55 protein-coding genes, 1 tRNA gene and 1 riboswitch (1 of these 57 only partly in view) are annotated in these 54,534 nt (G+C 66.9%); of the genes, 22 read left to right on the top strand and 34 right to left on the bottom strand.

The features are described from left to right. Positions 1-188: 188 nt before the first annotated feature. Positions 189-656 (bottom strand): transcriptional regulator NrdR, encoded by a 468-nt coding sequence (gene nrdR, locus AB4Z27_RS05105; protein ID WP_092290516.1) that lies wholly within the window; start codon positions 654-656, stop codon positions 189-191. A 135-nt stretch (positions 657-791) separates the two neighbouring features. Next, positions 792-2,039 carry a serine hydroxymethyltransferase gene (gene glyA / locus AB4Z27_RS05110; protein ID WP_092290514.1) on the bottom strand — a complete coding sequence of 416 codons (1,248 nt, stop codon included), beginning with the start codon at positions 2,037-2,039 and terminating at the stop codon, positions 792-794. Between the two features lie 182 nt (positions 2,040-2,221). After that, positions 2,222-2,322: riboswitch (ZMP/ZTP riboswitch) on the bottom strand. Positions 2,323-2,532: 210 nt separating this feature from the next. Between glyA and ybgC the strand changes: the two genes are divergently transcribed. From ybgC to AB4Z27_RS05170, 12 genes are all read left to right on the top strand, one after another. Beyond that, the gene (gene ybgC, locus AB4Z27_RS05115; protein WP_092290881.1) at positions 2,533-2,937 is read left to right on the top strand and encodes a tol-pal system-associated acyl-CoA thioesterase; all 405 of its coding nucleotides are present in this window, start codon (positions 2,533-2,535) and stop codon (positions 2,935-2,937) included. Continuing rightward, positions 2,934-3,617: a protein TolQ gene (tolQ, locus tag AB4Z27_RS05120; protein ID WP_177219836.1), complete on the top strand. Its 684-nt coding sequence runs from the start codon at positions 2,934-2,936 to the stop codon at positions 3,615-3,617. Before ybgC ends, tolQ begins: the two co-directional genes overlap by 4 nt. A gap of 33 nt (positions 3,618-3,650) precedes the next feature. Continuing rightward, positions 3,651-4,088 carry a protein TolR gene (tolR, locus tag AB4Z27_RS05125; protein ID WP_092290512.1) on the top strand — a complete coding sequence of 146 codons (438 nt, stop codon included), beginning with the start codon at positions 3,651-3,653 and terminating at the stop codon, positions 4,086-4,088. 15 nt (positions 4,089-4,103) lie between these two features. Continuing rightward, positions 4,104-5,162: a cell envelope integrity protein TolA gene (tolA, locus tag AB4Z27_RS05130; RefSeq protein WP_441644007.1), complete on the top strand. Its 1,059-nt coding sequence runs from the start codon at positions 4,104-4,106 to the stop codon at positions 5,160-5,162. Between the two features lie 205 nt (positions 5,163-5,367). Further along, on the top strand, positions 5,368-6,735 hold the full coding sequence (gene tolB / locus AB4Z27_RS05135) for a Tol-Pal system beta propeller repeat protein TolB (RefSeq protein ID WP_092290508.1): 1,368 nt from the start codon (positions 5,368-5,370) through the stop codon (positions 6,733-6,735). Positions 6,736-6,763: 28 nt separating this feature from the next. Then, complete coding sequence (gene pal / locus AB4Z27_RS05140) at positions 6,764-7,273, top strand: peptidoglycan-associated lipoprotein Pal (RefSeq protein ID WP_177219835.1); 510 nt, start codon at positions 6,764-6,766, stop codon at positions 7,271-7,273. 17 nt (positions 7,274-7,290) lie between these two features. Next, positions 7,291-8,046: a tol-pal system protein YbgF gene (gene ybgF, locus AB4Z27_RS05145; RefSeq protein ID WP_441644008.1), complete on the top strand. Its 756-nt coding sequence runs from the start codon at positions 7,291-7,293 to the stop codon at positions 8,044-8,046. 203 nt (positions 8,047-8,249) lie between these two features. Continuing rightward, positions 8,250-8,933 carry a 7-cyano-7-deazaguanine synthase QueC gene (queC, locus tag AB4Z27_RS05150; RefSeq protein WP_441590616.1) on the top strand — a complete coding sequence of 228 codons (684 nt, stop codon included), beginning with the start codon at positions 8,250-8,252 and terminating at the stop codon, positions 8,931-8,933. Positions 8,934-8,984: 51 nt separating this feature from the next. After that, positions 8,985-10,100 (top strand): YeeE/YedE family protein, encoded by a 1,116-nt coding sequence (locus AB4Z27_RS05155; RefSeq protein WP_441590614.1) that lies wholly within the window; start codon positions 8,985-8,987, stop codon positions 10,098-10,100. Between the two features lie 50 nt (positions 10,101-10,150). Further along, positions 10,151-10,226, top strand: a tRNA-Lys gene (locus tag AB4Z27_RS05160). A gap of 173 nt (positions 10,227-10,399) precedes the next feature. Continuing rightward, positions 10,400-11,308 carry a hypothetical protein gene (locus tag AB4Z27_RS05165; RefSeq protein ID WP_441644009.1) on the top strand — a complete coding sequence of 303 codons (909 nt, stop codon included), beginning with the start codon at positions 10,400-10,402 and terminating at the stop codon, positions 11,306-11,308. 137 nt (positions 11,309-11,445) lie between these two features. Next, positions 11,446-14,289 carry an EAL domain-containing protein gene (locus tag AB4Z27_RS05170; protein WP_092290498.1) on the top strand — a complete coding sequence of 948 codons (2,844 nt, stop codon included), beginning with the start codon at positions 11,446-11,448 and terminating at the stop codon, positions 14,287-14,289. 18 nt (positions 14,290-14,307) lie between these two features. Here the strand turns inward: AB4Z27_RS05170 and AB4Z27_RS05175 are convergent, their stop codons facing one another. From AB4Z27_RS05175 to AB4Z27_RS05185, 3 genes are all read right to left on the bottom strand, one after another. Beyond that, entirely contained in the window at positions 14,308-14,823 is a 516-nt protein-coding gene (locus AB4Z27_RS05175; protein ID WP_092290495.1) for a DUF3318 domain-containing protein, read from the bottom strand. After that, the gene (locus AB4Z27_RS05180; protein WP_092290877.1) at positions 14,820-15,197 is read right to left on the bottom strand and encodes a phage holin family protein; all 378 of its coding nucleotides are present in this window, start codon (positions 15,195-15,197) and stop codon (positions 14,820-14,822) included. Before AB4Z27_RS05180 ends, AB4Z27_RS05175 begins: the two co-directional genes overlap by 4 nt. A gap of 145 nt (positions 15,198-15,342) precedes the next feature. After that, positions 15,343-15,660: a DUF883 family protein gene (locus AB4Z27_RS05185; protein WP_313818631.1), complete on the bottom strand. Its 318-nt coding sequence runs from the start codon at positions 15,658-15,660 to the stop codon at positions 15,343-15,345. A 201-nt stretch (positions 15,661-15,861) separates the two neighbouring features. Between AB4Z27_RS05185 and AB4Z27_RS05190 the strand changes: the two genes are divergently transcribed. After that, a complete protein-coding gene (locus AB4Z27_RS05190; protein ID WP_092290490.1) occupies positions 15,862-16,500 on the top strand; it encodes a peroxiredoxin in 639 nt (212 codons plus the stop codon). A 79-nt stretch (positions 16,501-16,579) separates the two neighbouring features. Here AB4Z27_RS05190 and AB4Z27_RS05195 read toward each other — a convergent pair whose 3' ends face one another. Then, a complete protein-coding gene (locus tag AB4Z27_RS05195) occupies positions 16,580-17,773 on the bottom strand; it encodes an acyl-CoA dehydrogenase (RefSeq protein WP_092290488.1) in 1,194 nt (397 codons plus the stop codon). Between the two features lie 190 nt (positions 17,774-17,963). Here AB4Z27_RS05195 and AB4Z27_RS05200 point away from each other — a divergent pair, with 190 nt between their 5' ends. After that, the gene (locus tag AB4Z27_RS05200) at positions 17,964-18,785 is read left to right on the top strand and encodes an IclR family transcriptional regulator (RefSeq protein WP_092290486.1); all 822 of its coding nucleotides are present in this window, start codon (positions 17,964-17,966) and stop codon (positions 18,783-18,785) included. Between the two features lie 12 nt (positions 18,786-18,797). Here AB4Z27_RS05200 and kynA read toward each other — a convergent pair whose 3' ends face one another. From kynA to kynB, 3 genes are read right to left on the bottom strand one after another with little or no spacing between them, the layout of a single operon-like run. Continuing rightward, the gene (kynA, locus tag AB4Z27_RS05205; protein WP_441644010.1) at positions 18,798-19,682 is read right to left on the bottom strand and encodes a tryptophan 2,3-dioxygenase; all 885 of its coding nucleotides are present in this window, start codon (positions 19,680-19,682) and stop codon (positions 18,798-18,800) included. A gap of 17 nt (positions 19,683-19,699) precedes the next feature. After that, positions 19,700-20,953, bottom strand: coding sequence for a kynureninase (kynU, locus tag AB4Z27_RS05210; protein WP_441644011.1), 1,254 nt, complete (start codon positions 20,951-20,953; stop codon positions 19,700-19,702). A 30-nt stretch (positions 20,954-20,983) separates the two neighbouring features. Further along, the gene (gene kynB / locus AB4Z27_RS05215; RefSeq protein WP_441644012.1) at positions 20,984-21,640 is read right to left on the bottom strand and encodes an arylformamidase; all 657 of its coding nucleotides are present in this window, start codon (positions 21,638-21,640) and stop codon (positions 20,984-20,986) included. 158 nt (positions 21,641-21,798) lie between these two features. Here kynB and AB4Z27_RS05220 point away from each other — a divergent pair, with 158 nt between their 5' ends. Further along, positions 21,799-22,287, top strand: a complete 489-nt coding sequence (locus AB4Z27_RS05220; protein WP_092290478.1) for an Lrp/AsnC family transcriptional regulator — start codon at positions 21,799-21,801, stop codon at positions 22,285-22,287. A gap of 19 nt (positions 22,288-22,306) precedes the next feature. On the opposite strand, the gene AB4Z27_RS05225 is transcribed toward AB4Z27_RS05220, so the two are convergent. The 6 genes from AB4Z27_RS05225 to AB4Z27_RS05250 form a co-directional block, all read right to left on the bottom strand. Continuing rightward, complete coding sequence (locus AB4Z27_RS05225) at positions 22,307-22,870, bottom strand: flavin reductase family protein (RefSeq protein ID WP_092290476.1); 564 nt, start codon at positions 22,868-22,870, stop codon at positions 22,307-22,309. Between the two features lie 226 nt (positions 22,871-23,096). Continuing rightward, on the bottom strand, positions 23,097-24,173 hold the full coding sequence (locus AB4Z27_RS05230; RefSeq protein WP_092290474.1) for a DUF72 domain-containing protein: 1,077 nt from the start codon (positions 24,171-24,173) through the stop codon (positions 23,097-23,099). A gap of 5 nt (positions 24,174-24,178) precedes the next feature. Further along, entirely contained in the window at positions 24,179-25,420 is a 1,242-nt protein-coding gene (locus AB4Z27_RS05235; RefSeq protein WP_441644013.1) for a class I SAM-dependent methyltransferase, read from the bottom strand. 148 nt (positions 25,421-25,568) lie between these two features. After that, positions 25,569-26,207 (bottom strand): pyridoxamine 5'-phosphate oxidase, encoded by a 639-nt coding sequence (pdxH, locus tag AB4Z27_RS05240; RefSeq protein ID WP_092290875.1) that lies wholly within the window; start codon positions 26,205-26,207, stop codon positions 25,569-25,571. 93 nt (positions 26,208-26,300) lie between these two features. Continuing rightward, complete coding sequence (locus AB4Z27_RS05245; RefSeq protein WP_092290470.1) at positions 26,301-27,497, bottom strand: MFS transporter; 1,197 nt, start codon at positions 27,495-27,497, stop codon at positions 26,301-26,303. Positions 27,498-27,818: 321 nt separating this feature from the next. Then, entirely contained in the window at positions 27,819-30,143 is a 2,325-nt protein-coding gene (locus AB4Z27_RS05250; RefSeq protein ID WP_092290467.1) for an AsmA family protein, read from the bottom strand. Positions 30,144-30,380: 237 nt separating this feature from the next. Here AB4Z27_RS05250 and AB4Z27_RS05255 point away from each other — a divergent pair, with 237 nt between their 5' ends. Further along, complete coding sequence (locus AB4Z27_RS05255; RefSeq protein WP_092290465.1) at positions 30,381-31,265, top strand: tRNA threonylcarbamoyladenosine dehydratase; 885 nt, start codon at positions 30,381-30,383, stop codon at positions 31,263-31,265. A 24-nt stretch (positions 31,266-31,289) separates the two neighbouring features. Here AB4Z27_RS05255 and AB4Z27_RS05260 read toward each other — a convergent pair whose 3' ends face one another. Further along, a complete protein-coding gene (locus tag AB4Z27_RS05260) occupies positions 31,290-31,868 on the bottom strand; it encodes an AAA family ATPase (RefSeq protein ID WP_092290463.1) in 579 nt (192 codons plus the stop codon). Positions 31,869-32,022: 154 nt separating this feature from the next. Here AB4Z27_RS05260 and AB4Z27_RS05265 point away from each other — a divergent pair, with 154 nt between their 5' ends. Then, entirely contained in the window at positions 32,023-32,481 is a 459-nt protein-coding gene (locus AB4Z27_RS05265) for a bacteriohemerythrin (RefSeq protein ID WP_092290461.1), read from the top strand. An 18-nt stretch (positions 32,482-32,499) separates the two neighbouring features. Here the strand turns inward: AB4Z27_RS05265 and trxA are convergent, their stop codons facing one another. Beyond that, positions 32,500-33,345: a thioredoxin gene (gene trxA, locus AB4Z27_RS05270; protein ID WP_092290459.1), complete on the bottom strand. Its 846-nt coding sequence runs from the start codon at positions 33,343-33,345 to the stop codon at positions 32,500-32,502. Positions 33,346-33,536: 191 nt separating this feature from the next. On the opposite strand from trxA, the gene AB4Z27_RS05275 reads away from it, so the two are divergent. Next, the gene (locus AB4Z27_RS05275; protein WP_441644014.1) at positions 33,537-35,234 is read left to right on the top strand and encodes a long-chain fatty acid--CoA ligase; all 1,698 of its coding nucleotides are present in this window, start codon (positions 33,537-33,539) and stop codon (positions 35,232-35,234) included. Between the two features lie 12 nt (positions 35,235-35,246). Here the strand turns inward: AB4Z27_RS05275 and AB4Z27_RS05280 are convergent, their stop codons facing one another. Both AB4Z27_RS05280 and AB4Z27_RS05285 read right to left on the bottom strand, forming a co-directional pair. Further along, complete coding sequence (locus AB4Z27_RS05280; RefSeq protein WP_092290455.1) at positions 35,247-36,059, bottom strand: ankyrin repeat domain-containing protein; 813 nt, start codon at positions 36,057-36,059, stop codon at positions 35,247-35,249. A 28-nt stretch (positions 36,060-36,087) separates the two neighbouring features. Further along, entirely contained in the window at positions 36,088-36,882 is a 795-nt protein-coding gene (locus AB4Z27_RS05285) for a gamma-glutamylcyclotransferase (RefSeq protein WP_092290452.1), read from the bottom strand. A 148-nt stretch (positions 36,883-37,030) separates the two neighbouring features. On the opposite strand from AB4Z27_RS05285, the gene AB4Z27_RS05290 reads away from it, so the two are divergent. Beyond that, entirely contained in the window at positions 37,031-37,351 is a 321-nt protein-coding gene (locus tag AB4Z27_RS05290; RefSeq protein WP_092290450.1) for a hypothetical protein, read from the top strand. A gap of 78 nt (positions 37,352-37,429) precedes the next feature. Here the strand turns inward: AB4Z27_RS05290 and AB4Z27_RS05295 are convergent, their stop codons facing one another. The 7 genes from AB4Z27_RS05295 to AB4Z27_RS05325 form a co-directional block, all read right to left on the bottom strand. Next, positions 37,430-37,777 carry an FKBP-type peptidyl-prolyl cis-trans isomerase gene (locus tag AB4Z27_RS05295; RefSeq protein WP_092290448.1) on the bottom strand — a complete coding sequence of 116 codons (348 nt, stop codon included), beginning with the start codon at positions 37,775-37,777 and terminating at the stop codon, positions 37,430-37,432. Between the two features lie 58 nt (positions 37,778-37,835). Beyond that, positions 37,836-38,384 (bottom strand): YaeQ family protein, encoded by a 549-nt coding sequence (locus AB4Z27_RS05300; protein ID WP_092290873.1) that lies wholly within the window; start codon positions 38,382-38,384, stop codon positions 37,836-37,838. 150 nt (positions 38,385-38,534) lie between these two features. Continuing rightward, complete coding sequence (locus AB4Z27_RS05305) at positions 38,535-38,843, bottom strand: hypothetical protein (RefSeq protein ID WP_092290446.1); 309 nt, start codon at positions 38,841-38,843, stop codon at positions 38,535-38,537. Positions 38,844-39,020: 177 nt separating this feature from the next. Further along, on the bottom strand, positions 39,021-39,605 hold the full coding sequence (locus tag AB4Z27_RS05310) for a YceI family protein (RefSeq protein WP_441644015.1): 585 nt from the start codon (positions 39,603-39,605) through the stop codon (positions 39,021-39,023). 1 nt (position 39,606) lies between these two features. Beyond that, positions 39,607-39,993, bottom strand: coding sequence for an MAPEG family protein (locus AB4Z27_RS05315; RefSeq protein ID WP_092290442.1), 387 nt, complete (start codon positions 39,991-39,993; stop codon positions 39,607-39,609). Between the two features lie 38 nt (positions 39,994-40,031). Then, the gene (locus AB4Z27_RS05320) at positions 40,032-40,256 is read right to left on the bottom strand and encodes an RNA-binding S4 domain-containing protein (protein WP_092290440.1); all 225 of its coding nucleotides are present in this window, start codon (positions 40,254-40,256) and stop codon (positions 40,032-40,034) included. A gap of 2 nt (positions 40,257-40,258) precedes the next feature. Next, positions 40,259-42,016 (bottom strand): glutamine--tRNA ligase/YqeY domain fusion protein, encoded by a 1,758-nt coding sequence (locus tag AB4Z27_RS05325; protein ID WP_092290438.1) that lies wholly within the window; start codon positions 42,014-42,016, stop codon positions 40,259-40,261. A 241-nt stretch (positions 42,017-42,257) separates the two neighbouring features. Between AB4Z27_RS05325 and AB4Z27_RS05330 the strand changes: the two genes are divergently transcribed. After that, positions 42,258-43,745: a CoA transferase gene (locus tag AB4Z27_RS05330; RefSeq protein ID WP_441644016.1), complete on the top strand. Its 1,488-nt coding sequence runs from the start codon at positions 42,258-42,260 to the stop codon at positions 43,743-43,745. Positions 43,746-43,792: 47 nt separating this feature from the next. Here AB4Z27_RS05330 and AB4Z27_RS05335 read toward each other — a convergent pair whose 3' ends face one another. From AB4Z27_RS05335 to AB4Z27_RS05355, 5 genes are all read right to left on the bottom strand, one after another. Continuing rightward, on the bottom strand, positions 43,793-44,416 hold the full coding sequence (locus AB4Z27_RS05335) for an FMN-binding negative transcriptional regulator (RefSeq protein ID WP_441644017.1): 624 nt from the start codon (positions 44,414-44,416) through the stop codon (positions 43,793-43,795). A 45-nt stretch (positions 44,417-44,461) separates the two neighbouring features. After that, complete coding sequence (locus tag AB4Z27_RS05340) at positions 44,462-45,079, bottom strand: pyridoxamine 5'-phosphate oxidase family protein (RefSeq protein WP_092290432.1); 618 nt, start codon at positions 45,077-45,079, stop codon at positions 44,462-44,464. 35 nt (positions 45,080-45,114) lie between these two features. Continuing rightward, entirely contained in the window at positions 45,115-45,975 is an 861-nt protein-coding gene (locus tag AB4Z27_RS05345) for a PhzF family phenazine biosynthesis protein (RefSeq protein ID WP_092290430.1), read from the bottom strand. Between the two features lie 215 nt (positions 45,976-46,190). Then, a complete protein-coding gene (ggt, locus tag AB4Z27_RS05350; RefSeq protein WP_441644018.1) occupies positions 46,191-47,816 on the bottom strand; it encodes a gamma-glutamyltransferase in 1,626 nt (541 codons plus the stop codon). 13 nt (positions 47,817-47,829) lie between these two features. Beyond that, entirely contained in the window at positions 47,830-48,807 is a 978-nt protein-coding gene (locus tag AB4Z27_RS05355) for a Bug family tripartite tricarboxylate transporter substrate binding protein (protein WP_441644019.1), read from the bottom strand. A gap of 147 nt (positions 48,808-48,954) precedes the next feature. Here AB4Z27_RS05355 and AB4Z27_RS05360 point away from each other — a divergent pair, with 147 nt between their 5' ends. Further along, on the top strand, positions 48,955-49,839 hold the full coding sequence (locus AB4Z27_RS05360; protein ID WP_092290424.1) for a LysR substrate-binding domain-containing protein: 885 nt from the start codon (positions 48,955-48,957) through the stop codon (positions 49,837-49,839). Between the two features lie 13 nt (positions 49,840-49,852). On the opposite strand, the gene AB4Z27_RS05365 is transcribed toward AB4Z27_RS05360, so the two are convergent. From AB4Z27_RS05365 to AB4Z27_RS05375, 3 genes are all read right to left on the bottom strand, one after another. Then, positions 49,853-51,412: a hypothetical protein gene (locus AB4Z27_RS05365; protein ID WP_143093845.1), complete on the bottom strand. Its 1,560-nt coding sequence runs from the start codon at positions 51,410-51,412 to the stop codon at positions 49,853-49,855. 311 nt (positions 51,413-51,723) lie between these two features. Continuing rightward, positions 51,724-53,226 carry a tripartite tricarboxylate transporter permease gene (locus tag AB4Z27_RS05370; protein ID WP_441590591.1) on the bottom strand — a complete coding sequence of 501 codons (1,503 nt, stop codon included), beginning with the start codon at positions 53,224-53,226 and terminating at the stop codon, positions 51,724-51,726. A 13-nt stretch (positions 53,227-53,239) separates the two neighbouring features. Next, positions 53,240-53,701, bottom strand: coding sequence for a tripartite tricarboxylate transporter TctB family protein (locus AB4Z27_RS05375; RefSeq protein WP_092290418.1), 462 nt, complete (start codon positions 53,699-53,701; stop codon positions 53,240-53,242). Between the two features lie 384 nt (positions 53,702-54,085). Here AB4Z27_RS05375 and AB4Z27_RS05380 point away from each other — a divergent pair, with 384 nt between their 5' ends. Continuing rightward, a protein-coding gene (locus AB4Z27_RS05380) for a potassium/proton antiporter (protein WP_092290416.1) crosses the window boundary here: on the top strand, positions 54,086-54,534 show its 5' end (the start). 1,324 nt of this gene lie beyond the right edge of the window; the window shows 449 of its 1,773 coding nt (coding positions 1-449); the start codon lies at positions 54,086-54,088; the stop codon falls past the right edge of the window.

Here is a 54,534-nt window from a genome sequence, read left to right on the forward strand (position 1 = left end):
GACTGACCCATTTGTGACTCCCGTCCAAAAAATCGAACTGTTCTTTTGCTTTTCTACGGGCGGCGCGTTGGAGTTTTGCTGCGCCGGAGCCTCTGTTGGGCCCCGTTTACGCCGTGCACGCGCTCGCCATCCGGCCTCCTTACCCGAAGGAGGTCAGTGCAGATTAGACAGCTTTTTTTACGAAGTAGCTACCCCTTTCGTGGGGTAGGCGGGGAAAACTCGTCGAGTACGTCGCGAAATTCCGACACATCTTCAAAACTGCGATAAACGGAAGCAAAGCGGATATAGGCAATTTTGTCGAGTTTGCGCAATTCGCGCATAACCAGTTCGCCCACCTGGCTGCTGGCGATCTCTTTCTCGCCCAGCGCCAGCAGTTTTTCTTCGATCCGGGTAATGGCCTGGTCGATGGCCTCGGCGGACACCGGCCGCTTGCGCAGGGCCAGCCGCATGGAGTCCTTGAGCTTGCCGCGCGTGTAGTCCACGCGGGAGCCGTTCTTCTTGACGATGGCGGGGAAGAAGAGCTCGATGCGCTCGTAGGTGGTGAAGCGGCGGTCGCAGGCTTCGCAACGCCGGCGGCGGCGCACCGTGTCGCCGTCCTCGGAGACGCGACTGTCAAGCACCTGGGTGTTGGAATGACCGCAGAAGGGGCATTTCATGCCGGACCACCTGAAGATATATGCCGGGCCGCATTATCGCTCGCGGTGTGCAAAAGGTAAAACGGCGCTGCCGGGGCAGCGCCGTTCGTCACGCGCACTATATAGATAGGCGCGATGCCGGTTGTGGGCCGGATATCAGCCGTAGACCGGGAAGCGGCGGGTCAGGGCGGACACCTGCTCGCGCACCTTGGCGATATTGGCTTCGTCGTGCGGGTTGTCCAGCACGTCGGCGATCAGGTTGCCCACCTGGCGGGCTTCGTCTTCCTTGAAGCCGCGCGTGGTCATGGCCGGCGAGCCCAGGCGCACGCCCGAGGTCACGAACGGCTTTTCCGGATCGTTCGGGATGGCGTTCTTGTTCACCGTGATATGGGCGTCGCCGAGGATCTTCTCGGCTTCCTTGCCGGTGATCTGCTTGGCGCGCAGGTCCACCAGCATCACGTGGCTCTCGGTCTTGCCGGACACGATGCGCAGGCCGCGCGCGATCAGGGTCTCGGCCAGCACGGCGGCGTTCTTCACCACCTGTTGCTGGTAGGCCTTGAACTCCGGCGTCAGCGCTTCCTTGAAGGCGACGGCCTTGCCAGCGATCACGTGCATCAGCGGGCCGCCCTGGATCCCCGGGAAGATGGCCGAGTTGATGGCCTTCTCGTGCTCGGCCTTCATCAGGATCACGCCACCACGCGGGCCGCGCAGGCTCTTGTGGGTGGTCGTGGTCACGAAGTCAGCGTGCGGCACCGGGTTCGGGTACACGCCGGCGGCGATCAGGCCGGCGTAGTGAGCCATGTCCACCATGAAGTAGGCGCCAACATCCTTGGCCACCTTGGCGATCCGCTCGAAGTCGATGCGCAGGGCGAAGGCCGAGGCGCCGGCGATGATCATCTTCGGCTTCTTCTCGTGGGCCAGCTTCTCCAGCGCGTCGTAGTCGATGTCTTCCTGGGCGTTCAGGCCGTAGCTGACCACGTTGAACCACTTGCCGCTCATGTTCAGGGCCATGCCGTGGGTCAGGTGACCGCCTTCGGCCAGGCTCATGCCCATGATGGTGTCGCCCGGCTTGAGCATGGCGAAGAACACGCCCTGGTTGGCCTGCGAGCCCGAGTTCGGCTGCACGTTGGCGGCTTCAGCGCCGAAGAGCTGCTTCACGCGGTCGATGGCCAGCTGCTCCACCACATCCACGTACTCGCAGCCACCGTAGTAGCGCTTGCCGGGATAGCCCTCGGCGTACTTGTTGGTCAGCTGCGAGCCCTGGGCGGCCATCACGGCCGGCGAGGTGTAGTTCTCGGACGCGATCAGCTCGATATGGTCTTCCTGGCGCTGGTTTTCCTTCTGGATCGCGGCGAAGACTTCGGGGTCGATCTGCTCGATGGTGAAACGGCTGCGTTCAAACATGGCGTGACTCGTCTGTAAAAAAGGGATGCCGATGCACTTTTCGGATACGAACAGGCAATCGGGATACATCTCGGGGGTTTCGCAGAACTTCGCGATTAGGGCGCGCGGGGAAGGCATTGGCGTCCCGCACCAGTGACCTCTATATATAGAGGTCGTCCGGTGCAGGGCGCACCCTGCTTCCCATTCGCTGCCCAGGCGAGCGGCAGGCGTTTGTGATTCACGCCAGATAACTTGCGCTTCCTCGTGGTAGTACCCACTGACTTCGCCAGTCGCGCAAGATGGAATGGTTGCCGCAGAGTTTACGCGAGGCCGCGCCGCGCCGCAAGGCGGTGCCAGAGGGGGTAACGCGGGGGCAGGGCAGGCCGGATGTGGCGGGCGGTGCATCGGGCCAGCTTCCCGCAAAGCCGCGCGGCGCCTGGCTCGCAACTTGCTGTTGCATTTCTCCTGCGGGTTTACCTGCGGCGGGCCGTTGCGGTCCGTTACAATGCCGGCCATGCCGAACTATGTCTGGCCGCTGCGCGTGTACTGGGAAGACACGGATGCCGGCGGCGTGGTGTTCTACGCCAACTACCTGAAATTCTTTGAACGGGCCCGGACCGAATGGCTGCGCTCGCTCGGGATCGGTCAGCAGGACCTTGCCGATACGTCCAATGTGGTCTTCGTGGTACGCAGTACTGCTGTGGAATACAATGCGCCCGCCCGGCTGGACGACCAGCTGGAAATCCGCACCGTGATTGAACGGGTGGGGCCTGCCTCGGTCCAATTCGCCCAAGAAGCGTGGCGCGACGACCTCCAGCTGGCCAGCGGCAAGATCCGGGTGGGATGTGTCGATAAAGACACATTTCGTCCGGCCCCGATTCCTGCTCCTGTTCTCGCAACTATAAGAAACGCTCGATGAATCCGGTGACCGTCACGCAAGACCTGTCGATTATCTCGCTGGTGCTGCACGCCAGCCTGCTGGCACAGGCCGTCATGGCGCTGCTGCTGGTGATGTCCCTCTTCTCGTGGACCTATATTTTCCGCAAGCACCTGGCGCTGCGCGCCGCGCGCAGCCAGACGGAAATCTTCGAGCGCGACTTCTGGGCCGGTGGCGATCTCCAGGCGCTTTATAACAGCGCCGTCAACAACCGCCACAACACCGGCGCGCTCGAACGCATCTTCGAGTCCGGCATGGGCGAGTTCCTGAAGGCCCGCGAGCGCAGCAACGACGCCGGCGCGCTGCTCGACGCCGCCCGCCGCGCCATGCGCGCCGCCTACCAGCGTGAGATGGATGTGCTCGAGTCGCACCTGCCGTTCCTGGCATCGGTAGGCTCGGTCAGCCCGTACATCGGCCTGTTCGGTACGGTGTGGGGGATCATGAACGCCTTCCGCGGCCTGTCGAATGTGCAGCAGGCGACGCTTGCATCCGTTGCGCCTGGTATTGCCGAAGCCCTTGTGGCCACGGCCATCGGTCTGTTTGCGGCGATTCCGGCCGTGATCGCCTACAACCGATATGCAACGGAGATCGATCGTCTGGCCATCCGCTTCGAGAGTTTCATGGAAGAGTTCCTGAACATTCTCCAGCGCCAGACCCGCTAATCCACCTCATTCATCGCATTCGGAGCACTAGCCATGGCAGCCATCCAGCGCCGCGGCGGCTCGCGCCGCCGGGCCAGCGCCGACATCAACGTCGTGCCGTACATCGACGTGATGCTCGTGCTGCTCGTCATCTTCATGGTGGCGGCCCCCATCGTGAATCCGGCCGTGGTCGACCTGCCTTCCGTGGCGCAGGCCACGCCGCAGCAGAAGGCGCCGCCCATCGTCGTGTCCGTGCATGAGGACGGCACCCTGACCGCGAGCGGCAAGGACAACGCCGGCAACGCCTTCGAGCGCAAGCTCGACAAGCGCGGCCTGCTGGATTTCGTCCACCAGCGCCAGAATGAGAACCCGGACCAGCCCGTGGTGATCGCCGCCGACCGTGCCGTGAAGTACGAGGCGGTGCTCGACGTGATGTCCGTACTGAAGGCCGACGGCGTGAAGCGCGTGGGCCTGATGGTCAAGTCCAAGTAAGCACCGCGACATCCAGTGGCCAGTCTCTCGTCACGTCATCCGCAAGCCCGGCCGCAGCGCCGGGCCCAGGCAGCCGCCTATCCCTACCAGCCGGTGAAGGAGCGCGGCACCACGCGCTCGTTCGTGATGGCCCTGTTCATGCACCTGCTGCTCGGGCTGGTGCTCTACTACGGCGTGCGCTGGCAGAGCAGCACGCCGGTGGGCGCCGAAGCCGAGCTGTGGGACGAAATTCCCGACACCACGCAGGCCCCGCCACCGCGCCCCGTGGAGCTGCCGCGCCCGACGCCGCAGCCAGAGCCGGCCGTACGCAGCAAGGCAGAGGAAGACGCGGACATCGCCCTGGAACGCCAGAAGCGCAAGCAGGCCGAGGAGGCCGCCGAGCGCGAGGCCGCCCGCAAGGAACAGGAAAAACGCGACGCCCAGCGCAAGGAAGATCAGCGCAAGGAAGACCTGCGCCAGCAACAGCAGCGCGAAGAGGCGCAGCGCAAGGAAGACGCGAAGAAGAAGGCCGAGCTGGATCGCAAGGAGCAAGCCGAGCGCGACCGCAAGGAAGCCGCCGACGCGAAGGCCAAGTCCGACGCCAAGGCCCGCGCTGACGCGGAGCAGAAGGCGAAGGCCGCCGATGCCGAAGAGAAGGCCCGTGCGAAGGCGGATGCCGATGCGAAGGCCAAGCGCGAAGCCGCGGCCAACGCCCAGCGCAAGAGCGAGCTGGCGCGCCTGCAGGCCCTGGCTGGCGGCAACGCCACCTCCAGCGGCGGTGGCGTGGGCAGCGCGGCGGGCTCCGGCGCGGGTTCGGGCGGCAAGGCGTCGCCGGGCTACGCCGACCGCGTGCGCCGCAAGGTGAAGCCGAACATCAACTTCGGTGGCGATGTGGACGGCAATCCGGCAGCCGTGGTGTCGGTCTCGCTGGCGCCGGACGGCTCGCTGCTGTCCGCCCGCCTGAGCAAGTCCAGCGGGAACGCGGACTGGGACAACGCCGTGCTGCGTGCGGTACAGCGCTCCGACCCGCTGCCGACTGACGAGAACGGCAAGGCGCCTTCGAGCTTCACGATCACGTTCAAGCCGAAGGACTAGGCGCCTCATCTGCCATGTTTTGCAACATAATGCAACCTTCATCGATGGCGTCAGGTCGCATTGCTACCATGAACGGTTGCCTGACGCGGCCGGCAGCGTGCAATTGCACGCAGAACGGGCCATGCGCCAAGCGGCGCGTTGCCCGTCCTGCTGTAGTTGCTGTGCCCGCCGTACCGATGAATCCTGATATCGACTGAGGAGCAGCATGCGAAAGCTTTGGGCCCCCAACTGGCTGTCCGCAAGGCGGCACAACGCTCAATCCACATCGTCGCCCGCCACCCAGCCCACGCGTGAGCAAAGCCGCTACGCGCTGATGGCCTGGCTGGCGGCCGCACTGATGTCGGCCGGCGTGGCACACGCACAATTGAATGTGGAAATCACCGGAGTTGGCTCGAACCAGTTCCCGGTGGCCACCGCCAACTTCCAAGGCGAGGCGCAGGCCCCGCAGAACCTGACCGCCATCATCCGCAGTGACCTGGTCAACAGCGGCCGCTTCCGCAACGTGGATCCGGGCGGCGCCACCGTGGCCGAATCGGCCCAGGTGGATTTGGGTAGCTGGAAGTCGCGCGGCGCTGATGCCTTCGTTGCCGGCAGCGTCACCCCCGCCGGCAACGGCCAGTACGAGGTGCGTTTCCGCCTGTACGACACGGTCAAGGGCCAGAGCCTGGGCGGCCTGGCCTTCACGGTCGGCCAGAACCAGCTGCGCGTGACCGCGCACAAGATCGCCGACTACATCTACGAGAAGCTGCTCGGCGAGCGCGGCGTGTTTGCCACGCGCCTGTCGTACGTGTCGAAGGTGGGCAACCGCTACCAGCTGCTGATTTCCGATTCGGACGGCCAGAACGCGCAGATCGCGCTGACCAGCACCGAGCCGATCATCTCGCCGGCATGGTCGCCTGATGGGCGCCGCGTGGCCTACGTCTCCTTCGAGGCGCGCAAGCCGGTGGTCTACGTGCACGACCTGGCCACGGGCAAGCGCACGCTGGTGTCGAACCAGAAGGGCAACAACAGCGCGCCGTCGTGGTCGCCGGATGGCCAGCGTCTGGCGCTGGCGCTCTCGCGCGACGGCAACACGCAGGTGTACCTGGTCAATGCCGATGGTTCGGGCCTGCGCCGCATCTCGCGCAGCAGCGCCATCGACACCGAGCCGCAGTTCTCGCCGGACGGCCGGAGCATCTACTTCACGAGCGATCGCGGCGGTGCGCCGCAGATCTACCGCATGCCGGCCTCGGGCGAAGAGGGCGGCGCCGCGCAACGCGTGACGTTCAAGGGCAACTACAACGTCAGTCCCCGCCTCTCGCCGGACGGCAAGTACCTGGCCTTCATCTCGCGTTCGGGCGGCTTCAAGCTACAGCTGCAGGACCTCTCCAACGGTGACGTGACGTCCCTCACCGATACGTCCAATGACGAAGCCCCGAGCTTCGCCGCCAACGGCAAGTACATTCTCTACGCCACCCGCGTGGGCGGCCGCTCGGTGCTGGCGGCGGTGTCCACGGATGGCCGTACGAAGCAGGTGCTGTCTCTCCAGTCCGGCGAGGTTCGCGAGCCGTCCTGGGGTCCTTTCATGCAATAGTGCAATAGAAAAAAGAGGAGTTATTGCCATGTCCCAAATGATGACCAAGTCGCTCGCCCTCGCCGCCCTGCTCGCACTGGGCGCCTGCAGCTCCGGCGTGAAGCTGGATGACACCGCCAAGTCGGGTACCGGCACTGCGCCGACCACCGACCCGCGCGCCGTGGCGCCGGTGGACGTCTCGCGTGACCCGCTGAACGATCCGAACAGCCCGCTGGCCAAGCGCAGCGTGTACTTCGACTTCGACAGCTACAGCGTGAAGTCCGACTACCAGAGCCTGCTGCAGGCCCACTCGCAGTACCTGGGCGCCAACAAGGGTCGCAAGATCCTGATCCAGGGCAACACCGACGAACGCGGCACCAGCGAGTACAACCTCGCCCTGGGCCAGAAGCGTGCCGAGGCCGTGCGCCGTTCGCTGTCGTCGCTCGGCGTGCCCGAGTCGCAGATGGAAGCCGTGAGCCTGGGCAAGGAAAAGCCGAAGGCCACCGGTCACGACGAAGCCTCGTGGGCCGAGAACCGTCGCGCCGACATCGCCTACTGATCTACGGATAAGTCTTCATGAATGCTCGCGCATCCACCCTGTTGTGGCTGGCAGCCGTCTCAGGCGGCTTGCTGGCAGCCACGTCCGCACACGCCGGCGTCTTCGACGACGACGAGGCGCGCCGCGCCGTGATCACGTTGCGGGACCAGTTCAACGGTTTCCAGGCAACGGCTTCACAGCGCATCGACCAGAGCAGCAAGGCCCAGCTCGACATGCAGAACCAGCTCGAAGGTCTGCGGCAAGAGGTGGCCCGCCTGCGCGGTCAGAACGAGGTGCTCCAGAACGCGGTGGATACGCTGCAGAAGCAGCAGAAGGACTACTACGCTGACCTGGACGCGCGGCTCAAGAAGTTCGAGCCGCAACAGGTGACCGTGGACGGCCGGGAGGGCATGGCCCAACCGACCGAGAAGCCCGAGTACGACGCGGCGCTGAAGCAGTTCCAGTCGGGCGATTTCAAGGGTGCGGGCAATGCGTTCTCGGCGTTTGCCAAGAAGTATCCGCAAAGCCCCTACCTGCCGCTGGCGCAGTTCTGGCTCGGCAATTCGCTCTACGCGCAGCGTGACTACAAGGGCTCGACGACGGTCCTGCAGAGCATGGTGTCGGCCAACCCTTCACATCCGAAGGTGCCGGACGCCATGATCGCCATCGCCAACAACCAGCTTGAGTCCGGCCAGAAGGCCGCGGCGAAGAAGACGCTGGAGACGGTGGTGGCCAAGTATCCGGGCACGGAAGGGGCCCAGGCCGCGAGCAACCGGCTGAAGACCCTGAAGTAACCGGTCTGCCTCGCAGTACCGTTGCAGGAGGAAGCCCGCTGGAAATTCTGGCGGGCTTTTTCTTTTGGGGCTTTGCGACCATGGAAGGAAGCCGGGCGATGGGCGCCATCAGTCCAGCCTGATTGGGAGCGGCCCGCCGGCGCGCTAAAATACGCGCTTTCGCAGTCAGCGACCCCCATTTCGCGCCGTCCGCGCCCCCGATCATGACCAAACGCGCCATCGTCCTGCTTTCCGGCGGACTCGACTCCGCCACCGTCCTCGCCATGGCCAACGCCGCCGGGTTTGAAACCTACGCGCTGTCCATGCGCTACGGCCAGCGCCATTCGTCCGAGCTGGAGGCCGCCAAGCTGGTGGCGGCGGCGCTGGGCGCCAAGCGTCACGAGATCATCGAGCTCGACCTGCGCCGCTTCGGCGGCTCCGCGCTGACCGACGATACCCTCGACGTGCCGACCGACGGCGCCACGGGCGGCATTCCGATTACCTACGTGCCGGCCCGCAACACCATCATGCTGTCGCTGGCCCTGGGCTGGGCCGAGGCGATCGGCGGCCGCGACCTGTTCTTCGGTGCTAACGCCGTGGACTACTCCGGCTATCCTGACTGCCGTCCCGAGTATGTGTCCGCCTACGAGGCGCTCGCCAACCTGGCCACCAAGGCTGGCGTGGAGGGCGACCGCTTCCACGTGCACGCGCCCATCATCGACATGACCAAGGCCGAGATCATCCGCGCGGGCGTGAAGCTGGGCGTGGACTACGGCCTGACCGTCTCCTGCTACAAGGCCGACGACGCAGGCCGCGCCTGTGGCGTGTGCGACTCCTGCCGCATCCGTCGCGCCGGCTTCGAGACGGCGGGCGTGCCCGACCCCACGCGCTACCAGGCCGCTGCCTGATCGATCCCCGCGCCAGCACATCATAAAAATACGAGTCACCCCCGGTCCACCATGCCTGACATCGACATCCCCGCGCTCTCCCACACCGTGCTGTGGAGCACGTTCGCCCTGACTTTCCTGTTCGGCGCCATTCTCCAGCGCACGCATTTCTGCACGATGGGCGCCATCTCGGACATCGTGAACATCGGCGACTGGAGCCGCATGCGCATGTGGGTCATGGCCATCGGCGTGGCGATGATCGGCACCGGCGCGCTGGCCTGGGCCGGCCTGATCGATCCGACCAAGACGATCTACACCTCCGCGAAGCTGGCCTGGCTGTCAGCGGCGGTGGGCGGGCTGATGTTCGGCTTCGGCATGGTGCTGGCCTCCGGCTGCGGCAGCAAGACGCTGGTGCGCATCGGCGCGGGCAACCTGAAGTCGCTGGTGGTGTTTGTGTTCCTGGGGCTCTCCGCCTATATGACGCTGCGCGGGCTGTTTGGCGTGGTTCGCGTGAACACGGTCGACACGGTGGCCGTGGCGCTGCCCGTCACGCAGGACCTGCCGTCGCTGGTGGCGCAGGGCAGTGGCATCGCGCGCGGCACGCTGCAACTGGTGCTGGGCGGCGTGATCGGCGCGGTGCTGGTGCTGTGGGCGTTGGCGGGACGCGGGTTCCGTAGCTTCGACAACGTGCTCGGCGGCCTTGGCGTGGGGCTGATCATCGTCGGCATGTGGTACGTGTCCGGCCATCTTGGCTATGTGTCGGAAGACCCGAGCACGCTCGAGGAACTGTTCGTCAGCACGAATAGCGGCCGGATGGAAAGTCTGAGCTTCGTGGCGCCGTACGCCTACACGCTGGACTGGCTGATGATGTTCAGCGACAAGAGCAAGGTGCTGACCATCGGCATCGTCAGTGTGATTGGCGTGATTGCCGGCGCGGCGGTGTACGCGCTGGCCACGCGCACGTTTCGCTGGGAAGGCTTCGGCAATGCCGAGGATGTGGCCAACCACATGGTGGGCGGCATGCTGATGGGCGCGGGCGGGGTGACGGCACTGGGCTGCACGATCGGGCAGGGGCTCTCGGGCGTCTCGACGCTGGCCGTGGGCTCGTTCATCGCGCTCGCGGGCATCGTGGTCGGCGCATGGCTGGCCTTCAAGTACCAGATATGGCGACTGGAGCGCATGGCCTGAGGGTTGACGCCTGACAGGTAGCTCTCTATAATCGCGGATTCGATTTTTGCGGGTCGTTAGCTCAGTCGGTAGAGCAGCGGACTTTTAATCCGTTGGTCGCGTGTTCGAGTCACGCACGACCCACCAGCATTGCAGAAGGGCCTGTGGCGCAAGTCACAGGCCCTTTTTGTTTTGACTTTCCGCCGTCGGCGTTCGCCACCGCACAGAACTCCTGCGCCGCGCGTCCACAATCCATGGTTCATCCCGCGCGCCTCTGCCAGCGCGCGAACCCCTCATTTCGATGGCGATGAGACGACACGATGAACAGGCTTCTGGCTCGCCTGGCCGCGCTGCTGGCGTGGGGGCTGGTCGCGATGGGCGGCGCGCAGGCGTCTGACTTCGCCTGCCAGCTGGCGCCGCAGTCCGCCTCGGTGCGCTGCGACGATCTGGTATCGCCCGGCCAGCGCTGCGGCAGCCCGCCGGACCGCCGCCCCGTGGCCCAGCGCATGATCTGCGAATACGCGATGCTCCACATGGGCTACGTGCGCATCGACGACGACCAGCGCCGCCAGCTGCGCGCGGGCACGCTGCGCATGGGCGACTTGCAGGCGTGGCGCCGCAAGCGCGATGCCTGTACTTCCGTGCCGTGCCTCGACGCCGTGTTCGCCGAGTGGTGGCGCCACCGCAGCGACCGGCTGTCCGCCGGGCGGCCGCCCGCGCAGCCGCCGGCCAGGCCGCTGCAGGCGCGGCCCGCGCAGGAATTCGCCATCCCGGCCCGCCCGGAGCTTCCGCCGGCGACCCTCGTTCCTGCCGCACCCTCCGCCGCCGCATCGCCCCCCATGTTGCCCGACGCCGAGCCCGTGCTGGCGATGACGATGGCGACCGCGCCTGACGCCCTCCCGCAGTCGTCGCTGCTTTCATCGGTGCACGACACCCGGCCGCCGCTGCCCAAGGAGGAGATCGGCGCCGCTTTCGCCACCTTCTCCACCCGGCATGCGATGGCCTGGGCCTGGCTGCTGTGGCTAGGGCTGCTGCTGGTGGCAAGCGTCGGACTGGACTGGGTCCTGAAGCGCCGCGGACGGGCGCCGCAGGCGGAGGGCCAGCCGGAAGCCGCGGGCACGGCCGGTGTGGCCCGACATCATCCGGCCATGTCCCGCGTGGCGATTGTGCTCGGCATGCTGCTGGTACTGAACGCGATCCTGCTGCTGGCGGTGTTCGTCAGCCGCTAGGGTCCAATTAACCAGTCTGAGTTAGAGACAGCCCCATTCCCGGTCATCGAAAATGCACTTGGCACGCTGCACGCCGGCGTGGCCATCGGTTCATTCGTCCAATGGGTGAGCGCCGCACGCCGGCGCGGGAAGTGTCTATGCAGCAAGGCGGTACTGCCCTCCCGGTCAATGAGCATGTTCTGCGCATCATCTGGCCGTTCCTGCCCGTGGTGGTGGCGCTCGCATTGTTCTGTCTGGCCAGCGTCGACATGTTGTCCGCCGCGCGCGGTTTCGTGGCGGGCGAGAGCCTGTGGTCGAAGGGGCAGAAAGATGCGGTGATGCATCTGCTGCGCTACACCGACTCGCGCGACCCTGCCGACTTCGCCGCCTACCGGCGTGCCATCGCCGTGCCCCTCGGCGACAAGCAGGCGCGTCTCGAACTCGAAAAACGTCCGGATTTCGATCGTCAGGTCGCCGTGGAAGGCCTGCTCGTCGGCGGCAACCACCCCGACGACATCCCCGGGATGATCCGGCTGTACCGCTATTTCCGGAATGTGACCGAAATCGACCAGGCGATTGCCGTCTGGGCCGCCGCCGACGTGGACATCGCCCGTCTGACCGTCGTGGCAGACAAGTTGCGAGAATGTGTCGGCGCGCGGGACGAAGCGGCCTGCCTGCCGCCGCTTCAACGCGAGATTGCCGAACTCGACGCGCGGCTCGGGCCGATGGAGATTGCGTTCTCGGCCACGCTCGGCCAGGCATCGCGGCGTGTGCGGGGCGTGCTGCTGTCCGGCACCGTCCTGCTGACGATCCTGTTGCTGGGCTGTGCCTCATGGCTGTCGATGCGCACCCAGCGCAAGGAGCGTGAGCTGCGCGCCGCGCTGGCCAAGAGCGAGCAGCGGCTGCAACTGGCCGTGGCGGGCAGCGACGATGGCCTCTGGGACTGGCATCCCCACCATGGCGAACTCTATTTCTCGCCGCGCTGCGCGGAGATGCTCGGCTTTGGCGCCGACGAGTTGCCGCACGCACGCGAAACCCTGCTGGCCCTGATGCATCCGGCCGACGTCGCCGAGTTCGACCGCCAGTTGGCCCGCCACGTGCGCGAGGGCACGCCGTACGACGTGGAGATCCGCCTGCGCCGCAAGCAGGGCGGCTACCTGTGGGTCCGCGCGCGCGGCCGCATGGTGCGCAGCCCGGTGGGCAAGGCGGTGCGGATGGCGGGCTCCCTGAGCGACATTTCCGACCGCAAGCGCTTCGAGGCGCAGTTGTTCGCCGAGAAGGAGCGGGCGCAGGTCACGCTGCGCGCCATCGGCGAGGCGGTGGTGACGACCGATGTCTGGGGCCGCATCGATTCGATGAACCCCGCCGCGGAGGGGCTGACCGGCTGGTCCGAGGCCGAGGCAGCCGGCTGCTTCCTGGCCCAGGTTTGCCCGCTGCTGGACGAATCGACCTGCACGCCGGTGACCGACCTGGTGCCGCGCGCGCTGGAAGACCGCTGGCCGAGCCAGTGCGTGATGCTGCTGGCGGGGCGTGCCGGCGGCGGCCCGGTGGTGGTCAAGCCATCGGTGGCGCTGATGCGGGACAAGGGCGGGCACGCCATCGGCGTGGTGTTGGTGCTGCACGACGTGAGCATGGAGCGCGCCCACGCCGCCCAGCTGGCGCACGAGGCCAGCCACGACGCGCTGACCGGGCTGGTCAACCGTGTCGAGTTCGAGCGCCGCGTGGCCACCGCCATCGCCCGCGTGCGGCAGGAGGGCGCCGCGCACACGCTGATGTACCTCGATCTCGACCAGTTCAAGGTGGTCAATGACACCTGCGGCCATGCCGCCGGCGACGAGCTGATCCGCCAGATGGCCGCCGTCATGCGCCAGCAACTGCGCAAGGGCGATACGCTGGCGCGGCTTGGCGGCGATGAGTTCGGCGTGCTGCTGGAACACTGCGATGCGGGCGATGGCGAACGCGTGGCCGAGGCCCTGCGTCGTGCCATCGCCACGTTCCGCTATGCGCATCGGCAGAGAATCTTCTCATTGGGTGTCAGCATCGGACTGGTACGAATCGATGCCGGTACCGGCAAGGTCGAGGAGGCGCTGAGCGCAGCTGATGCGGCGTGCTACATGGCGAAGGAGGGCGGCCGCAACCGCGTGCAGGTGTATCTGCCGAACGACAGTGTGGTGCGCGCCCGGCACGGCGAGATGGAGTGGGTCAGCCGGGTGCACGCGGCGCTGAGCGCGGGGCGTTTCTGTCTCTACGCGCAGGACATCGTGCCGTTGCAGCCGTCCGAATCGGATTCGGCAGGCGCGGCAGGGCGGCATATCGAAGTGCTGCTGCGCCTCGTGGACGAGCAGGGCCAGCTGGTGCCGCCGATGGCCTTCGTGCCAGCGTGCGAGCGCTTCAACCTCATGCCGATGATCGACCGATGGGTCGTGGAAACCGCGTTCGCGGCGCTGGCGCGGCTCCAAATCGAGCGGCCTGGCGAGATCGGCATGTGCTCCATCAACATGTCCGGTGCCTCGCTGGCCGACGCGCACTTCCCCGGCTTCGTGCGGCAGCAGGCTATCCGCCATGACATCGCTTTGTCTGGCATCTGTTTTGAAATCACGGAAACGGCGGCGATCAACAACCTCGCGCAGGCGGCGGCCTTTATCGAACAGCTGCAGGGCATGGGCTGCGTCTTCGCGCTCGACGACTTCGGCGCGGGCATGTCGTCATTCGCCTATTTGAAACACCTTCCAGCGGCTTACCTGAAGATCGATGGCAGCTTCGTACGCGAGATGCTCGATGACCCGGTCAATGCGGTGATGGTAGAGGTGATCCAGCGGATCGGGCACGCGATGGGCAAGAAGACCATCGCCGAATTCGTCGAGTCGGAAGCCATGCGGGAGCGGCTGCAGGCGTTGGGCGTGGACTACGCCCAGGGGCAGCTGATCGGCGCGCCGCTGCCCTTCGCGCGCGGCAACGCCGTGGTGGTGGACGGCGCCGAGCGGTTCGCCGTCACCCTCTAAGGCAGGTTCAGGGCAGGTTCAGGGCTGGGCCGGCGGCGGTGCGTCCGGCGTGGGGGAAGGCACCAGCGGATCCCGGAAGCCGGTATCGAACGCCTTCGCGGCCACGACCTCGGCCGCGCTGGCCGGGGCTTTCGTGTCCTGCCAGGTCTTGTAGGCCCAGTATCCGGCGCCAGCGACCATGCCGTATTTCGACAGCTTCCAGGCTACGCGGCCGATGGCGGTCCGGCGCAACAGCGGCATCGCCAGGGTGATGGCGGTACTCAGCATCGGGTATTCGCGCGTCACGCCCAGCATCTTGAGCCAGCCCGAGGGCCGGGTCAGCCGGGGCAGCCAGGAGCCCAGGTTGGTCATGCGGCGTGCGCCGCCGCGTACCTGGCGCAGCGCCTGCACGGCGTCGTAGCGTTCCAGTGCCGCGCGGGTGATCAGCAGTTCCTTGCGGACGGCCAGCGGCAGCTGTACCTCGCGTGAGAATCGCACCGGGCGCGGATGCTCGGCGCGGCGTTCGTCCATGGAGTCGTCGTCGGGCGTGGTCATCGGCGCAGCATCTCCCGGTCCTTGTCGAGTTCGGCGAGCGTGTCCGCGAACAGCGGCGGGGCGTTGCGCACCATGCGGCGCGCGGTAAGCAGGCAGGCGGCCATGCAGACCAGATAAATCACGACGATCGCGCCGATGGCCTGCCAGCGGTAGGTTTCCCAGAACAGGATGGCGACGAGAATCGTGAACGTCATTAGCGCCATGCCGAAAAATACCAGCCCGAAGCAGGCCAGCAGGGCGACTTTCATCAGCCGGGTGCGTTCCTCGGCCAGTTCCACGCTGGCAAGTTCCAGGCGCGTCTGGACCATCGACACCATCGAACCGGTCAGGTTGCGCAGGGAGTCCAGGAACTTGGGGGAAGGGGATTCGCTCATGCGGCTCCGGCGAAGAATCGATGCGCCAAGATTGGCGGCATCCTCGATGAGCGGACCGGGCGGCGGCATGGCGCCGCCCCTCCCGGGCCTTCGGCGCGGGCCGGCGCGGGCGCGGGGCCCGGATGCCGGCCGGCTTGCGCCTGTCTTACTTGCGGTTCAGCAGCAGGCCGATCAGCAGGCCCACGCCGGCCGCCACGCCCACGGCCTTCCACGGGTGGTCATGCACGTAGTCGTCGGTGGCACGCGCGGCGGCCTTGCTCTTGGTGACCACGGCGTCCTGCAGATCCTGGGCTTTTTCCTTGGCCTGCTTCAGCAGGCCCATGCCGCGCTCGCGCAACTCGGCAGCCTTCTCGCCGGTGGTCGAGGCCGCTTGCTTAAGCAGTTCTTCGGCATCGGACAGAACGGTCTTCACATCGCTCATCAGTTTCTCCTGTTTGCGGGCGGTTGGTTCGAATGGTGACATTTTGCCTTGCTCGCTATCGCTTGTGGCGCTTTCTGTCTTCCACTTAGGATATGTGGCGGCAACCCATCGTTTCAAGGCAAGCCGCTCACCCGACCGTCTTTATGACTTCGAGTGATTTTATAGTGACTTTATATTCGTTTCGGTTGGATCGCAATCCAACTAAGCTGGTTCCTTCAACCTTCCCCCTGGAGATTTTCAACAATGGCACTGCGTCTTGGCGACATCGCCCCGGACTTCGAGCAAGAATCGAGCGAGGGCCGCATCCGCTTCCACGATTGGCTGGGCGACGGCTGGGGCGTGCTGTTCTCGCACCCGGCGGACTACACCCCGGTCTGCACCACCGAGCTGGGGCTGACCGCCAAGCTGAAAGGCGAGTTCGAGAAGCGTAATGTCAAGGCCATTGCCCTGTCCGTGGACAGCGTGGAGTCCCATAAAGGCTGGATTGGCGATATCAACGACACCCAGTCGACCTCGGTAAATTTCCCGATTCTGGCCGATGCGGACCGCAAAGTGTCTGAGCTTTACGACATGATTCACCCGAACGCCAACGAAACGCTGACCGTGCGTTCGCTGTTCGTGATCGATCCGAAGAAGAAGGTAAGACTGATCATTACCTACCCGGCCAGTACCGGTAGAAATTTCAACGAAATCCTCCGCGTCATCGATTCCCTGCAACTGACCGACCACCACAGCGTGGCCACGCCGGGCAACTGGCAGGACGGCGACGACGTGGTGATCGTGCCGTCGCTGAAGGACGAGGAGATCATCCGCCAGAAATTCCCGAAGGGCTACAAGGCGGTTCGCCCCTACCTGCGCCTGACGCCCCAGCCGAACAAGTAAGCCGGCCGGCAGGCAGGCAAGTGTAAAAAAGCCCGGCTTGCCGGGCTTTTTTACATCGTCTTCCGCTGAAAAAACGCGATCAGAAGAAGGCTTGCAGGCCCGTCTGGGCGCGGCCCAGGATCAGCGCGTGGATGTCGTGGGTGCCTTCGTAGGTGTTGACCACCTCGAGGTTGACCACATGGCGGATCACGCCGAATTCGTCCGAGATGCCGTTGCCGCCGAGCATGTCGCGGGCTACGCGGGCGATGTCGAGCGACTTGCCACACGAATTCCGCTTCATGATCGACGTGATTTCCACGGCGGCCGTGCCTTCGTCCTTCATGCGGCCCAGGCGCAGGCAGCCTTGCAGGCCCAGCGTGATCTCGGTCTGCATGTCGGCCAGCTTCTTCTGCACCAGCTGCGTGGCGGCCAGCGGGCGGCCGAACTGCTTGCGGTCCAGCGTGTACTGGCGGGCGGTGTGCCAGCAGAACTCGGCGGCGCCGAGCGCGCCCCAGGCAATGCCGTAGCGGGCCGAATTCAGGCAGGTGAACGGGCCCTTGAGGCCGCTCACGCCCGGCATCAGGTTCTCTTCCGGCACGAAGACCTGGTCGAGCACGATCTCGCCCGTGATCGACGTGCGCAGGCCCACCTTGCCGTGGATGGCCGGCGCGGACAGGCCCTTCCAGCCTTTTTCGAGGATAAAGCCGCGGATGGCGTCCTTGCCGTCGTCGCCGACCAGCTTGGCCCAGACCACGAAGACATCGGCGATCGGCGAGTTGGTGATCCACATCTTGGCGCCGGACAGCTCGTAGCCGCCGTCCACCTTCTTGGCGCGGGTGATCATCGAGCCCGGGTCGGAGCCGTGATTCGGCTCGGTCAGGCCGAAGCAGCCGATCCATTCGCCGGTGGCCAGCTTGGGCAGGTACTTCTGCTTCTGGGCTTCCGTGCCGAATTCATAGATCGGCACCATCACCAGCGACGACTGCACGCTCATCATCGAGCGATAGCCGGAATCCACGCGCTCCACTTCCCGTGCGATCAGGCCGTAGCTGACGTAGTTCAGGCCCGGGCCGCCGTATTGCTCGGGAATGGTCGGTCCCAGCAGGCCCAGTTCGCCCATCTCGCGGAAGATCTCGATGTCGGTCTTCTCGTTGCGGAAGGACTGGAGCACACGCGGCATCAGCTTGTCCTGCGAGTACGCGGCGGCGGCATCGCGCACCATGCGTTCTTCGTCGGTCAGTTGCTGATCCAGCAACAGGGGGTCGATCCAGTTGAATTCGGCATTGGCAGCCATGGAGGTCTCCTTCTTTGGTGGCGCGCCGAGGGGCGGGGGCAGCCCTCGAACAGGTGTAGTGAAGTTCCGCATTGCGGAACCTTGTTCCGATGAGCTAGTATAGCCGAACCGATCCGCAGTGCAACAGGGGGTGGACCCGATCCCGCCCTGCCGCACGCCAGGTGGATCATCCTTCTCATGGAGCCACGCCTTGGCCACTTCCTCATTGCCCGCCCCGGCGGCAAACGCCGATACCGAGCGCCCCGCGCGCGAAAGCGATCCGAACTTCGTGACGGCGCTGGCGCGCGGCCTGGAACTGCTCCGTTGCTTCCGCACCGGCGAGGCGATGCTCGGCAATCAGGATTTCGTGCGCCGCACCGGTTTTCCGAAGGCGACGGTCAGCCGGCTGGCCGGCACGCTGGTGCAGCTGGGCTACCTGCGCTATGACGACAGCCTGGGTAAATACGCGCTCGATGCCGGCGTGCTGGCGCTCGGTTTCTCGTATTTATCTGCCTCGGACGTGGTGGCGCTGGCGCGTCCCCACATGCTGGCGTTCGCGCAGGCGTATGGCGTGTCGGTGTCGCTCGGCAAGCGCGAGCGGATGGAGGTGATCTATCTCGAATCGATACGAAATGACGCCGGCGTGATGCTCGGCCTCGGCGTGGGGTCGCGGCTCTCGCTGATGTCAAGTTCGATGGGGCGCGCCTATCTGGCCGCGCTGCCGGCCGCGCGACGCGAGCGCGTGCTGGGCGAATTCGCACTGGCCTATCCGGAGCAGTGGAAGCAGCAGGAGGCGCCGATGCGCGCCGCGCTGGCCGAGGCTGAGCGGCTGGGTTATTCGGCCTCGTTCCGGGACTGGCATCCCGCTATCCACGCCTGCGCCGTGGCGTTCCGGCCGGTGGGGGAGAAGGACCTGCACATGATTAGCTGCAGCGCGTCGTATGGCACGGTGGCCGAGCAGGTGTTCCACGAGACCCTGGCCCCGGCGCTGCAGGCGCTGGGCGCGCGGCTGTCCGACCCCGGCGCGCGCTGATTGGACGCAAGTTCAAAGGTCCGTGCGCAGCTTCCACAGTTCCGGGAACAGCACCACGTCGAGCATCTTGCGCAGGTAGCCGACGCCCTCGGTGCCGCCGGTGCCGCGCTTGAAGCCGATCACGCGCTCCACCGTGGTCACATGGCGGAAACGCCATTGCCGGAAAGCATCCTCAAGGTCGACGAACTTCTCGCCCAGCTCGTAGAGCTCCCAGTATTTGGACGGATTGCGATACACCTCGAGCCAGGCCGTCTCCACGGACGCGTTGTAGACCGTCGGTTGGGTCCAGTCGCGCTCCACCACCTCGGCGTCGATCTGGAACCCGCGCCGCGCCATCAGGCGGATCGCCTCGTCATACATCGACGGCGTGTGCAGCGCGGCATCCACCAGCGCCAGATGCTCGGGCCGGTGCGCGTGCGGGCGCAGCAGCGCCGCGTTCTTGTTGCCGAGGATGAACTCGATCTCGCGATACTGGTACGACTGGAACCCCGATGACGCGCCCAGGTAGGGCCGCATCGCCGAATACTCGGGCGGCGTCATTGTCGCCAGCACGTTCCACGCCTGCACCAGTTGGTCCATGATGCGCGACACGCGTGCCAGCATCTTGAACGCCGGGCGCAATTCGTCGTTGCGCACGCCATCACGCGCGGCGCGCAGCTCGTGCAGCATCAGCTTCATCCACAGTTCCGTGGTCTGGTGCTGGACGATGAACAGCATTTCGTTGTGGTCCGGCGAGCGCGGATGCTGGGCGCTCAGGATCTGGTCCAGACCCAGGTAGTCGCCGTAGCTCATGTCCTGCGCGAAGTCCATCTGCGCGCCGTGCCACTTGTCGTCCGCCGCATCGCCGGTGTTGGCCGATGCGCCGTGTCCCATCGGACATCCCTTGAATTCGCTCATGGTCCGCTCCGCTCCGCTCAGGTCACTGCCGTCCGCACGGCGAAGCGCGCGTCGCGATAGGCGCCGCTGTCGAGCACGTCTCGCAGAATCTCCACGGCGTCCCAGACTTCCGTGAAGCTCGTGTAGAGCGGCGTGAAGCCGAAACGGGCGATGCCGGGCTCGCGATAGTCGCCAATCACGCCACGTTCGATCAGCGCCGCGACCAGCGCGTAGCCGTCCGGATGGGCGAAGCTGACCTGGCTGCCGCGCCGGGCGTGCTCGCGCGGCGTGACCAGGGTCAGCGGGTGCGTGGCGCAACGCGCCTCCACCAGCGCGATAAACGCATCGGTCAGTTTCAGGGACTTCGCGCGCAGCGCGGTCATGCTGGTCTGGGCGAAGATGTCCAGCCCGCATTCGACCATCGCCAGCGAGGTCACCGGCTGCGTGCCGCACAGGAAGCGGCCGATGCCCTCGGTGGGGCGGTACTGCGGCGACATCGCGAACGGCGCCTGATGGCCCCACCAGCCGGACAGCGGCTGCCAGAACGCGTCGCGCAGCGCCGGCGCCACCCAGACGAAGGCCGGCGAGCCGGGGCCACCGTTCAGGTACTTGTAGGTGCAGCCAATGGCGTAGTCGGCGCCGGCCGCGGTCAGGTTCACCGGCACCGCCCCGGCCGAGTGGGCGAGATCCCACACCGTCAGCGCGCCGCGCGCGTGGGCCAGTTCGGTCAGTCCGGCCATGTCGAGCATCTCGCCGGTCTTGTAGTTGACGTGCGTCAGCATCAGCACAGCGGTGTCGGGGCCCACGGCGGCTTCGATCTCGTCCGGGCTGTCCACCAGGCGCACCGAGTAGCCTTGCTGGAGCAGGTCGGCCAAGCCCTGGGCGATGTAGAGGTCGGTCGGGAAGTTGCTGGCCTCGGAGACGATCACGCGGCGTGCCGGGTCGCGTTGCTGCTGCACGCGCAGCGCGGCGGCCAGCACCTTGAACAGGTTGATCGAGGTCGTGTCGGTGACCACCACCTCGTCGTGCCCGGCGCCGATCAGCGGGGCCAGCCGGTTGCCGAGCCGGCGCGGCAGATCGAACCAGCCCGCCGAATTCCAGCTACGGATCAGGCCCTCGCCCCATTCGGCGGACACCACTTCGGCGGCGCGCGCGGCGGCGGCACGCGGACGGGCGCCGAGCGAATTGCCATCGAGATAGATCACGCCGGCAGGCAGCGCGAACTGCTCGCGCAGGCCGCGCAGGGGGTCGTCACGGTCGAGCGCGACGCAGTATTCACGGGTCAAATTCATGGGCTGGAAATCAGACGATTCTGAAAAAGGTCAGGCGAGGGCGCGCAGGATGGCGCGTACCGGGCTGGCATCGAGCGTGGCAAGGCGCAGCGGCAGGGCGATCAGTTCGTAATCACCCGCCGGCACGTCGTCGAGCACGATGCCTTCGAGAATGGCAAGCCGGTGGTCGCGCACGGCGTGGTGCGCGTCCATCGTCTTCGAGTCCTGGGGGTCCAGCGAGGGGGTGTCGATGCCGACCAGCTTCACGCCGTGGCGGGCCAGCAGCGCGATCGTCTCGGCGGCCACCGCGCAGAAGCCCGCATCCCACGTGCCCTGCGGCGCCGTGGCGTAGGTGCGCAGCAGCACGCGCGGCGGCGTGCCGGCCAGCGCGCCTTCCACGTGGCGCGGCAACACGTGCGGGCCGGCGCCGATGCAGTCGATCACGCGGCACGGGCCGAGGTAGGCGTCGAGCGGCACCGCCCCAATCGGCGCGCCACCGGCCACGTAGTGGAGCGGGGCATCCGCATGGGCGCCCGTATGGGGCGACATCGTCATCCGGCCGACATTGACCGGGCACTGGCCATCCATGACCCAGGCGGTGTCGTGCTGGAACGGAGTGTCGCCGGGCCACACCGGCGTGGCCGGTGAGACGGGTGGGGTGATGTCCCAAATACGGCGGGCATCGTGAAAATCGGGGGCGTGGGGCATGGGGGCGGCAGGGATCGTGAAGATCGTTGCGTCGATGACCGCATCATAGTCAAAAGCGCCCAGAAGAGGCTTGCGAAATGCCCCGTCCTGATGGGCATGTTTCGCATAGAATTGTGTGGATCGACCAAATATTCGCAGATTCTGCGACAAACACGGATATGACCCTCGACCCCATCGATTTGCGCATCCTCACCTGCCTGCAGGAGAACGGCCGCATCAGCAATCAGGATCTGGCCGACAAAGTGGCGTTATCGCCCTCCGCGTGCCTGCGGCGCGTGCGCTTGCTGGAGGAGCAGGGAGTGATTGGCGGCTATCGCGCGTGGTTCGATGCCGAGCGGCTGGGGCTGGAGATCGAGGCCATCGTGCAGGTGTCGATGCGCCACGACCTCGAAGGCTGGCACGACACCTTCAACGCCGCCGTGCAGGCGTGGCCGGAAGTGCTGACTGCCTATGTGATTACCGGCGACAGCAACTACATCCTGCGCGTGCAGGCGCGCAACCTGAAGCACTACTCGGATTTCATCGTCAACCGGCTCTACCGCACGCCGGGGGTGATGGATATCCGCTCGAACATCGTGCTCCAGCGGATCAAAACGGATGGCTCGCCGCTGGCGGCGCTGCATGCCGACCAGGGCGGGAAAGCGTAGAAACGGGAAGGGGACCGGCTTAGCGGTCCAGTGGCGAGACCGTGGAGAACTGGCCGCCCTGGAACACCAGCGGCTGGCCGCCGCAGTCCTGCAGGCCGCAGCGCTCCACTTCGCCGACGAAGATCACGTGGTCGCCTTCGTCGTAGCGGCTGCGGTTATGGCATTCGAACCAGGCCAGCGCGTTGGCGAGGATCGGCAGGCCGGTTTCGGAGAGACGATAGTCCACGCCGGCGAAGCGGTCGCCCTTGAGCGAGGCGAAGCGCTGGCATAGATCCATTTGCGACGCGCAGAGCACATTGATAATGTAGTGCGTGCCATCGCGGAACATCGGCAGGCTGTTGGCGCGGTTGGCCATGCTCCAGAGCACCAGCGGCGGGTCCAGCGAGACCGAGTTGAACGAGCTGGCTGTGATGCCGACGAACGGCGCGCCGTTGGCGTACGGATGCCCCGCCGCGCGCGTGGTGATGACGGTCACGCCGGTGGCGAACTGCGACAGCGTCCGCTTGAAATGCTGCGAATCGAAGTCGGGCGAGGCGGCCTTGCGGCCCGTGATGGGGTCGTCGTCCTCGGCAGGCATGCCCATGTCTCGGGCTCCACACAAATCCATGATTTTCATTGCATCGTCAGCCGGTACGCCTTGTACGGATGTCACCTTGCGCCGCGCGCAGGGGCGCGTCGGTGGGATTTCGTACAAAACGGTCCGGAATCGCGGCGGCCGAAACCCGGCGCCGATCGTCCCCCGATTGTAGCGGAGTCCGGACATTTGGCCCGACGGTAGGGTCTTTCGCGCCGGCTGGCCCGATACGCGTTCAGAGCCGGTCCGCGATGGCCTCGGCCAGCCGCGCGATGCTCAGCGGCGCGCAGCCTTCGGCGTTGTTGCTGACGATCACGTAGGCCGGCTGGCCCGTGCGCAGCGTGCGCGCCACCACATCGGCAATGGCGTCGCGCGTCTCCGGGTCAGGTTCGACGATCTTGTCGAACGGGCCGTAGGCCTTTTCGGCCATCGCATAGGAGCGGCCTTCGCGCAGCATCCAGCGCAGCACCAGCGGGCCGGGCGCGCCCTCGTCCATCAACGCCTGCGCGGCGGACTGGCGGGCCACGGGCGGCAGGCGGTCGCGCGCGGCGAGGCAGAAGCGCACGCCACGGTCCCGCAGCAGGCGGATGTAGCGCGGCGTGAGCAGGGCCGCGTCGCGGATCTCCACCGCGTAGCAGGCGTGCGGGGTCAGGGTGGGGTCCAGCGGCGGCAGCGCGGCCAGGAAGGCGTCCAGCCGGGCGAGGAAGGCGGGGCCGTCATCGCCCACGCCCGCCAGCGGCGACAGTTGGAACAGCAGCGGCCCGCAATGCTGGCCGAGCCCGCCTGTGGCCGGCACGATGCAGTCCCGGATCGCGATCTCGGGGTTCAGGAAGCCCGCGTTCGGCAGCCGCCCGGCGCCATCGGGCCCGCGCAGCCAAGCATCGCAAACGCTGGCCGGCGCCTTGACGAGGAAGCGGAAGCCCTCGGGCACCTGTGCCGCATACTGCATATAGTCGGTCAGCGGGATCGGCCCGTAGAAGCCCCGGTCGATCCCCGCCGCGCGCAGCAGCGGATGCTGGCCGCAGGCGCGCAGCCCCTTGCGCGAGAGCAGGCTCTCGGTGTACTGGCCATCGTAGACCAGCCCGTGCCAGCCCGGATATGACCACGACGAGGTGCCGAAATGGAGGTTGGGCGGCAGCCGCTGGCCGAGCGCGACCAGCGCGGCGTCGGGCGTCCACGGCGCGACGACCTTGCCGGCGGGCTTCTTCTTGGGAAGTTCGCCAGCCGCAGGATCGGCGGCTGGCGAGGGTTCGGAGGAGGCGGGGAGCGGCGATGCGGGTGCATCGCCGAACAGGTCAAGCGTATCGTTCAATCGATTCAGACGGCATTGCCGATCGTGGCGTCATAGATATAGCGTCGCGACCAAGGCAGGGTGTCGGCCGGGCGGCGCGCCTTGTGGCACACCACCTGGTAGATCGACATCTGGTCGGTCGTGAACGCGTGGGCGGTACCGGCCAGGTAGATGCGCCAGATGCGGTATTTCTTCTCGCCGACCATCTTCCGGATCGTCTCGCCGTTGGCCTCGAAGTTGTTGGCCCAGTGGAACAGCGTCTGGGCGTAGTGCCGGCGCAGCAATTCTAGGTCGAAGCCCTCGAGCCCGCCCTGCTGCAGGGTCTGGAGCACCATGCCGATGTGCGGCAGCTCCCCCTGCGGGAACACGTAGCGATCCATGAAGCCCGAGCCGTCCATCGGCACCTCGCCGCTGTGCGGGTCGGTGGAGGTGATGCCGTGGTTCATGGCCACGCCGTCGTCCGCCAGCAAGTCGCGAATGCGGCCGAAATAGGCCGGCAGGTTGGCCTTGCCCACGTGCTCGAACATGCCGACGCTGGTAATGCGGTCGAACTGGCCGGCGGTGTCGCGGTAGTCCTGGAGGCGGATCTCGATGCGGTCAGACAGCCCCGCGGCGCGTACACGCTCGGTGGCGAGGTCGAACTGGTTCTGCGAGAGCGTGATGCCCACGCAGCGCGCGCCGAACTTCTGCGCGGCGCGCAGCACCAGCGCGCCCCAGCCGCAGCCGATATCAAGCAGGGTCTGGTCCGGCTGGAGCCGGATCTTGGTCAGGATGTGGTCGATCTTCTTCAGCTGCGCGGTGGCGAGGTCTTCATTGCCGTGTTCGAAGTACGCGCACGAATAGACCATGTTCGGATCGAGCCAGAGGCGGTAGAAGTCGTTCGAGACGTCGTAGTGATACTGGATCGACGCCTGGTCTTCCTGCTTGGTATGGGTGAAGTGCTCGGCCACACGGGCGAGGGCGCCGCCGGCACTGCGCGCGGCTGCGGCGGAGAAGCCGAAGGCGACGTTGATGATGTCGGCCAGGCGGCCTTCGAGGTCGATCTTCTCCTGGACATACGCCTCGCCGAGGTTGTCCAGGCTGGGTACCAGCAGCAGCGGCAGGGCGGTGGCCTCGCGTACCGTCAGGGTGACGTCGGGCTTCTCGAAATGGCCGAGCGGGTACTCTTTGCCATTCCAGAGCCGGAGCTTCACCGGCAGGTTGGCGTGCTCGCGCACGTCGGCGATCCAGCTGTCGAGCTGCTTGTCCAGGGCTTGTTTGAAAAACATGCGGCTTCCTCCCGAATTGGTTGCGGCACACCTCTCGTACGACCCTAAAACTTTACGCCAAAAGTTTGGATTGTGCAGTGCGCGTCCCCGGACGCCGCTGTCTGCCGCGTACTTGTCTGAACAGGCAGACAAGTACGCGGCGCGGGATTCAGGGCGACAGCCGCACGATATTCCAGCTGCCGTCGTCTTGCTTGCGATAGCCGATGCGGTCGTGCAGGCGCGACGGGCGGCCCTGCCAGAACTCGATCCAGGTGGGCGCCACGCGATAGCCGCCCCAGTGCGCGGGGCGCGGCGGGTTCTCGCCGAACTTGCTGCGGAAGTCGGCCTCGCGGGCCTCGAGCACGTCGCGGCCGGGCACCTCGCGGCTTTGCTCGGACGCCCACGCGCCCAGCCGGGAGCCAAGCGGGCGCGAGGCGTAATACGCGTCGCTCTCGGCCTCATCCACCTTTTCCACGATGCCTTCCACGCGCACCTGCCGCTCGAGCTGTACCCAGTGGAACAGCAGCGCCGCGCGCGGATTGGCCTGCAGGTCGAGCCCCTTGCGGCTCTCGTAGTTGGTGAAGAACGTGAAGCCGTTGGCGTCCATGCCCTTCAACAGCACGATGCGCGCGGACGGCTGGCCGTCGGCGTGAACCGTGGCGAGCGTCATGGCATTCGGCTCGGGCAGCTTGGCCTGGAGCGCCTCGTCGAACCAGGTCTGGAACTGGCGGATCGGGTCGGCGGCCACGTCGGATTCGGAAAGCGCGCTCAGCATGTAGTTGCGGCGCAGGTCGGCTAGTTGGGTCATGTCGCGATCACGAAGGAAGATGCACTTCGAGTATAGCGAATGCGCCGCGCAGCGCATTTGCGGTGTCGCAAATCGCCGCGCTTGTTTTAAGCTTTATTCGATCTCCGCCACTCGCGGCTTGCGGGACTGGTTGCGGGAGTAATAGCCCGCCATGCCCATCGCGCCTGCCATCGAGAGGAAGATCGGCAACATGCCGAGCGCCGTGCCGACCACACCGAAGGTCAGCGGCCACACCACCTGGCTGGTGTTGAGCACGGCCGAGCGCAGCCCAAGGGCCTCCCCGGCGCGGCCCGAGGGCGAGGCGGTATGGAGGATGTTCATCACATTGGGCTGTGCGCTGCCGAGCGCGAGGCCCAGCACGAAGGCCAGCCCGCACATCAGCCAGAATTCGGCGACGAAGGGGTAGACGAGGTAGGCCATGGCGCCCACCATTAGCGCGGTCCGAATGATCTTCCATTCAGACAAATGGCGCGATACCAGCGGCATGGCAATGCGGATGGCCAGCGTGGCGAGGGCGAACGCGCCGAGCACCCAGCCGATGGACGACGGCGACAGGCCGATGCGCGAGCCCTGGATCGGGATCAGGAACGCGTGCAGGTCCCACGCGGCCGAGAGCACCGCGCTGGCGATAAACACCGCGCGCAGTTCGGGATGCTGGAGCAGGTCCAGCGTGGAGCGGCGGCTGCCGTCCTCCACCGCGATCCGCCCGGCGTTGCCGCCCGTGGCCGGCAGGCGCGGCCGCACGTACTGGAGCCCGGCCTGGCCGAGCAGCGCCACCACCACCAGCACGCAGAACGCGGGCCGGAAGCCAGCGTGTTCGATGACATAACCCATCACCACCGGGCCGAGCGTGCCGGACACGGACAGCCCGAGCGCGTGATAGGTGTAGTTGCGCAGCCGCGTGTCCGGCGTGGAGACCTGCCCGATCAACAACTGCATGGCCACCTGGACCAGCATGAAGCCGACGCCGATCAGCGCGCACGCGACGTAGAGCGCGCCGATTTCCGGCCAGATCGCCGGCAGCAGCGTGCCGCCCACCACCATCAGCGAGCCCGCCGTCATCGGCAGGCGTGGGCCGATCTCGTCGATACGGCGCCCGGCGCGGATCGCCAGGAACATCGGCAGCAGCGCATAGAGCGCCATCAGCATGCCGAGCGTGACCGTGGAGGCTTTGAGCGAGATTGCAAACAGGGAAACGACGACGCGACTGGCGTTGAACGCCACGTGATTGCACACCGTCAGGGCGATCAGCCAGCTGATCGGCGGAACGGCGGCGTGAGGCAACGTCATGGGACGGGGCAGGTAGGGGGGAACTGCGTGGATCGCGCCGCCGGCAAGGTCTCCGTCCGGGTCGAAAAGTGCGCGAGAAAAAATAAGTGCGGCCGTGGCCGCACCTCACAAGGGCACCGTCACCGGACTGGAACCGGCAGCGACGACCGATGCATGCCATTCTGTTCAATGCTTTGCTTGTAAATGGCCGTTTAATTATGCGACCGTCCCGGGTCCGGACACAATGGTCATGTGGGGGGAAGTGCAAATCCGCAACACCCGGGGCCGATAGATACGGATCGGATGTTGCGGATTTCGTCGAATGACGAGGTGAGGAGGGCCTTATCCGCCCTGATAAAGCTGCGCGTCGTTGGACGGCTGCATCGGCTTCTGCTGGACCGATGGCGTGGGCTTGCGCGGCTCGGTCGGCGCCGGGCCCGGCTGGCCCTGCGCGGCGGCCGACTTCGACGGCGACTCGGGAATCGCCGGGCCGGCGGCCTGCTTGCCGGCGCCGCCGGTGGCCGGGTCCTGATAGCTCTTGCCCGGCGGTGGGGCGGTCGGGCGCTTCTTCAGCTCGGCCAGCAGGCGGGCGCACTGGCTTTCGTCGCCGCCGGGTGAGAGGTCCAGCAGGGGCACCACCAGCGCCACCGGCGCGGTCAGCGCCAGCGCCAGCGCGCCGCCCGCCCGCAGGGCCAGCACGGCGATGTTCGGGCTCACCGTTGGGTTCTTGAACGTGCCGCCCACATACAGCGGCGACCGCAGCGAGATGATCCGCAAGCCCTTGGAATCGGGATGGATGGTCAACGCCAGCCGCTCCTCGCCGAAGTCGATCGCGCCATCGGTGGTGATCACGGCGTCCTGGGTGTCGAGCACGAAGGTGCGGGCCCGGGCGATGCCGTCCTTGACCGCGAAGTCGCTCACGCCGCAGTTGATCTGCACGGGTTTGTCGCCGAACAGCTTGGAAACCACCACGCTGCCCACGTTCAGGCCGATGGCCTCCAGGATGAACTTGCTGACCGTGCCGTTTTCCACCAGCAGCTTGGCCTCGCCGTTCGACGAACCCATCAGCGCGGCGACCGAGTTGCCGGTGCCGGACAGCTTGGCGCTGCCATTCACCTCACCAACGCTGGCGCGCATCGAGTCCGCCTTCGGGAACAGTTGCTTGAGCTTCAGGTGGCGCGCGGTCATGTCGACCATGGCGCCCATCGGCTCGCGCTTGCCGTCCAGCCGGATCGTGGAGACGAGGTTGCCGCCGGCCACGCCGAAGTTGAGCGGGTCGAGCAGCAGCACGCCATCGGTCAGCCTCAGGTGGGTCTTCAGGTCGGTGATCGGCAGGTCTTCGTCGCGGACGATGCGCTTGCCGGTGAACGTCACGTCGGCGTCGATCTCATCCCAGCGCTCGGTGCGGAACGGCGCCACCGGCAGCGCCTTGTTGGCTGGCTGCTTGACCGGGCTCTCGGAGGCAGCCTGGCCGGGCTTGGCATCGGCGCCGATCAGCGGCGCGAGGTCGGCGAACAGCAGTTGCTTGGACACCAGCTCGCCAGACAGCAGCGGGCGCGGCGAGCGCTGGGCGAAGGTGAGCGTACCGCCCAGGTCGCTGCCGCCGACCTTGCCGGTGAAGTCCCGATACGTATAGGACGACGCCCCTTTCTTGAGCGTGGCCACAAGCCGGCCGCGCGTTTCATACGGTGGGGTGGAGGGCAGCACGATGCCGGTCAGCGCGTAGAGCTTGGCCATGTTGTCGCCGGACAGCATCAGGTTGACGTCGAGCGCGCCCAGGTGGGCCGGGTTGGTCAGCGTGCCTTCGATGACCGCGCGGGTGGCGCCCACGCGCACATCGGCCTGCACGGGATAGGGCGTGTTGACGTCGCGCAGGCTCAGCACCGTGCCGGCCTTGCCGCTGGCGTTGATGGTGGCCTGGTTGTAATGCCCGACTGCCTTCCAGCGGATGCCGTAGCGGCTGTCGGGCGCGGTGTCCTTGGTGTCTTTGGTGTCCTTCGCGTCCTTGCTGTCCTTGGCGATGGGGGCCGAGGCATCGACGGCCGACGCATCGGTCGGCGGCACCAGCGCGCCATCGCGGGCCTTGTCGTAGAGCGCCTGGTCGCCCACGGTGTCCAGCGTGGCCTGCATGTCGATCTTCTCCGCGGCATCGGCCAGTGCCAGATTGCCGCGCTGCAGCACGACCTCGCCAATATCGAGTTCCCAGCTCGACTTGCCGGTCTTGGGCCCGGTGTCGAAGGTCCAGTTGTTGCGCTTGTCGGCCAGCCGCTCGAGCCAGACGGCCGGGCTGTCCACGACGATGGTCGGCACGGCGATCTGGTGCGCCAGCAGCGGCAGCGGGCGCAGTATGAAGATGACCTCCCGCACGGTGGCCATATTGGGCGCTTTGGCCCAGTCGGGGTTGCCCACGGTAATGTCCCGGGCCGACAGACGCGGCCACGGCACCAGCGTGCGCCAGCCGGCCTCGCCCTGCGCGCGCTTCCAGGTGACGACGAGGTCGCCATTGATCGCAAACGGGCGGCCGATAGCCAGCGACACCTTGTCGTTGAGCCAGGGCTTGAGACGATTCCAATCGAAAGTCAGGATGACGATGACCAGGATCGCAATCAGGGCGAGCGGGGTGAACACGCTCCAGAGAATGATTTTTTGTCGGCGCGAGGCGGGCATGAGGTCGGACTCCTGTTGGCGCGCAGGGCCGGGCCGGCGTGGATAAGCCTGGCCTGCCATGCGGCGGATCAACCACTGCACATCCAATTTTAGGGGAGCGCGCCGCGCCGGCTTGTCGGCCTTGCGCTGACATTGCGGTCGCCGGACCGCCGATTTTTGGCGCCAGCCGGGCCGGCCGGGGTGACATAAAATAGCGAAATTCGCGATTTTTCCGCTTTGCGCGCTCCTCCCCCTGTCATGACCATTGCCGAGCTTTCCGGGCTGCCCGAGCCCCTGACCCACGAGACCCCCGAGGACGACGACTACCACCGGCGTTTCGGCGGCGTGGCGCGGCTATACGGGCCGGATGGCATGGCCCGGCTGGAGGCGGCCAGCGTCTGCGTGATCGGCATCGGCGGCGTGGGCAGCTGGGCGGCCGAGGCGCTGGCGCGCAACGCCGTGGGCCGCATCACGCTGATCGACCTCGACCACATCGCCCCGTCGAACACCAACCGCCAGATCCATGCGCTGGGCGATGCCTATGGCCGCGCCAAGGTGGAGGCGATGGGCGAGCGTATCGTGGCGATCAACCCGCGCTGCCGCGTCTCGCAGATCGACGATTTCGTGACTGAGGAGAACGTGGCCGAACTGCTGAGCGGCTTCGACTACGTGATCGACGCCATCGACGCCGTGAAGATCAAGACCGCCATCCTCGGCTGGACGCGGGGGTCGGGGCGTGGCGCGCGCATCCTCACGTGCGGCGGGGCAGGCGGGCAGCTCGATCCCACGCGGGTGCGGCTCGAGGATCTTTCCCGGACCGTGCAGGACCCGCTGCTGGCTAAGGTGCGCGGCAACCTGCGCCGCCAGCACGGCTTCCCGCGCAACCCGAAGCGGAAGTTCGGCATCCTGGCCGTGTATTCGGACGAACCGGTGCGCTATCCGGAGCCCGAACAGCAGGCTTGCGAGATCGACGAGGCCCCGCCCGCGCCGCGCGAGGCCCCGCAAGGGCTGGCCTGCGCCGGGTATGGCTCGTCGGTGGCGGTGACGGCGGTGTTCGGCTTCGTGGCGGCGTCGGCCGTGATCGGCGCGATTGTGGCCGGCAACGATGCCCGGCCGGCGACCGACGCAGCGGACGAGGATTGAGGACTGAGGATTGAGCGCTGAGCGCTAGCTCGCCAGGGTGCGCAGCAAGCCGTCCAGTGCGGCGGCGTCCGGGGCCAGGTTGTCGAAGAAGATCAGTTCGGGATACTCGGCGGGGTCCGGCATGAAGCGGCGTGTCCGATACGCCTCCCAGTGGGTGAGCTTGTAGGCATCGTTGGGATTACCGCGCCGGACGATGCGCGCGTGCGCCTCGTCCTCGGGCAGGTGCACCCAGACCACCTCCGTGCGCGTGCCGGCCGGCATGTGCAGCCAATCCGGATCGGTCAACTGGTGGGCGCGCACCTCGCGCGAGAGCGGCCCCACCACCAGCACGCTGATGCCGAGCATCAGGTTCTCGCGCGCGGTGTCGAGCAGGCCCTGGTATTCGGGGTCGCGCAGGTTATCCAGATAGGCTGGGCTGTCGCGGTCGTTCGGGTCGCCGGTGATGGCGCCCATCGCCGCCGCGCTGTAGCGCCCATAGAGCGTGTCCTTGTCGAGGATGCAGAACGGCTCGCCGGTGGCCTGCATCAGCGGGCCGATCAGCTTGTGGGACAGCGAGGTCTTGCCGGTGCCGGCGTGGCCGCAGAAGAAAATCAGTCTTGGCATGGCGGGAAGGGGCGCGTCGGCCACAGCGGGGGTGCGAACGGCAAGGATACCCCGCATCGGTCCGATAACGACTCGTAGATTTGCGGAAAATCAGATCGACGCGGCGGGAAATCGGTATCCTTGCCGCGTTACCGACTTGCTCCTTGCCCGCCACATGTCCGCCGCCGCACTCGACACGCAAGATCCCTATCAAGGACTGTCGTCCGAGGGCCTGCCCGAAGCGCTACGCCTCGGGGAGCCCGTGACCGACGCCACCCACGCCGAATTCCTCCAATTGCTCGATGCGGCCGCCCGCGCCGACGACGCCGGCTTCCTGGAAGCCTATGACGCGTGGATCGACCATACGCGCCATCATTTCGCGCAGGAAGAACAGTGGATGGAGGCGATGGGCTTCGGCCCGCGCCATTGCCATGCGGGCGAGCACCAGCAGGTGCTGGCCGTTGCGCAGGCCGTGCGCGACAAGGTGGCGGAGGAGGGGGTGGTGAGCCTGGGACGCCGGCTCGTGGGTGAGCTGTCCGGCTGGTTCGACCAGCACGTGAAGTCGATGGACGCCATGATGGTCGAACACATGCAGGCCAACGGCTTCACGCTGATCGAAGGCCCCCAGGACTGAAGCCGGGGGGCTCCTAGCTCAGTTCAGCGCCGCGCTAAGCTGGCGGCGCCAGCGCGAGACCACGTCGGGCCGGCCGGCAAGCAGGTCGAACACCGACAGCATGGTCTTGCGTCCGATGTCTTCCTCGAAGCCGCGGTCGCGGCGCACGATTTCCAGCAGTTGTTCCAAGGCGGGCTCGTACTCGCGGCGCGCGATCAGCGCGTTCGCCAGGTCGAGCTTCGCGCCGAGATCGGCCGGATTGGCCTGCACGCGGGCGATCAGCGCGGAGGCGTCGGGCAGGTCGTCCACGTGCCGCAGCGCCTCCAACTGAGTCTGCACGGCGGCGTAGCCTTCCTCCTGCGGGGCGCGCGGCGATAGCCGGGAGAACTCGGCCTCGGCGGCGTCGACCTCGTTGTGATCGAGCAGGAAGCTGGTATAGGCCAGCCGTGCATCGTCGGCGCCCGGATCGAAGGCCAGCGCGGCCTGGAAGGCGGCGCGCGCCCCCTCGGCATCGCCAGCGGCCACCAGTTCGCGGGCCTCGTGCAGCGCCTGCTCGCCCGGGTTCGGGGTCAGGCGGTCCAGGAATTCACGCAGGCCCGACTCCGGCAGCACGCCGACGAACTGGTCTACGGCCTGCCCATCGGCAATCGCCACCACATGGGGAATGCTGCGCACGCCGAAGTGCGCGGCCAGCTCCTGGTTCTCGTCCACATTGACCTTGGCGAGCTTCCACTTGCCGCCGGATTCGGCTTCCAACTTCTCCAGCATCGGTCCGAGCGTGCGGCATGGGCCACACCAGGGCGCCCAGAAATCGACCAGCACGGGCACCTGCCGCGACAGTTCGATCACATCGGCCTCGAAATTCTGCAGGGTGACGTCGCTCATGTTCTGCCTTTCGGAATGGTGGAGGCCGGATAGCGGCCGGACCTCCCTATTGTGAGGGCGAAGCCGCGGAAAGCAACCTTTGGCCTACCCCGATCGGGAAAACCTCCGCTTGAAAATAGAACGGTCGTTCAGTTATATTGCCCCTCTGTTGACGAAACCAAAAAGCCGGTCGCAAAGACCCAGGAGACAAGATGACCACCACGCCCGCGCGCCCGCATTTCCAGTTCTGGCCGAAGCGTCTGCCCACGCAGATCGTGCTGCCCGAGACCTCGCTCTGGTACAACCTCGAAGTCTCCGCGCACCGCTACGCCGAGAAGCCGGCGATCCGCTACTTCGGCAATGCCATCACGTTCCGCACGCTGGAGGCGCAGGCCACGGCGCTGGCGGGCTGGCTCCAGCAGAAGGCCGGCGTGAAGAAGGGCGACCGCGTGCTGCTGTATATGCAGAACTGCCCGCAGTTCATCGTCAGCTACTACGCGATCCTGCGTGCCGACGCGGTGGTGGTGCCCGTCAACCCGATGAACCGTGCCGAGGAGTTCAAGCACTACGTGAGCGATGGCCAGGCGCGCGTGGCGATCTGCACGGCAGATCTCGCCGCCGGCGTGGCCCAGGCCAACGCCGAACTGCCGGCCGACCAGCAGCTCCAGCACGTGCTGGCCACGCAGTACGCGGACGCGCTGCCGGCCTCCTACGAACATCCCGAAGACGCGCCGCCCGCGTGGATCACCGCCGAGCATCCGCTGCCGGCAGGTGCCACGCCGTGGGCCGAGGCGCTAGCCGCCGGCCTGCAGCCGGGCCCGCACACCGCCGGCCCGGACGACATGGCCGTGATGCCCTACACCTCGGGCACCACGGGCTTCCCCAAGGGCTGCATCCACACCCATCGCTCGGTCATGCATAACGTGATCGGCGGCGGCACGTGGTCGGGCAGTGGCGCGGAATCGGTGATCCTGTCGGTCCTGCCGCTGTTCCACGTGACCGGCATGCAGTACGGCATGAACGGGCCGATCTACAGCGGCGCCACCGTGGTCATGCTGCCGCGCTGGGACCGCGAAGTGGCCGGCCGCCTGATCTCGCGCTACCAGGTCACGCACTGGACCAACATCCCGACCATGGTGATCGACTTCCTGGGCAGCCCGAACCTGGCCGCCTTCGACATGACCAGCCTGCGCTACATCGGCGGCGGCGGCGCGGCCATGCCGCAGGCGGTGGCCGAGCGGCTCAAGGAACAGTTCGGCCTCAGCTACCTGGAGGGCTATGGCCTCTCCGAGACCATGGCGCCGACGCACAGCAACCCGGCCGAACGCGCCAAGCTCCAGTGCCTGGGCGTGCCGACCTTCAACACCGAGGCACGCGTGATCGACCCCGTCACGCTGCAGGAACTGCCGCCGAACGAAGTGGGCGAGATCATCGTGCGCGGCCCGCAGGTCTTCAAGGGTTACTGGGGCAAGCCCGATGCCACGCGCGACGCCTTCATCGAGTTCGAAGGCCGGACCTGGTTCCGCACCGGCGACCTGGGCCGCATGGACGATGACGGCTACTTCTTCATCACCGACCGCCTCAAGCGCATGATCAACGCGTCCGGCTTCAAGGTCTGGCCGGCCGAGGTGGAAAACCTGCTCTACAAGCATCCGGCCGTGCAGGAGGCGTGCATCATCGGGACGCGCGACGCCTATCGCGGCGAGACCGTGAAGGCCGTGGTGGTGCTGCGCACCGCCGCCAAGGGAAATACCACGCCGGAAGACATCATCGAATGGGCGAAGGAGAACATGGCCGCGTACAAGTATCCGCGCGTGGTCGAGTTCGTCGATGCATTGCCGAAGTCCGGCACCGGCAAGGTGATGTGGCGCCAGCTGCAGGAGAGCGAGAACGCGCGCACCGGCGCGTAATTCGCCTGCCGATCAGTGCCCGCGGGCGCGCATCAGCATCCTGACCATGGTCTTGTAGCCGCGCTCGCGTGCATGGCGGGTGGGCGTGACGCCTTCACGGTCGGCGAGGTTGGCGTCCGCGCCCGCATCGAGCAGCAGTTGCACCACTTCCTCGTAGCGCGCGCTGCCGTCGCCGAGCACCACGGCCTCGAGCAGCGCAGTCCAGCCGAGTTGGTTCACGTGGTCCACGCTGAGCCCGGCCTTCAGTAGCAATTTCACGATTTCGACATTGCCGTGCTGGCTCGCGGCGATCAGCGCCGTGCCGTCGTAGCGGTCGGTGCTGCGCGGGTCGGCGCCGTGTGACAGCGCCAGCCGCAAAATGTCGATCTGTCCCGTGGCAGCCGCCACCAGGAACGGGCTGTTCGACTCCCCATCCTTGCGATTCACATCGGCGCCGGCCATGATCAGCGTGCGCGCCACCTCGTTGCGCCGCATGTAGACGGCGGCCAGCAGCGCGCTGCGGCCGCGTTCGTCCACGGCCTGCATCGACGCCCCGGCAGCGAGTAGCCGATTGACGAGTTCCGAGTCGCCAATGCTGGCGGCGGTGATCAGGTTGCGGTCCAGCGCGGCCATGCCGTCGCTGCGCGGTGGCAGGGCGGGGGAATCGACCGGACGCGGCGAGCGCGGCCCCTGCGCGAGCATGGAGCCGTTGCCGATGCCAGTCAGGGTGCGTGCCAGCGTCTGGCCGCCCTGGCCGGCGAGCAGGCCGCCGCCCATCAACAATCCCAACAACCCGAGCATTTCGGCGATGGCCTGGCGGCGGGGGCGGGTCTGGGAGCGCGTCATGGGGAGGGCGTCGAGGGCGCTGGGTGGCTCAGACGGTTTCGTGCGGCGCGTCGGCGGCGGCGATGCCGTCCGTGCCGTCGGCCTGCATGACGGGCGGCCGGTGGCGGTGCGGGTCGTCCCCGGCCGGGTGCGCGGCATCGGCGACGTCGCTGTCCTGCAGCAGGCGCCAGAGGCGGCCCAGGTAAGGATCGTCCACGCCGTTGGTGGCCAGGCCCAGCAGCGTCTGCTGGAGATATTCGCGCGCCGGGCCGTACAGGCCGCAGGCGTGGCGCAGGCAGTCCACCACGCGGTTATCGGGCAGGCGGCCCGCGTAGGCGGGATGTTCGCGGTTCATCACAAAGGCCAGCGCGCGGGCCTCCGGGGCGTCCGGGTCATTGTCGAGTTTCACGCGCAGCCAGCGCGGATGATAGGCGCCGGTCAGCATCTCGCGGCGCCAGAGCACGCGGAATTCCTGCTCGATCACATGGGCCGGGATGCGGAACACCATGCCGGTGCAGCAGCCGCCCCGGTCCAGGCCGAGCACGAGTCCGGGGTTGTCCCAGGTGCCGCGATTGATCCGGGAATAGAGGTAGAAGCCGCGATGGTAGCCATGCACGGTGGCCAGGCGCCGGTCCGTGTGGACCACCATCGGATTCCAGATCAGCGAGCCGTAGCCGAACAGCCAGACATCGCCGTGCATGGCATCGCCGTCAGGCCGGGCGGCCAGCGTGTCATGGAGCGATTGCTCGATATCGGCCTCAGGCAGCAGCGAGGACGCGACCGGGGTGCTGCACAGCGATGCGCGCAGCCTGTCCGCTTCGAGGTCCTGTCTGGTGATGGCCATGGATGCAAGGATAATCCAAAGCGTATTGATCCGTCGCAAGGAAGCCACAGGCGGAGAGTGGGGTGTGTGTCACAGGCAACGGTTTGCCATGCGCCCGCCGGGCCGGCAAGTCTCTACAATGAGGGCCTGACTTCTTGGAGAACCGGTCATGGCGCGTACGCTTACCGTGGTGTTCGGCAGTGGCAAGGAATTCGATTTCACGCTTGGCGATGCCGAGCTGGCAGCCGTGACCGAGGAGGCCGCGTGGCGCTGGTTCGACCGCGAATATGCCGAACTGGACTGCCAGGCATCGAGCCCGGTGGGCAAGGTGCTCGTCATCGACAAGATCTTGAACGTGGCCAAGTTCTCGGGCGAGAACCGTTTCAGTGGCAATGCCGAGTGGGCGCAGGATTTCGCAAGGCACGCCGGCCGGCTGCTGGACCGCGACAAGGTCCGCGTGGACGTGGGGAATGCGGCGATCGGGTTCTGAACCCTCGAGTTTCAGATTCCACGATGTAAAAACGGACGCCGAGGCGTCCGTTTTTATTGGGTCAGGTCAGGCCGAGGCTCAGACCGACAGCAGTTCCACTTCGAACAGCAGCGTGGCGTTCGGCGGAATCACGCCACCGGCGCCACGGGCACCGTAGCCCAGGTCGGCCGGGATCACCAGACGGCGCGTGCCACCCACCTTCATGCCCTGCACGCCTTCGTCCCAGCCACGGATCACGTGGCCGGCGCCCAGCGGGAACACGAAGGGGTCGTTGCGGTCCTTGCTCGAATCGAACTTGCGGCCAGCCTGGTCGTTCTCGTACAGCCAGCCGGTGTAGTGCACGGTCACGTGCTGGCCTGCGCGGGCTTCGTCGCCAGCGCCGACAACGGTGTCTTCGAATTGCAGGCCGGAGGGAGTGGTTTGCATCGCAATCTTCCTGTTTTTGGTTGATGAAGCGTTATCTGGGGCTCGGGCGGCGACCCGCTCAGCCGGCGGCGCGCTGGAGCACGTCGAGCGTCAGCTGCACGTTGTGGTCGTCGTCGCTGACCCAGATCTCGGCGTCCTGGATGGTCACGGACAGGCGCATGGCGCGCTGCGCCATGCCGGCCAGTGCCTCCACGGCTTCCGACGGCACATTGTAAATGGTCACGTTGCGCAGCTTGCTGGCCTTGCCAGCCATGCCCTTCCACCATTCGCGCGCGCTGGCGCTCTGATAGGTATAGACGGTGACGCGGTCCGCGCGGGACGAGGCGCGCCGCAGCCGGGATTCGTCGGGCTGGCCGAGTTCCACCCAGTGGGCGATCTCGCCGGTCAGCGTCTTGTCCCAGAGGTCGGGTTCGTCGGGCTCGTCGAGGCCGCGCGTGAAGGTGAGGGACTCGGACGCCTCGCAGGCGAAGGCCAGCAGGCGCACCATCATCCGCGCGTCGTTCTCGGACGGATGCTGGGCGATGGTCAGCGTATGGCTGCCGTAGTAGGGCCGATCCATGTCCGATACGGACAGTTCGGCCTTGAAGATGGTGGACTTGAGCGCCATGGAATCACGGGAAATGCGGGCTCGCGCCGGCCACGGGATGCCATCCGGCACGGCGCGCGAAGGCCGCATCATACGTGATCCGCGTGGGCAGGCGATGGAAAACCATCGCCCGAAGGTGCGTTGGCGCGCGGAGCCCGGGCGGGCCTTCGCTCAGGACTTGCGCTTGTGGCTGACCCAGAAGCGCAGCACCGCCGACACCAGCACGAGCGCCAGGAACGCGGCGGCCGCCACCAGCGCGAGCCCGGCCTTGCTGTTGATCTGGCCTTCGAGCGCCACGCTGACCAGCAGCGTGCCGACCATGACGGCTAGCAGCGGCAGCAGCAGGGCGCCACGGCCATAGGTCTGGTAGGCCCAGAGCGGGAATTTGCGGACGGTTTGGGCAGGGACGCTGCAGGCCAGGCAGGCGCCGGCTGCGGCCAGGGACGCCGCAACGACGTCTCCGACGTGAATAGTGATCATCTCGACTCGCGAATCGCCGGATACGCTGGGGGCGGAACGCGGCAGGATGGGAACGGGCAAGGCGCTGATTTTACTGAAATTTTTCCCGGCAAAGGTGACGCGGGGTCGTCATCGGGCTCGATATCGGCGATCGATTTCCCCTATTCAGGATGGCGGCGCGCTGCCGTCCGCCCCGGGCTACTGCGCGGGCGTCGCTTCGACGGAAATGTGGAGCGTCACGGTATCGCCGACGTCGGGCAGGAACCGTGTCATGCCGAAGGCACTTCTGGGCAGGCTGGCGTGGAAATCTCCGCCGCAGACGTCCCGGCCCACGCCGAACAGCACCACGCGCCCGCAGCTGAAGCGGTCCGCCTCCAGCCGCAGCGGCCGGGTCACGCCCAGCAGCGACACCTGACCCTCCACGGCCACGAGCTTGCCGCCTTCCACGACGAACCGGTTGCCCTGGAAGCGCGCGACCGGAAAATTCTGGGCATCGAAGAATTGTGGCGAACGCAGCACGACATCGAGGCTGCGATTGCCGGTGTCGACCGACTCGGTATCCACCGTGAAGTCGATTGACCCCGCCCCGGTGGCCGGGTCATAGACGATGCGGCCATCCAGCTTGTTGAAGCGGCCGCGCACCGTGGTGCGGTCGAAATGGCTCGCGCCGAAGTAGACCGCGGTGTGGGTGGGATCGACGTTGTAGTTCACGGGCGCCGCCCAGGCCGGGAGGCTGGCACCTGCCAGGGCGCCAACGAGGGCAGCGATCAGCAGGGGCCGCATGTCAGTGGACGAACACCGGCAGCAGGAACAGCCCGATCACCGTCAGCAAGCCGATGGTCCAGCACAGCGTGCGCAGCGTGGCCCGGTCGGTCAGGTAGCAGACCGTATAGAGAATGCGGGCGACGACGAACACCACCGCCAGTTCGTCGATCCGAGCCTGCGGCGCGCTCATGTGCGTGGCAATCAACACGCCGGCCGCGAAGAACGGGAAGGCCTCGAAGTGGTTACGGTGGGCGAGGTCGGCGCGCCGCGCCCGCCCACTCTGCTTCTCCAGCCAGCCTCGCGGGTCGTGGTTATCGAAGCCGCCACGCCCGCCTGCCTTGGCGATGGCCACCGTCAGTACGGGCAGCAATCCCGCCACCAGCACACACCAGAACGCAATCGGCATATCGGTCCTTTGTGTCCCTTCGGTTCTCGGGTTCTATATCAGGCGGCCACCACCTTGATGCGCACGCCGGCCATGGTCACCACCTGCCCGGCGCGGATCTTGGCGGTCTTGCGCGACTCGGCCGCGCCATCCACCGAGACCTCGCCGGCCGCCACCAGCGCCTTGCCGGCGCCGCCGCTGTCACAGACGCCGGCCAGCTTCAGCAGGTCGTTCAGGGCGATGAACTCGCCCTCGAGCGGAAATTTGATCGTTTGTGTCGTCATCGTCACTTGCCCCAGCTATCTTTCAGGCCAACCGTGCGATTGAAGACGGGCTTGCCCGGCTGCGAATCGGTACGGTCTGCCACGAAGTAGCCGTGACGCTCGAACTGGAAGCGGTCTTCCGGCTTGGCGTCGCGCAGGCCCGGCTCCAGGTAGGCCTTGACCACCTTCTTGGAATCCGGGTTCAGCGCCTCGAGGAAGTTCTTGCCGCCGGCGTCGGGGTTCGGGTCGTTGAACAGGCGGTCGTACAGGCGCACTTCGGCTTCGACCGCATGCGGCGCGCTGACCCAGTGGATGTTGCCCTTGACCTTGACGCTGTCCGCGCCCGGCGTGCCGCTCTTGGTTTCCGGCAGGTAGTTCGCGTGCACGGCCACCACATTGCCGTCCGCGTCCTTGTCCACGCCCGTGCACTCGATCACGTAGCCGTAGCGCAGGCGCACCTTGTTACCCGGGAACAGCCGGAAGTAGCCCTTGGGCGGCGTCTCGGTAAAGTCGTCGCGCTCGATCCACAGTTCGCGCGAGATGGGGAACACGCGGCGGCCCAGTTCGGGCTGCTTGGGGTGCACCGGCGCCGAGCATTCCTCGGTCTGGCCTTCCGGGTAGTTGTCCAGGATCAGCTTGACCGGGTCGAGCACGCCCACGCTGCGCGGGGCGCGCGCGTCAAGGTCGTCGCGCACGGCGCCTTCCAGCGTGCTCATGTCGATCCAGCTATCGGCCTTCGACACGCCCACGCGGTCGCAGAACAGCTGGATCGATTCCGGCGTATAGCCCCGGCGGCGGATGCCGACGATGGTGGGCATGCGCGGATCGTCCCAGCCGTCCACGCGGTTTTCGTCCACCAGCTGCTTGAGCTTGCGCTTGCTGGTGATGGCGTAGGTCAGGTTCAGGCGCGCGAACTCGTACTGGTGCGGCAGCGGGTCGCGGAACACGCCAGCTTCGCGCAGGTGCTGGAGCACCCAGTCGTACAGCGGGCGGTTGTTCTCGAACTCCAGCGTGCACAGCGAATGCGTGATGTTCTCGATCGCGTCCGAGATGCAGTGCGTGAAGTCGTACATCGGGTAGATGCACCACGCATCGCCGGTACGGTGGTGATGGGCGTGGCGGATGCGGTAGAGCACCGGGTCGCGCAACACGATGTTCGGTGCGGTCATGTCGATCTTGGCGCGCAGTACGTGCTCGCCATCGCCGTACTTGCCGGCGCGCATGTCGCGGAACAGCGCGAGGTTCTCTTCCACCGTGCGGTCGCGGAACGGCGAGGGCTTGCCCGGCTCGGAGAAGTTGCCACGCGTGGCGGCGATCTGCTCGGCGGTCTGGCTGTCCACATAGGCGGCGCCGCGCTCGATCAGCGTTTCCGCAAAGGCGTACAGTTGCTCGAAGTAGTCGCTGGCGTAGTACAGGTGCGGCTTGCCGCCCGGCGCTTTGGCGTCCCACGAGAAGCCGAGCCAGTGCACGGCGTCGATGATCGAGTCGACGTACTCGGTGTCTTCCTTGACCGGATTGGTGTCATCGAAGCGCAGGTGGCACTGGCCGGCGTAGTCGCGCGCCAGGCCGAAGTTCACACAGATGCTCTTGGCGTGGCCGATGTGCAGGTAGCCGTTCGGCTCCGGCGGGAAGCGCGTGATGACCGGCGGCAGCGCGGCGCCCTGGGTGTCCGTCCGCCCGGCGTAGGTGCCCGCGGCCAGATCCTGGTCGATGATGCTGCGCAGGAAGTTCGAGGAGGCCGGGTTGTCGGTCTTGTCGGTAGGCTTGTTGTCTTGGCTCATGGTGGCGCCGCGTCGCACGCGGCCAATGGCATGGTGTGGGGCCCCGGGACGTGCTCCGGCTCCCCTTGTTCGGTGGAATGGCGGGATTTTACCGTGCCTGCGGGGCAACCCGGCGGTGCGCCGCTATTTTCAGAATCGGCTCACAGCGCGGTGGCCACAAGTGGTGCAGAATCCACGGCAGGTCATCGCATGCCGCCATCGTGGCATGAAAAGGTTGGGCCATGTTGCGGGAACACAACCCATGAACACTGCTTCCTCTCCTGATTCGTCCGTCCCGGCCATTTCGGCCGGTTCGTCAGCCTCGGCCACCTTGCCGGCGGACGCCCTGGCCGGTCTCTGGCACGGCGCCGGCCTGCCGCCCGAGGCGCTTGCGCACCTGGCGCTGACCGGTGCGGACCCCATCCTGCCATCGAGCTTCGCCGTGGGCACGGCGGCGCAGGCCAGCCTCGGGGCGTCCGCGCTGGCTGCGGCGGCGCTCTGGGCGCAGCGCACGGACCGCTGGCAGGACGTGGCGGTGGACATGCGCCACGCGCTGGCGGAATTCCGCAGCGAGCGCTACCTGCGCGTGAACGGCGGGCCGGCGCCCGAACTCTGGGACAAGATCGCCGGCCTGTACCCGTGTGGCGACGGGCGTTGGGTCCGGCTGCACACCAATTTCCCCCATCACCGCGACGGCGTGCTGCGCCTGCTCCAGTGCGCGCACACCAAGGACGCGGTGCGCGCGGCGCTGGGCCGATGGGAGGCCGAGGCGTTCGAGTCCGCCGCGTCGGACGCCGGGCTCGTGGTGGCCGCCATGCGGCCCTATGACACCTGGCGCGCGCACCCGCAGGCGCAGGCCATTGCCGGGCTGCCGCCGGTGACGATCGAGAAGATCGGCGAGGCGCCGCCCCAGCCCCTGCCGCCGCTGGCGGACCATGCCGAGATCAATGTCGATGCCCGCCCGCTGACCGGCGTGCGCGTGCTCGATTTCACGCGGATCATCGCCGGCCCGGTGGCGGGGCGCACGCTGGCCGCGCATGGCGCCGATGTGCTGCTGGTGACGGCCGCGCACCTGCCGGCCATCGCGCCGCTGGTGATCGACACCGGGCGCGGCAAGCGCTCCTGCCAGCTCGATCTGCGCGACCCGGACGACAAGCGCACGCTGCACAAGCTGCTGCATGGCGCCGATGTGGTGGTGCAGGGCTATCGCCCGGGCGGGCTGGCCGAACTGGGCGCCGGCCCGGAGGCCGCGGCGCGGGCGCGGCCCGGCATCGTCTATGTGTCGTTGTCGGCCTACGGGCACGTGGGGCCGTGGGCGGGCAAGCGCGGCTTCGATTCGCTCGTGCAGACGGCCACCGGCTTCAACGACGACGAGGCGCGGGCGGCCGGCAGTGCCGAGCCCAAGCCGCTGCCGGCCCAAGTGCTCGACCACGCGGCGGGCTACCTGCTGGCGTTCGGCGCGATGGCCGCGCTGCACCGGCGCGCGGTGGAGGGCGGAAGCTGGCACGTGCGGGTGTCGCTGGCGCAGGTGGGGCAATGGCTGCGTGGGCAGGGCCGCGTGCCGGAGGGCTGGCGCGTGCCGGACCCGCATTTCGACGAGATGTCGGACCTGCTGGAGGTAGAGGAGTCGGGGTTTGGAGAGCTGACCGTGGTGCGCCATGCCGCCCGGCTGTCCGAGACGCCCGCGCACTGGGCGCTGCCCTCGGTGCCGCTCGGCACCCACGCGCCGGAGTGGCTGCGGCGTGGGTGAATTTTCTCCCCTCTCCCTTTGGGAGAGGGGAGCAAGACAACGGACCGTCAGTTCGCGCCGGTCAGCCTTGCCATCCAGTCGGCCATGTCCTGCTCGATGGCGGAGCCGGCGCGCTGGGCTTCCAGGATCCGGGCGCGGTCGGTGGCGGGGCGGTTCTGGCTTAGCTTGAACTTGCCTTCCACGCGCGTCGGCACCAGCCGCAGCCCGACGATGGCGCCTAGCATCTTCTGCTGGAAATCCTCGGGCAGGTCGCGCCACTGCTGGGCGTAGCCCGGCTCGTTGCGGCTGATCAGCCGCTTGAGCAGCGCGTCCTTGTCAGTGGCGTCGTGGACCGTGGTGATCTCGCCGTAGACATGCACGGCCACGTAGTTCCAGGTCGGCACGGACAGCTTCTGGTCATAGAGCGACGGCGACACGTAGCCATGCGGGCCCTGGAACACGAGCAGCGCGCGCGGGGTCTGCTCGAGCCACTTCCAGTGCGGATTGGCACGTGCGACGTGCCCCTCGATGCGCCAGCCGCCCTCGGACGCCCGCTCCGCCACCACGGGCAGGTGCGTGGCGAACGGCAGGCCATCCGCATCGGTGCCGACCAGCGTGGCGAAGGCGTAGCGGCGCATGACCTCGTCGATCAGGTCAGGGTTGTCGCTGGCGAAGTGGGACGGCATGTACATGGCAGATTCTCTTTTTGTGGGGGTGGGGCAGGCCGTGAGTACCGGCTAGTACAGCGTCTTGCGCATGCGCTCGGGCAGTTCGCGGTCGTACGTGGCGCCGTCGATGGCGTTCTTGCTCAGTTCGGCGACCATGGTGCCCGTGCTCGGCAGGCGCTCGCGCGGAATCTGGGTCTCGGGCGACCACAGCGCCGAGCGCACGAGGGCGCGGGCGCATTGGAAGAATACCGAGCGGATCGAGATCACCAGCACCGTGGTCGGCGCCTTGCCGTCATGCACGCAGCGCGCGATCAGCGCGGGGTCGGTCGAGATCTTCGCCACGCCGCTCACGCGCAGCGTTTCGTTGACGCCCGGCACGAGGAACAGCAGGCCCACGCGCGGGTCGTTGACGATATTGCGCAGGCTGTCGATGCGGTTGTTGCCGCGCCGGTCCGGCAGCAGCAGCGTGCGGTCGTCCAGCACCTGCACGAAGCCGGGCTGGTCCCCGCGTGGCGAGCAGTCGCCGCCGTGCGCGTTCATCGTGGACAGCAGGCAGAACGGCGAGGCATCCACGAAGGCGCGGTAATGCGGGTGCAGGTAGTCGACTTCCTTGGCCAGCGAGGCGCCGGCCGGCTCCGCGTACAGCGTTTCGAGGTCGGCGAGCGCGGCAATGTCGTGTGAGGTCATGGCGGAGAGGGGGGGAGGCGGGGGATCGAATCTTGTCAGATCGTAATAGTGCCACGTCCGATCTCGACCACGCGGCCGCCCACGCGGATCGCGCCATCGGTGGTCACGGCGAGGTCCAGCCGGCAGCGGCGGTCGACCTGTTCGCCCTGATCCACCTCGTACGTGGCCGGCAGCGCGTGACCCGTGGCCAGCAGCCAGCCGCCGAGGTTGGCGCAGGCCGAGCCGGTGCCCGGGTCTTCGGCCACGCCGCCGCCCTGCTTGGTGAAGAAGTAGCGCACGAGCACCTTGCCGGGCTGCGTCGGGTCGAAGGCGAACACATAGGCGGTCTTGCGGCCCAGGCTGCTCTGCGGCCACTGGTCGAGCCGGCTGCTGTCGGGTGCGGCGCGGCGCACGGCGTCCGGCGTCTTCAGCGGCACCAGCAACTGGTCGGCGCCGGTATCCACCCACATCGGCGAGCCGGCCAGATCGTCGGCGGACAGGCCCAGCAGGGAGGCCATGTCGGCATCGGGCAGGCCAGCCGGTGCGGTGCGCGGGGCGCCCTCGTGCGGCGCGGTCAGGGTCCAGCGGTCGCCGGCGGCGGTCACCGGTACCAGGCCGGCCTTGAATTCGAGGGTGAGCGCATCCCCGGTTTTTGCGAGGTCGCGCACCACATGGGCCGTGCCCAGCGTCGGGTGACCGGCGAAACGCATCTCGTAGCCCGGGGTGAAGATCCGCACGGCCGCCGTCGCGCGCTCGGACGGCAGCACGAAGGTGGTCTCTGAGAGGTTGAATTGCAGCGCCAGCGCCTGCATCGTGGCGTCGTCCAGGCCGCGCGCGTCCTCGAACACACAGAGGGGATTGCCGCCAAGCGTGGTCTCGGCGAAGACGTTGACGATGCGGAAGGCGTAGGAGGCCATGGCGGGAACGGGCAGGAAATTGGACGAATTGCCAGTGTAGTGCGCACGGCGCGGCGCACCATGCACAGTTCCACGCGCCGCGAACAGAACAGTTGGCGCGCCGCCCGGCCGTCGGCCATGAAAAAAGGCGCCAGGGTTGCCCCTTGGCGCCTTGCAGGACGGCTACTGCGGTACGGCGGTACTGCGGTGCTTCTCTATATATATAGTGCGGTCGATCAGAAGCCCACGGCCTGGCCGTCGCGGCGACTGTCGCTGGCGGCCACGTAGCCCTGTTCGGCATCGTCGGACAGGCGCCAGATGAACTGGCCGGAGCCGAAGTCCATGTAGGGGTCGTTCACGGACTTGAGCTGGTGGCCACGATCCTTCAGGCCGGCCACGGTGGTCGGGTCCATCGTGCCTTCCACGTCGAGCGTGAAGTCACGGTTGACCTTCCAGCGCGGCGCGCAGCAGGCGGCCTGCGGTTGCTGGTCGTAGTCGAGCATGCGCACCACGGTCTGCACGTGGCCCTGCGGCTGCATGTCGCCGCCCATTACGCCGAAGCTCATCACCGGCTGGCCGTCCTTGGTCAGGAAGGCCGGGATGATGGTGTGGAACGGGCGCTTGCCGCCAGCCACCACGTTGGCGGACTTCGGATCCATCGAGAAACCCACGCCACGGTTCTGCAGGCTGATGCCGGTGTTCGGCACCACCACGCCCGAGCCGAAGCCCATGTAGTTCGACTGGATGAACGAGATCATCATGCCGTTCTCGTCGGCGGCGGTCAGGTAGATCGTGCCGCCGGTCTTCGGCATGCCAGGCGTGAACGGCGTGGCGCGCTGCATGTTGATCAGCTTGGCGCGGGACTTCAGGTAGGCCGGATCCAGCATCTGCTCGGGCGTGACTTCCATCGTGCGCGGGTCGGCCACGTAGCGGTAGAGGTCGGCGAAGGCCAGCTTCATCGCCTCGATCTGCAGATGCTGCGAGTCCACCGAGTCCACCGGCAGCGAGCCGACGTCGAACTGGTCGAGGATGCCCAGCGCGATCAGCGCGGCAATGCCCTGGCCGTTCGGCGGAATCTCGTGCACGTCGTAGCCGCGATAGGACTGGCTGATCGGCTTGACCCAGTCCGGGCGATAGTTGCGCAGGTCGTCCAGCGTCATCGCCGCGCCGCATTCCTTGCTGAAGGCGGCGATCTTCTCGGCGATCTCGCCTTCATAGTAGGCGCGGCCCTTGGTGGCGCCGATCTTGCGCAGGGTGTCGGCGGCGGCCTTGAAGACGAACTTCTCGCCCACGTTCGGCGCGCGGCCATGCGGCATGAAGGTGTCGGCGAAGCCCGGCTGGGTCTTCAGGTCCGGCACGGCGGCGGCCCACTTGTGCGCTACCACGGGCGGCACGGCGTAGCCGCGCTCGGCGATCTCGATCGCCGGCTCCATCAGGTCTTCGAACGGCAGCTTGCCGAACTTCTCGTGCAGCGCGGCCCAGCCGGCCACCATGCCCGGCACGGTGACCGCATCCCAGCCGCGGATCGGGCGATTGGCGAGGCCGTTGCCGTCCACGCCGTACTTGTTCTTGAAGTACTCGGGGTTCCAGGCGGCCGGGGCCACGCCCGACGAGTTCAGGCCGTGGAGTTCCTTGCCGTCCCAAAGAATCGCGAAGGCGTCGCTGCCCAGGCCGCACGAGACCGGCTCCACCAGCGTGATGGCGGCGGCAGCGGCGATGGCCGCATCGACGGCATTGCCGCCCTTGAGCAGCATGCGCAGGCCGGCCTGCGCCGCCAGCGGGTGCGAGGTGGAGACCACGTTGCGCGCGAACAGCGGAATGCGCACGGTGGGGTATGGGTTGGTCCAGTTGAAGTTCTTCATGGTTGTCTCTCTCTTAGTCCACCTGAATCTTGCGATCCTTGATCAGCTTGCCCCAGCGGGCGCTGTCCTTCTTGACCATGGCCGCGAACTGCGCTGGCGTGCCGCCGACCGGTTCGGCGCCGAGCTTGCCCAGGCGGTCGCGCACGTCCTGCGACTGGATCGCCTTGTTGAACTCGGCGTTGAGCCGGGTGATCACGTCAGCCGGCAGCCCCTTGGGGCCGTAGATGCCGAACCACGTGTCCGACTCGAAGCCCGGCAGGCCCGATTCGCTTGCCGTCGGCAGGTCCGGCGCCAGCGGCGAGCGCTTGAGGCTGGTCACGGCCAGCGCCTTGAGCTTGCCGTCCTTCACGTGCGGCATGCCGGAGACGATGCTGTCGAACAGCACCTGCACCTTGTTCGAGATCAGATCCGGCACCGCCAGCGCCGTGCCGCGATACGGGATATGGGTGATGAACACGCCGGCCTGCGCCTTGAACGCCTCGGCGGTCAGGTGCACCACGGTGCCGTTGCCGCTGGAGGCGTAGTTCAGCTCGCCCGGATGCTTCTTGGCGTAGTCGATCAGCTCCTTCACATTCTTCACCGGGAGCTGGTTCGGCACCACCAGCACGTTGGTGGCCACGGCTACCTGGCCGATCGGCGTGAAGTCGGTCTCGGTGTTGTACGGCAGGTGCGTATTGATATAGGGGCCGATCGAGTGCGTGCTGGTCGTGGCGATCAGCAGCGTGTAGCCGTCGGCGGGGGCCTTGGCGGCCATGTCGGAGCCGATGGCGCCACCCGCGCCCGGACGGTTATCCACCACGATCTGCTGGCCCATGTTGGTGCCCACCTTCTGGGCGATCGCGCGCGCCAGCAGGTCGGTGGCGCCGCTGGCCGGGAACGGCACGATCAGCCGGATCGGCTTGGACGGATACGTATCCGCGTGCGACGGCGCGGCAACCAGGGTCAGGCTCGTGGTAAGGCCGATGCCGAGCAGGCGTAGCCAGGAAGTCATTCTTCTTCTCCGATGCGGATAACGGGCAGGCAGGCAGGAAAAACCGAGCCAAATCAAGGCTCGCCCATCATTATTCCGCGCGCCGGGTCACAATGAAAGCTAATATTCCTTTTGTGATCAACAAGAAAACCTTGTGAATCGACTCACATGAGTACCATCCGATTTCTCCGCACCTTCGTCGCCGTGGCCGAGCAGGGCTCGTTTGCCGCCGCCGCCGGCCGCGTGGCGCTGACGCAGGCGGCGGTCAGCCTGCAGATGCGCTCGCTCGAACAGGAACTGCGCCGTGAACTGTTCGACCGCAGCGGGCGGGTGGCCGTGCTGAACGCGGACGGCCGCGAACTGCTGCCGCAGGCGCGCCGGCTGCTGGCGCTGTACGAGGAAATGCGCCTGCCACAGGGGGGCGCCGAGGATATGGCGGGCGCCGTGGCGGTGGGGGCGGTGGTGTCGGTGATGGGCGGGCTCTCGCACGTGGTGGCGCGGCTCAAGCGGGCCTATCCGGCGCTGGACGTGCGGCTGGTCGGCGCCAAGTCCATCGATCTGGCCGAGCAGGTGGAAAGTGGCGAACTGGACGCCGCGTTCCTGGTGGAGGGCGCGGGCCGGCCCGCCGGCACGCTGCGCTGGACGCCGCTCTACCAGGAGCCGCTGGTGGCGATTGCCGCGCGCGGCAGCCCCGGCGAGACCGCGCGCGAGGCGCTGGCCGCCAATCCCTTCCTTCGGTTCGACCGGGGCCAGCGCACCGGCGCGCTGGTGGAGCGGGCGCTGCGGCGCGCGCACCTGCGTACCAACGAGTTCCTCGAACTGAATTCGATCGAGGCGCTGGTGGAACTGGTGCGGCAGGAGGTGGGGGTGACGGTGGTGCCGCTGCTGCGGCTGGCGCGCTGGCACGAGGATCCCGCGCTGCGCCTGCTGCCGCTGCAGGCGGGCGGCGAGCCCGTGGTGCGCACGCTCGGCATGCTTGAGCGGCGCGACCACGGCCGCGCCCATGTCACGGAGGCGATCCGGTCAGCCTGCGAGGCGCTGTTCGCCAGCTAGGCGTAGTGGGCGGCTATGGCCGGTCGGCGCCCGCGCGACGGGATGCCTGATGTGTCGATGGCTGCACATGTGCCGGGGTGGCTGCCATCCCGCGTGGGGATGACCCCGGCCGCCGCGGCGGCGCCGTCGCGGCCAGGATATGCCGTAGCGACAGCAGCATCCCGGCCAGGAACAGCAAGGTCCAGAGCGTGCCCGCCGCCTTGCCGGCCGGGGACAGCTCGACCAGCCGCATCGCGAAGAGGTCCGGGAAGCGCCGCGCGGCATCGGTCATGGCGGTCTTGGGGTCGTTGGTCTTGGGGAACACCAGCGGCTCGCCGGCCAGGCTCATCTGGATGCCGGTCCAGACGCCGATGTGCTGGTAGGGCAGGGCCGAGTTCTGCGGCCGCGCGCCGGGGAACTCGCCCACGATCACATGCCAGTTGATCAGCGTGGGCGCCAGGTTGAGCAGGAACGAGATGACCAGCAGCGGCACCGCCGTGCGCCGGGCGTGCTGCCACATCCATTGCAGCGCTGGGGCCGCCGCGAAGAACAGCACCGGCAGCAGCGGCACCATGTAGCGCGGGCCCCAGCCGAAATGCCCCCAGTTCTTCATGTGCGCGATCATCAGCAGGTAGCAGACCCCGGACGCCAGCGCCGCGTACAGCAGGTGCTTCTGGCGCGCGGGCAGCGTGTGGCGCATCTTGAATACGAACAGGGCCAGCAGCAGCACCGGCGCGAACAGGAACAGGCCCATGTTGGGGCTGGCCAGCAGGCCGAGCAGGCCGGTCAGCGGGTTGCCGTTGAGCGCGAGGCTGTCCGAGAGGTGCAGGTCGGCGGCGATGGCGGGGCGCAGGAACAGGCCGGTGCGGATGTGGTTGTAGTAGAAGGCGGGCAGCATGGTGATGCCGAGCGCCACCAGCAGCACCGCGAAGCCGGTCTTGTGGCGCGCGCGCTCCATCCACAGCAGCCAGAGCACGCCCATGCCGAAGAACGGCAGCAGTGAGTAGCGGAACGAGCAGGCCAGCCCGAGGGCCACGCCGGCGGCCACGAAGACCCACAGCGACGTGGGCGGCCGTAGCGCGCGGGCCATGAAGTACAGCCAGGCGCAGAGGCTGGCCGCAGCCGGGGTCACATCCCAGGCCGTCTTGGCGTAGGGCATGAAGGTCGTGCCGGCGTAGAACACCAGCGCCAGCCCGAAGGCCGCGCGGGCGGAGCAGAACTCGCGCATCAGCAGGAACATGAAGATCACGCCGAGCGTGTTGTACGCCGCGTAGACGAACGAGGTGATCAGCTTGCCATACGTGCGGCCAACGTAGCGGTCGCGTACCAGGTGGTAGGAGTCGATATCGTCGAGCGCCTCGTCGATCAGGGCGCCGGGCATCATCAGCAGCAGCGCGCCCACGTCGTGGGGTTCGTAGTAGAGGCCGTCAGGGCCCTTGTTCCAGTACGTCAGCAGGGGCGGATTGACCGGACTGCCGAGCTGCCCCGTGGCCGCCAGCAACTGCGCTGAACGGTATTGCTCGCCCGCGTCGCCGCTAGCCAGCCGTCCGCTGGACAGCAGCATGGCGAGGCTGAAGAAAAACACAATGACCAAGGCGGTGACCATCCCGGCGGGCGTCGTGGCAGACCCGTGGGACAACCCGTGCGGTCGATGGCTTGCGGTACGCATCATGGCAAGTCCTCTGGGCGCATGTAAGGGAGGGAATACACGCGCATGTTGCCGGGACGCCGGGGCACCTTATGTACGTTCCGACACCAATCGCACCATTGCCATTGCCGCCAACAATGACCATCGCGCATGCCGCATGGCCATTGGCGTTTCAGGAAGAAAGCGCATAAAAAAAGGGCGCCATAAGGCGCCCTGAGCTTGCGTTGTGTGGCCGGTACCCCCGGCCAGGGTAAGCCTTATTCTTCCTGGAACGCTTCTTCGCGCTTGGACTTGATCGACGGCATCGCCACGATCGCCACCAGGATCGCCGCGGCGATCAGCAGGCCCATCGACAGCGGGCGCGTCACGAACACGGTGAAGTCACCACGCGACAGCAGCAGCGAGCGGCGGAAGTTCTCTTCCATCATCGGTCCGAGCACGAAGCCGAGCAGCAGCGGCGCCGGTTCGCACTTGAGCTTGATGAACAGATAGCCGATCACGCCGAAGGCCGCGGTCTGGAACACGTCGAACGTGGTGTTCTGGACCGAGTACACGCCGATGCAGCAGAACGTCAGGATGGCCGGGTACAGGAAGCGGTACGGCACCTTGAGCAGCTTGACCCAGATACCGATCATCGGCAGGTTCAGGATGATCAGGATGAAGTTGCCGATCCACATCGAGGCGATCAGGCCCCAGAACAGCGCCGGGTTGCTGGTCATGACCTGCGGACCGGGCTGGATGTTGTGGATGGTCATCGCGCCTACCATCAGCGCCATCACGGCGTTGGGCGGAATGCCCAGCGTCAGCAGCGGGATGAAGGAGGTCTGTGCCGCGGCGTTGTTGGCCGATTCCGGACCCGCCACGCCTTCGATGGCGCCCTTGCCGAACTCATGCGCGTACTTCGAGGTCTTCTTCTCGAGCGAGTAGGCCGCGAACGAGGCCAGTGCCGCACCGCCGCCCGGGAGGATACCCAGCGCCGAGCCCAGGGCCGTGCCACGCAGGATGGCCGGGATCATGCGCTTGAAGTCTTCCTTGGTCGGGAACAGGTTGGTCACATGATCCGTGAACGTCTCGCGGTGTTCCTTCTGCTCCAGGTTCGCGATGATTTCCGCGAAACCGAACACACCCATGGCCACCGACACGAAGTTCAGGCCGTCGGTCAGCTCGGGGACGTCGAACGAGAAGCGCGCCGCGCCCGAGTTCACGTCGGTACCGACCAGGCCCAGCAGCAGGCCCAGCACGATCATCGAGATGGCCTTTACCAGCGAGCCCGAAGCCAGTACCACGGCACCGATCAGGCCGAGCACCATCAGCGAGAAGTATTCGGCGGGACCGAACTTGAACGCCAGTTCCGACAGCGGGGCCGCGAAAGCAGCCAGGATCAGCGTGGCCACGCAGCCGGCGAAGAACGAGCCGATACCCGCTGTGGCCAGCGCCACCCCGGCCCTGCCTCGCCTCGCCATCTGATAGCCATCGATGGTGGTCACCACCGACGACGATTCACCCGGCAGGTTCACCAGAATTGCCGTGGTGGAGCCACCGTACTGGGCGCCGTAGTAGATACCGGCCAGCATGATCAGCGCCGCCACCGGGGGCAGCGTGTAGGTCACCGGCAGCAGCATGGCGATCGTGGCCAGGGGCCCGAGGCCCGGCAGCACGCCGATCAGGGTCCCGAGAATACAGCCCGCGAAGGCGTATGCCAGGTTCTGGAAGGTCAGGGCGGTGGAGAAGCCCAGACCAAGGTTGGTCAACAGTTCCATTTCGGCCGTCTCCTCAGTTCGCCAGGAAAGCCGGCCACACCGGCATCTGCAGGTTGATGCCGTACACGAAGGCGCCCAGGCTGATCACCACGAGGATGATCGAGTTGAGGATAGCTCCCTTCCAGCTGAATTCATGGCTGGCCATCGAGGAGACCAGCACCAGTACGAGCACCGACAGCACCATGCCAAGCGGCTTGAGCAGCAGGCCGAACAACACCACGGCACCCAGGATCCACAGCAGGCTCTTGATATCCCAGCGGGCCAGCTGGTCTTCCTCGCCCTTGGACGACAACGATCCCCACAGGACTAGCGCGCCAAGTATGGCGAGCACGATGCCGAGCCAGAACGGGAAGTATCCCGGTCCCATCTTGGCGGCCGTTCCCATGGAATAGCCACGGGCGACGAAGGAAAAGCCGAATCCGACCAGGACAAACATCAGGCCGGAGGCAAAGTCCTTTTGGCTACGTATGCGCAAAATGATTCTCCTCGATATAAAGCTTGAAATCCGCGTGCGGTGATTGGTGTACGCATGTTGCGCACCGTCCCGAAGGGACAGCTCCCCCCAACCCCGTCACGAGCAGGGTGGAAGTTAAAAGCGCATCCTTTCAGCTACCTTTCATATGTCTGCAATCAGGGTCAACTTCAGGGTATCTCCCTACGCAGACGTCTGAAAGTCAGGCGAAAGTTGTCCGAAAGCCGAACGTAAGTCGTTGACAAGGCAAGGGAAATTGCGCGGAAGGGGTGTCGCGGCGAGGTGCCGCCGCCGGTACCGGGCGGGGCGGCGGGAGGGCGGCGGAGGGGCGTGCGCTATCATCGGTCGCACTCCCCCGGCCCAGCGTGGCGCAATGAAAGGAATCGATTGGAAAGTATCGACCATGCCATCCTGATCGGCGCCGTGGTGATGACGCTGGGCATCCTGCTCGGCGTGTTCTCGGCGCGCTTCGGCGTGCCGTTCCTGCTGGTGTTCCTGGCGGTCGGCATGCTGGCCGGCGTGGACGGGCCCGGCGGCATCCGCTTCGCCAATACCTGGCTCAGCTTCCTGGTGGGCAATATCGCGCTGGCCGTGATCCTGCTCGACGGGGGCCTGCGCACGCGCTTCGCCACCTTCCGCGTGGCGTTGCGGCCATCGCTGTCACTGGCGACGGTCGGGGTGGGGATTACGGCGGTGCTGGTCGGGCTGTTCGCGGCGTGGATGCTCGGCATCGACTGGAAGCTCGGCCTGCTGCTCGGCGCCATCGTCGGCTCCACGGACGCCGCGGCGGTGTTCTCGCTGCTCAACGGCAGCGGCATCCGACTCAAGGAGCGGGT

It is taken from the genome of Cupriavidus sp. KB_39, from assembly GCF_052114485.1.
Classification (GTDB): Bacteria; Pseudomonadota; Gammaproteobacteria; order Burkholderiales; family Burkholderiaceae; genus Cupriavidus.

What these genes read in the sequence shown, in the direction of transcription:
- AB4Z27_RS05265 (WP_092290461.1), top strand. Translation starts at nt 32,023, where the DNA reads ATGTCCGCCGCCGCACTCGACACGCAAGATCCCTATCAAGGACTGTCG.
- AB4Z27_RS05175 (WP_092290495.1), bottom strand. Translation starts at nt 14,823, where the DNA reads ATGACCACGCCCGACGACGACTCCATGGACGAACGCCGCGCCGAGCAT.
- AB4Z27_RS05300 (WP_092290873.1), bottom strand. Translation starts at nt 38,384, where the DNA reads ATGGCGCTCAAGTCCACCATCTTCAAGGCCGAACTGTCCGTATCGGAC.
- AB4Z27_RS05225 (WP_092290476.1), bottom strand. Translation starts at nt 22,870, where the DNA reads ATGGGCATGCCTGCCGAGGACGACGACCCCATCACGGGCCGCAAGGCC.
- AB4Z27_RS05170 (WP_092290498.1), top strand. Translation starts at nt 11,446, where the DNA reads ATGCAGCAAGGCGGTACTGCCCTCCCGGTCAATGAGCATGTTCTGCGC.
- AB4Z27_RS05260 (WP_092290463.1), bottom strand. Translation starts at nt 31,868, where the DNA reads ATGCCAAGACTGATTTTCTTCTGCGGCCACGCCGGCACCGGCAAGACC.
- AB4Z27_RS05295 (WP_092290448.1), bottom strand. Translation starts at nt 37,777, where the DNA reads ATGCAAACCACTCCCTCCGGCCTGCAATTCGAAGACACCGTTGTCGGC.
- AB4Z27_RS05285 (WP_092290452.1), bottom strand. Translation starts at nt 36,882, where the DNA reads ATGGCCATCACCAGACAGGACCTCGAAGCGGACAGGCTGCGCGCATCG.
- AB4Z27_RS05345 (WP_092290430.1), bottom strand. Translation starts at nt 45,975, where the DNA reads ATGGCCTCCTACGCCTTCCGCATCGTCAACGTCTTCGCCGAGACCACG.
- AB4Z27_RS05185 (WP_313818631.1), bottom strand. Translation starts at nt 15,660, where the DNA reads ATGTCACCATTCGAACCAACCGCCCGCAAACAGGAGAAACTGATGAGC.
- AB4Z27_RS05220 (WP_092290478.1), top strand. Translation starts at nt 21,799, where the DNA reads ATGACCCTCGACCCCATCGATTTGCGCATCCTCACCTGCCTGCAGGAG.
- glyA (WP_092290514.1), bottom strand. Translation starts at nt 2,039, where the DNA reads ATGTTTGAACGCAGCCGTTTCACCATCGAGCAGATCGACCCCGAAGTC.
- AB4Z27_RS05290 (WP_092290450.1), top strand. Translation starts at nt 37,031, where the DNA reads ATGGCGCGTACGCTTACCGTGGTGTTCGGCAGTGGCAAGGAATTCGAT.
- AB4Z27_RS05250 (WP_092290467.1), bottom strand. Translation starts at nt 30,143, where the DNA reads ATGCCCGCCTCGCGCCGACAAAAAATCATTCTCTGGAGCGTGTTCACC.
- AB4Z27_RS05330 (WP_441644016.1), top strand. Translation starts at nt 42,258, where the DNA reads ATGAACACTGCTTCCTCTCCTGATTCGTCCGTCCCGGCCATTTCGGCC.
- kynA (WP_441644010.1), bottom strand. Translation starts at nt 19,682, where the DNA reads ATGAGCGAATTCAAGGGATGTCCGATGGGACACGGCGCATCGGCCAAC.
- AB4Z27_RS05370 (WP_441590591.1), bottom strand. Translation starts at nt 53,226, where the DNA reads ATGGAACTGTTGACCAACCTTGGTCTGGGCTTCTCCACCGCCCTGACC.
- AB4Z27_RS05355 (WP_441644019.1), bottom strand. Translation starts at nt 48,807, where the DNA reads ATGACTTCCTGGCTACGCCTGCTCGGCATCGGCCTTACCACGAGCCTG.
- AB4Z27_RS05155 (WP_441590614.1), top strand. Translation starts at nt 8,985, where the DNA reads ATGCCTGACATCGACATCCCCGCGCTCTCCCACACCGTGCTGTGGAGC.
- AB4Z27_RS05180 (WP_092290877.1), bottom strand. Translation starts at nt 15,197, where the DNA reads ATGAGCGAATCCCCTTCCCCCAAGTTCCTGGACTCCCTGCGCAACCTG.
- AB4Z27_RS05165 (WP_441644009.1), top strand. Translation starts at nt 10,400, where the DNA reads ATGAACAGGCTTCTGGCTCGCCTGGCCGCGCTGCTGGCGTGGGGGCTG.
- AB4Z27_RS05280 (WP_092290455.1), bottom strand. Translation starts at nt 36,059, where the DNA reads ATGACGCGCTCCCAGACCCGCCCCCGCCGCCAGGCCATCGCCGAAATG.
- nrdR (WP_092290516.1), bottom strand. Translation starts at nt 656, where the DNA reads ATGAAATGCCCCTTCTGCGGTCATTCCAACACCCAGGTGCTTGACAGT.
- pdxH (WP_092290875.1), bottom strand. Translation starts at nt 26,207, where the DNA reads ATGACCCAACTAGCCGACCTGCGCCGCAACTACATGCTGAGCGCGCTT.
- AB4Z27_RS05360 (WP_092290424.1), top strand. Translation starts at nt 48,955, where the DNA reads ATGAGTACCATCCGATTTCTCCGCACCTTCGTCGCCGTGGCCGAGCAG.
- AB4Z27_RS05340 (WP_092290432.1), bottom strand. Translation starts at nt 45,079, where the DNA reads ATGACCTCACACGACATTGCCGCGCTCGCCGACCTCGAAACGCTGTAC.
- AB4Z27_RS05235 (WP_441644013.1), bottom strand. Translation starts at nt 25,420, where the DNA reads ATGTTTTTCAAACAAGCCCTGGACAAGCAGCTCGACAGCTGGATCGCC.
- AB4Z27_RS05335 (WP_441644017.1), bottom strand. Translation starts at nt 44,416, where the DNA reads ATGTACATGCCGTCCCACTTCGCCAGCGACAACCCTGACCTGATCGAC.
- kynU (WP_441644011.1), bottom strand. Translation starts at nt 20,953, where the DNA reads ATGAATTTGACCCGTGAATACTGCGTCGCGCTCGACCGTGACGACCCC.
- ybgF (WP_441644008.1), top strand. Translation starts at nt 7,291, where the DNA reads ATGAATGCTCGCGCATCCACCCTGTTGTGGCTGGCAGCCGTCTCAGGC.
- tolQ (WP_177219836.1), top strand. Translation starts at nt 2,934, where the DNA reads ATGAATCCGGTGACCGTCACGCAAGACCTGTCGATTATCTCGCTGGTG.
- ybgC (WP_092290881.1), top strand. Translation starts at nt 2,533, where the DNA reads ATGCCGAACTATGTCTGGCCGCTGCGCGTGTACTGGGAAGACACGGAT.
- tolB (WP_092290508.1), top strand. Translation starts at nt 5,368, where the DNA reads ATGCGAAAGCTTTGGGCCCCCAACTGGCTGTCCGCAAGGCGGCACAAC.
- tolR (WP_092290512.1), top strand. Translation starts at nt 3,651, where the DNA reads ATGGCAGCCATCCAGCGCCGCGGCGGCTCGCGCCGCCGGGCCAGCGCC.
- AB4Z27_RS05315 (WP_092290442.1), bottom strand. Translation starts at nt 39,993, where the DNA reads ATGCCGATTGCGTTCTGGTGTGTGCTGGTGGCGGGATTGCTGCCCGTA.
- AB4Z27_RS05325 (WP_092290438.1), bottom strand. Translation starts at nt 42,016, where the DNA reads ATGAGCCAAGACAACAAGCCTACCGACAAGACCGACAACCCGGCCTCC.
- queC (WP_441590616.1), top strand. Translation starts at nt 8,250, where the DNA reads ATGACCAAACGCGCCATCGTCCTGCTTTCCGGCGGACTCGACTCCGCC.
- AB4Z27_RS05310 (WP_441644015.1), bottom strand. Translation starts at nt 39,605, where the DNA reads ATGCGGCCCCTGCTGATCGCTGCCCTCGTTGGCGCCCTGGCAGGTGCC.
- ggt (WP_441644018.1), bottom strand. Translation starts at nt 47,816, where the DNA reads ATGAAGAACTTCAACTGGACCAACCCATACCCCACCGTGCGCATTCCG.
- AB4Z27_RS05305 (WP_092290446.1), bottom strand. Translation starts at nt 38,843, where the DNA reads ATGATCACTATTCACGTCGGAGACGTCGTTGCGGCGTCCCTGGCCGCA.
- AB4Z27_RS05255 (WP_092290465.1), top strand. Translation starts at nt 30,381, where the DNA reads ATGACCATTGCCGAGCTTTCCGGGCTGCCCGAGCCCCTGACCCACGAG.
- kynB (WP_441644012.1), bottom strand. Translation starts at nt 21,640, where the DNA reads ATGCCCCACGCCCCCGATTTTCACGATGCCCGCCGTATTTGGGACATC.
- trxA (WP_092290459.1), bottom strand. Translation starts at nt 33,345, where the DNA reads ATGAGCGACGTCACCCTGCAGAATTTCGAGGCCGATGTGATCGAACTG.
- AB4Z27_RS05320 (WP_092290440.1), bottom strand. Translation starts at nt 40,256, where the DNA reads ATGACGACACAAACGATCAAATTTCCGCTCGAGGGCGAGTTCATCGCC.
- pal (WP_177219835.1), top strand. Translation starts at nt 6,764, where the DNA reads ATGTCCCAAATGATGACCAAGTCGCTCGCCCTCGCCGCCCTGCTCGCA.
- AB4Z27_RS05190 (WP_092290490.1), top strand. Translation starts at nt 15,862, where the DNA reads ATGGCACTGCGTCTTGGCGACATCGCCCCGGACTTCGAGCAAGAATCG.
- AB4Z27_RS05245 (WP_092290470.1), bottom strand. Translation starts at nt 27,497, where the DNA reads ATGACGTTGCCTCACGCCGCCGTTCCGCCGATCAGCTGGCTGATCGCC.
- AB4Z27_RS05195 (WP_092290488.1), bottom strand. Translation starts at nt 17,773, where the DNA reads ATGGCTGCCAATGCCGAATTCAACTGGATCGACCCCCTGTTGCTGGAT.
- AB4Z27_RS05275 (WP_441644014.1), top strand. Translation starts at nt 33,537, where the DNA reads ATGACCACCACGCCCGCGCGCCCGCATTTCCAGTTCTGGCCGAAGCGT.